We start from the raw sequence: 55,653 nt of genomic DNA, 5'->3' as shown, positions 1-55,653 counted from the left end.
GCGCGAAGCGGGCGTTGGAGCCCCACATCAGGATCAGGTCGGTCTCCTCGACCTCCTGGTACGAGGAGGTGCCGCCGCCGGAGCCGAAGGCGGCGGACAGGCCCGCGACGCTCGGCGCGTGGCAGGTGCGGTTGCAGGAGTCGACGTTGTTGGTGCCCATCACCACGCGGGTGAACTTCTGGGCGACGTAGTTCATCTCGTTGGTGGACCGGGCGCAGGAGAACATCCCGAAGGCGTCCGGGCCGTGCGTCCCGGTCGCGCGGGCGAACCCGGCCGCTGCCCGGTCCAGCGCCTCGTCCCAACCGGCCCGGCGGAGCACGCCGTTCTCGCGGACGAGGGGATGGGTGAGCCGGGCGTACTGCTTGGGCTTGCGGTCGCGGTTACGGCCGCGACCGCGGGTGGTGTCGGTCATGACGTGCTCCTGGACGTGGTCTGGGCGAGCAGATCGGCGACGGCGTGGACGGCGCGGAGCGTGGGCACCGGAGTGTCCGTCAGCGCGGCGAGTTCGACGACGGCGGCGAGCAGGACATCGAGTTCGAGGGGTTTGCCGCGCTCCAGGTCCTGCAGCGTCGACGTCTTGTGGTCGCCGACGCGCTCGGCGCCCGCCATCCGGCGCTCGATGGAGATCTTGGGGCGGCAGCCCACCCGGGCCGCGACCTCCAGGGTTTCGCGCATCATCGTGACGACCAGCTCCCGGGTGTCGGGGTGGCGGCAGATCTGCGCCATGGTGGCCCGGGACAGCGCGCTGATCGGGTTGAACGAGATGTTGCCGAGCAGCTTGATCCAGATGTCGTTGCGCAGATCCGGCTCCACCGGGCACTTCAGACCGCCGGACCGCATGGCCTCGCTGAAGTCCAGACAGCGCCGCGACACGGTCATGTCCGGCTCGCCGATGGAGAACCTGGTGCCCTCCAAGTGCCGGACCACGCCCGGTGCTTCGAGTTCGGTGGCGGCGTAGACGACGCATCCGATGGCGCGCTCGGGCGGCAGCACCGCGCTGACGGCGCCGCCCGGGTCGACGCTCGCGATGCGCTGGCCGGTGTGCGCGCCGGGCAGCCGGTGGAAGTACCACCAGGGGATGCCGTTCTGGGCGGCGATGACCGCGGTGCCGTCGTGCAGCAGCGGATTCACCAATGCGCCGCAGTCCGCGTAGGAGTTGGCCTTCAGTCCGAGGAAGACGTAGTCGACAGGGCCGATCGAGGCGGGGTCGTCGGTCGCGGCGGGGCGGGCGGTGAAGTCCCCGCGCGGACTGAGCACCCGGACGCCGTCCTGCCGCATGGCAGCCAAATGGGGTCCGCGGGCGATGAGATGGACCTCGGCGCCCGCTCGGTGGAGCGAGGCTCCGACGAAGGCGCCGATGGCCCCGGCACCGACTACAGCGACTTTCACCAGCTGGCTCCGTTCAGTTGATGGAGCTCTCTATTCGGTCGACAGAATATTGTCTACAGTATGCCTTTCGAAGGGGTCAAGAGCCCTGCGTGTCCTCGACCCATCAGGAGGCGGTATGACCGCGCCCGGTACGGAGATCGCCCAACACGCCCCGCCCCACGACGGTATGGCCTGGTCGCAGGCGCGCCGCAGCGCCGAGCTCGCCGCCGTCCCGCTGGAGCCCTTCGCCGTTCCGCTGCGGCGGGCGCGCGGCCTGGCGCTCGCCGAACCGCTGCCGGCCGGGCTGCCGCTGCCCGGTTTCGACACCGCCGCCATGGACGGCTACGCCGTCTGCGGCCCAGGACCCTGGCACGTCATCGGCCGCGCGGCGGCCGGCCGCAGCCCCTCCGTTCCGGCGCTCGGCCCCGGACAGGCCGTCGAGATCGCGACCGGCGCCCAGGTGCTCCCCGGTACGGCGGCGGTCCTGCCGTACGAGCGGGCGCACCGCAGCGGTGAGTACGTGAGCGGCCCGGCCGAGCCGGGCCGGCACATCCGCCGCCGCGGCGAGGAGTGCGCCGAGGGCCGCGAGGTGCTCCCGGCCGGGACGCTGATCACCCCGGCCGCGCTGGGCCTCGCCGCGAGCGTCGGCTGCGACACCCTCACCGTGCACCGCAGGCCTCGCGTGGCCCTGCTGGTGACCGGTGACGAGGTGGTCCGCCACGGCATCCCGCCCGCCGGCCGGGTCCGCGACGCACTCGGCCCGCTGCTGCCGGGGCTCGTCGACTGGCTGGGCGGCATCGCGCAGCCGCCCACGTACCTCCCCGACGGCCGGGCGCCGCTGTCGTCGGCGCTCGCCCGCTCCCGCGGCGCCGTCGACGTCATCGCCGTGTGCGGCGCCTCCTCGCGCGGACCCGCCGACCATCTGAGGCCGGTGCTGCGGGAGTTCGGCGCGGACTTCCTGGTCGACGGCGTCGCCTGCCGTCCCGGGCATCCGCAGCTGCTGGCCCGGCTGCCCGGTGAGGGCGCGCTGGTGGTCGGACTGCCCGGCAATCCGTACGCCGCCCTCGCCGCCGCGCTGACGCTGCTCGCCCCGGTCCTCACCCGGCTCGCAGGCCGCATCCCGCGGCCGCCGGAGCACGGTGTGCTCACCGGCCCCGTCCGCCGGCGCCCGCACGAGACCCGGCTGCTGCCGGTCACGGTCGTCTCCGGTCGCGCCACCCCCGTCGGCCACGACCGTCCCGGACTCCTCTGGGGCGCCGCGGCCGCCGACGCCCTCGCGGTCCTGCCGCCGGGAGGGGAAACTGAGGCCGGACGCGTCGAACTGCTCGCGCTGCCACGGTAGGTGGGGGCGGGTTCGCAGGTGTGAAGAGCGTCACTGCGGGTTCCTGACATCCACAGGATGTACTCAGTAGACTGTAGACGAAAACCAATTCGTCGGGCCCGTGCTCCAGGTACGAGCCGCTCAGGAGGGTGGGGCGATGCTGTCCACAGGACTGCCGCAGGGGGCGGTGCCCAAGCTGGAACGCCCCGGCCCGCTGCGCGAGCGCGTGTACGACGCCCTGCTCGAACTCATCACGACCCGCACCCTGCGCCCCGGCCAGCACCTCGTCGAGACCGAACTCGCCAGCCACCTCGGCGTGTCCCGGCAGCCCGTACGCGAGGCGCTGCAGCGGCTCAACACCGAGGGCTGGGTGGACCTGCGGCCCGCTCAGGGCGCCTTCGTGCACGAGCCCACCGAGGAGGAGGCCGACCAGCTGCTGGTCGTGCGCGCCCTCCTGGAGACCGAGGCGGCGCGGCTGGCCGCGGCCAACGCCCCGGCCAAGGGGCTCACCCGGCTCGTCGAGCTGTGCGAGGAGGGCGAGCAGGCCGTGGCGGACGACGAGGTCGACGCCGTCGTCGCCGCCAACGCCGCGTTCCACGCGTACGTCATGACGCTCGCGGGCAATGCCGTGCTGGCCGAACTCGCCGCGCAGGTCGACCGCAGGGTCCGCTGGTACTACACCCCCATCGCGCGCACCCGCGGTATCCAGTCCTGGCACGAGCACCGCGAGCTGATAGACGCGATCGCCGCCCGCGACGAGGTCCGCGCCCAGCAGGTCATGCGCGTCCACACGGAGCACACCCGCACCTCGTACCACCAGCGCGCCGACACGGCCTGATCCAGGAACGCGAGAGACGACATGAGCGAGCAGCCGACCGCCGAGGGCGCCTTCGTCGCCGACGAGGACGTCATGACGCGACTGCTGTATCTGCGCGGCAGCATCGACAATCTCGACGCGGCCCTGGTGCACCTGCTCGCCGAGCGGTTCAAGTGCACCCAGCAGGTCGGCGAGTTGAAGGCCGCCCACGACCTGCCGCCTGCCGACCCGGCCCGGGAGGCCGCCCAGATCGCCCGGCTGCGCAAACTGGCCGAGGACGCCCGGTTGGACCCGGCCTTCGCCGAGAAGATGCTGAACTTCATCATCGGCGAGGTCGTGCGACACCACAAAGTGATCGCCGGGCGCTCTGCCGCGGGCGACGCGGCCACGGGGTCCTGACCCCCAGGGATTACGCGTTCGCGGCCGACCGGGGAGAAGGATCCCTGGCCGGCCGCGTCCTCTACGCCATCTCGCGGCTGATGGGCCGTGGGTTCGGCTGGATCTTCCGCAGCGGCCGCCGGCCCGGCTGCCGCAGCAGCAGGGTGATGGCCGCGGCGAGCAGGCTGATGCCGCCGGCCAGCGCGTACGCGCCGTTGTAGCCCCAGTCGTCGACCACCATCGACCCCAGACCGCCACCGAACAGGCCGCTGACCAGCTTTCCGCTGTAGACCAGTCCGTAGTTGGAGGCGTTGTAGTTCTCGCCGAAGTAGTCCGGGGTCAGCGCCGCGAACATCGGGTAGAACGCCCCGCCGCCGAAGCCCGACAGGAACGCGAAGACCAGGAACAGCCACTCGCTGTGCATGGTGCCGGCCCAGATCACCCCGAACTGCGCCAGGCCCAGGACGAGAATGACGAAGAACAGCGTCTGCTTGCGGCCCCACAGGTCGGAGAGCCACCCCACGAACGCCCGGCCGACGCCGTTCACGACGGACATGACACCCATCGACGAGGCCGCGACCAGCGGGCCGAAGCCCACCTCCTTGGCGTAGTCCACCTGGAACGAGATGCCGAAGATCGACACCCCCGCGGTCATGACGAGGGCGACCCACATCAGCGGGAGCACACCGGTCCTGAGGGCCTCCTTCGGTGTGAACTGCTTCACCGCGGGCGGGTTCTTGGCCAGGCTCCTCGCGCTGCGCTGGTTGCCGGTGCAGCTCAGCGGGTCGATGTCCGCCGGCCACCAGTTCTTCGGCGGGTCCTTGAAGAACCAGGCGCAGATCGCCACGACGACCAGTACGTACACGCCGATCAGGTCCAGTACCTCGTTGAAGTTACCGGTGTCGAAGGCGTAGTTGAAGATGAAGATGAAGGGCAGCGCGCCATAGGCGAAGCCGCCGTTGACGAACCCCGTCTTCGCACCACGCCGTTCGGGGAACCACTTGCCGACCATGTTGATGCAGGTGGCGTAGATCAGACCGGAGCCGAGACCTCCGATGACGCCGAACCCGCAGATCGCCAGGAAGACGTTGTCCAGATGCGCGAGTGCGACGAACCCGACGAAGCACAGGGCCGCGCCGAGGAACATGGCCCTGCGGGCGGTCAGAATGCCCTTCTCCCGCATCCATCCCGCCGGGAAGGCGATTCCCGCCTGGAAGAAGACCCAGACGCTCAGGATCCAGAAGGTGTTGCTCTGCGTCCAGCCGTGCGCCTCGGAGAGGGTGTCCTCCGCCGAACCGTACGCGTACTCGGACACGCTGATGGCCATCATCGCTATCCATGGCAGGTAGACCATGAACTTGCGTGGCAGGCCCAGGATGTCCCGGTCGGTCTCACCCACCCGGTAGACCCGCCCGTTGCCGTCCATCACCTCTCTGTACGCGGTCGACGTCGCCTTTGACGTTCCTGTCATCTCACTCCCCTTGCTTCGAAAGAGACTGGCCAGCGCCCCCTGGACGGTTCTCTTCGTGCTCTTGGGGCGGGTCCTGCCGAGCGGCTCGCCCAGCAGGACCCGTCGTCACCGTTGCGGTCGTGTCGTCGGAGCCCGTCTGTGTGAAGTCGTCCATGGCCCGGTGGTGCTCAGCCGGGCGGCAGCAACCCCGCAGCCCGCGCCCACTGGTACTTGGCGCCGAGCGCCGCGACCGGCTGCTCAGTGGTGTAGGGGTACGCGACGACGCCGCGCTCGAAGAGGTAGGCGCACGCCGCCTCGACCTCGGTGTCACCGGCGAGCGAGGCCACCACCGGCTTGTGGATGCCCTTGGCGCGCCCCTCGGCGACCACCCGCGCGGTCAGTTCCGCGAAGACCATCGGCGGGGTGACGATGGTGTGCCAGTAGCCCAGGATCAGGGCATGGATCCGGGGGTCCTCCAGACCGAGGCGGATCGTCGCCTCGTACGTGGAGGGCGGCTCGCCCCCGGTGATGTCGATCGGGTTGCCGGCCGCGCCGAACGGCGGGATGAACGCCTTGAACGCGGTGTCCAGGTCCGGCGGGATCTCCATCAGCTTCAGACCGTGGTCCACGCACGCGTCGGACAGCAGTACGCCGGAGCCGCCCGCGCCCGTGATGATGACGACGTTGTCGCCCTGCGGCGGCGGCAGCACCGGCAGCGCCCGCGCGTACTCGAGCATGTCCCGCAGGCCCGGCGCCCTGATCACCCCGGCCTGGCGCAGGATGTCGTCGTAGACCTTGTCGTCGCCCGCCAGCGCCCCGGTGTGCGATCCGGCCGCTTTCGCGCCCGCCGAGGTCCGGCCCGCCTTGAGCACCACGACCGGCTTCTTCGGCACGGTCGCGCGCGCCGCCGCGACGAACGCCCGGCCGTCCTTGAGGTCCTCCAGGTGCATCGCGATGCACTGGGTGTTGGGGTCCTCGCCGAAGTACGTGAGCAGGTCGTCCTCGTCGATGTCGGACTTGTTGCCGAGTCCGACGATCGCCGAGACACCGGTGTTGGTGGAGCGGGCGAAGCCCAGGATGGCCATCCCGATGCCGCCGCTCTGCGAGGTCAGGGCGACACCGCCCTTGACGTCGTAGGGCGTGCAGAAGGTGGCGCACAGGTCGTGCCACGTCGAGTAGTAGCCGTAGATGTTCGGGCCCAGGATGCGCACCCCGTACCGCTGGGCGATGGCCACGATCTCGTCCTGCAGCGCCTCCTCGCCGGTCTCGGCGAAGCCCGAGGGGATGAGGACGGCGTTCGGTATGCCCTTGCGGCCGACCTCCTCCAGGGCTGCGGCGACGAACTTCGCCGGGATCGCGAAGACCGCGACATCGACCTCCCCGGGCACGTCCAGGACGCTGCCGTACGCCTTGCGGCCCAGGATGTCGTCGGCTTTCGGGTTCACCGGATGAATATCCCCCGCGAAGCCCCCGTTGATCAGGTTCTTCATCACGGAGTTACCGATCTTGCCGTCCTCCGACGAGGCGCCGATCACCGCCACCGCGGCCGGCTTCATCAGCCGGCCCATCGACTCCAGGATCGCCTCCCGGGTGAACTGCGGCCGCCGCACGGCCGGTTCGGACTCCAGGATGATCCGGATGTCGGCCGCGGTGGCGCCTTCCGGTGTGGCGAAGACCGGGTTGAGGTCGACTTCGGCGATCTCCGGGAAGTCGTTCACCAGGTCGGAGACCCGGCGCAGCATCCCGGTCAGCGCCGCGCGGTCCACCGCGGGCGCGCCGCGTACCCCGCGCAGAACCGCCGCGGCGGCGATCGAGTCCAGCATCGAGGCGGCCTCGGTGTCGTCCAGCGGCGCGAGCCGGAACGTCACGTCCTTGAGCACCTCGACGAGCACCCCGCCGAGACCGAAGGCGACGATCTTGCCGAACGTCGGGTCGGTGGTGGCCCCGACGATCACCTCCTGGGCGCCGGACGGCAGCATCTGCTGCACCTGTACGCCGAGGATCCGCGCTTCCGGGTCGTACTTCCTGGCGTTGCCGACGATGGTGCTGTACCCCGAGCGCACCGCCGCCGTGGAGTCCACGCCGACGAGGACGCCGCCGGCCTCCGTCTTGTGCAGGATGTCCGGCGAGACGATCTTCAGTACGACGGGGAAGCCCATCCGGTCGGCCAGCGCCACCGCGTCGTCGCAGGTGGTGGCGAGTGCCTCGGCGGGCGTCGCGATGCCGTACGCGTCGGTGACCCGCTTGCCCTCGGGGGCGGTCAGCGCGGTGCGGCCCTCGGCGCGGGCGCCGTCCAGCACCGCGCGGACGACCGCGCTCTCGTACGTGTACTGGTGTGCGGAGTCCGTCATCAGATCACCCCGGTCGACTTGAGAAGTGCCAGTTCCTCGTGGCCCAGGCCGAGTTCGGCGATGTAGACCTGTTCGTTGTGCTGGCCTAGCAGCGGTGAGGTCGTGATGTCCACGGGGGAGTCGGAGAGCTTCAACGGGCTGCCGACGGTGGTGAACGTGCCGCGTTCCGGATGCTCGACGCGCACGATCATCTCGTTGGCGATGAGGCTCTCGTCCTCGATGATCTCCTTGGTGGAGAGGATCGGGCCGCACGGAATGCCGTGCGCGTTGAGCTCCTCCAGGACCCGCAGCTTCGGCAGGGTGCTGGTCCACTCCTCGATGAGCTGGAACATCTTGCCGAGCTTGGGCAGCCGGGATTCCGGCGTGGCCCACTCGGGGTCCGCGACCAGCTCCGGCCGGCCGATCAGCCCGGCGATGGGCGCCCATCCCGGTGGCTGCACGATGACGTACACGTAGTCGTTGGGCCCGCCGGGCGCGCACTTGACCGCCCAGCCCGGCTGGCCGCCGCCGCTGGCGTTGCCGGAGCGGGGCACGTCGTCGCCGAAGTCCTCATTGGGGTACTCGGCGAGCGGGCCGTGCTCCAGCCGCTGCTGGTCGCGGAGTTTGACGCGGCACAGGTTGAGCACGGCGTGCTGCATGGCCACATTGACCCGCTGGCCGCGTCCGGTGGTGGTGCGCTGCAGCAGAGCGGCGAGGATGCCGGCGACGGCGTGGATGCCGGTACCCGAGTCACCGATCTGCGCGCCGGTGGCCAGCGGCGGGCCGTCCTCGAAGCCGGTGGTGCTCATCGAGCCGCCCATCGCCTGGGCCACCACTTCGTACGCCTTGAAGTTGGTGTACGGGCCGTCGCCGAACCCCTTGATGGAGGCGTAGACGATCTGCGGGTTGATCTCCTGGATGCGCTCCCAGGTGAAGCCCATCCGGTCCACCGCGCCCGGTCCGAAGTTCTCCACCAGGACGTCCGAGCGGGCGATGAGCTCGGTGAGGATCTCCTTGCCGCGGGCGGACTTGGTGTTGAGGGTGATGCTGCGCTTGTTGCAGTTGAGCATCGTGAAGTAGAGGCTGTCGACGTCCGGCAGGTCCCGCAGCTGCTTGCGGGTGATGTCGCCGGTCGGTGCCTCGACCTTGACGACGTCCGCGCCGAGCCAGCCGAGCAGCTGGGTCGCGGAGGGGCCGGACTGGACGTGGGTCATGTCCAGGACGCGGACGCCTTGAAGTGCTTTCGTCATGATCGCCACCTCACTTGTACATGGTCTGGTTCATGGTTCCGGGGGCGTACGCGTCCGGGTCGACCCAGACGTTGATCAGTGACGGCTTGCCCGACTCGCGGGCGCGCTGCAGCGCGGGAGCGATGTCCGCGGGGTCGCGGACCTCCTCGCCGTAGCCGCCGAGCATCTGGGCGAACTTGTCGTAGTGCACATCGCCGAGGGTGTTGCCGATCCGCTCGCGCTCCAGGCCGTACTTGGCGGCCTGGCCGTAACGGATCTGGTTCATCGAGGAGTTGTTGCCGACGATCCCGACGAAGGGCAGGTTGTAGCGGACCAGCGTCTCGAAGTCCCAGCCGGTCAGGGAGAACGCGCCGTCGCCGAAGAGCGCGACGACCTCCTTGTCGGGGCGGGCCTGCTTGGCGGCCAGCACGAACGGGATGCCGACGCCGAGGGTGCCCAGCGGGCCGGGGTCCATCCAGTGGCCGGGCGACTTGGGCTGTACGACCTGGCCGGAGAAGGTGACGATGTCGCCGCCGTCGCCGATGTAGATCGAGTCCTCGGTCAGGAAGTCGTTGATCTCGCTGACCAGCCGGTAGGGGTGGATGGGGGAGGCGTCGGAGCGCAGCTGCGGCAGCCGCTTCTCGATGGCCTTCGCCTCCACCGCCCGCAGTTCGTCCAGCCACTCCTTGCGCCGGGCCGCCCCGCCGTTGAGCCGCCCGGACGCCGCCTGGGTGGCGGCGGCCAGGATGAGGCCCGCGTCGCCGACGATGCCGAGGTCGATGTCACGGTTCTTGCCGACGGTCCGGTAGTCGAGGTCGATCTGCACGACGGTGGCGGTCGGCGACAGCCGCTTGCCGTACCCCATCCGGAAGTCGAAGGGCGTGCCCACGATGATGATGAGGTCGGCCTCGTTGAACGCGTAGCGCCGCGACAGCTGGAAGTGGTGCGGGTCGCCGGGCGGCAGGGTGCCGCGGCCCGCGCCGTTCATGTACGCGGGCACGTTGAGGGTGCGGACGAGGTCGATGGCGGGGTCGGTCGCGCGGGTCGTCCACACCTGGCTGCCGAGCAGCACGGCGGGCTTCTCCGAGTGCACCAGCAGGTCGGCGAGCTTCTCGATGGACTCCGGGTCGCCGATGCTGCGGGTCGAGGCCCGGTAGGCGCCGGCGGTGGGGATGCGGGCGGAGGAGAGCGGGACCTTGGCGTCCAGCACGTCGCGCGGTATCTCCAGGAACGACGGCCCCGGCGCCCCGTTGTAGCACTCGCGGAACGCCATGGAGACCATGTCGGCGGCGCGGGCGGTGTCGGGAACAGTGGCCGCGAACTTGGTGATCGGGGTCATCATGTCGACATGCGGGAGGTCCTGGAGCGACCCCATCTTGTGCTGGCTGAGCGCTCCCTGGCCGCCGATGAGCAGCATCGGGCTCTCCGCGCGGAAGGCGTTCGCCACGCCGGTGACGGCGTCGGTGGTACCGGGTCCCGCGGTGACCACCGCGCAGCCGGGCTTGCCGGTGACCCGGGCGTAACCGTCCGCGGCGTGAGCCGCGACCTGTTCGTGCCGGACGTCGATGACTTCGATGCCCTCGTCGACGCAGCCGTCGTAGATGTCGATGATGTGGCCGCCGCAGAGGGTGTAGATGACCTCGACGCCCTCCGCCTTGAGTGCTTTGGCTACGAGATGGCCACCGGAGATGAGTTCGGAAGTGCCGTCGGACATGGCGAGTTCAGTCCCTTCGCTGCACGCTTCTGTACATTGCATACAGGACACGAATACTGTATGCAGATGGTTATCCCCCATCAGCAAGTCGATGTCCAGGGGGTGTGCGCCGACTTTCTGCCTTCCCGTTTCCCGTGACCGCTTCGCAACCGCTTCATCGGAAGGTGCGTTGACGATGGACCTGTTCGAGTACCAAGCGCGTGAACTCTTCGCGCGGCACGGCGTCCCCGTGCTGGACGCGTACGTAGTGCGAGACCCGGAGGCCGCCCGTGCCGCGGCCGGCCGACTCGGTGGCCGGGCGGTGGTCAAGGCCCAGGTCAAGGCCGGTGGCCGCGGCAAGGCCGGGGGAGTGAAGCTCGCCGCCGATCCGCAGGAGGCGGTGGACCGGGCGGCTGACATCCTCGGGATGGACATCAAGGGCCACCGCGTGGGCGCCGTGATGCTGGCCGAACCCGCCGCGATCGAGGCGGAGTTCTACGTCTCGTACCTCCTCGACCGCACCCGGCGCACGTTTCTCGCCATCGCCTCCAGCGAGGGCGGCGTGGACATCGAGGAGGTCGCTGCCACCAGACCGCAGGCCGTGGCCACCGTTCCCATCGACGCGCAGGAGGGCGTCACCGAGGAGAAGGCCCGCGAGATCGCCGCCGCGGCCGGGCTGCCCCTCGCGGCCGTGCCCGTACTGCGGGCGCTGTGGCGGGTGTTCATCGCCGAGGACGCCCTGCTCGTCGAGGTGAACCCGCTGGTCCGCACCGCCGACGGCCGGATCGTCGCCCTCGACGGCAAGGTGACCCTCGACGACAACGCGCGCTTCCGGCACCCCGGGCACGCCGACTACGAAGCCGCCGACGACGGCGACCCGCTGGAGGCGGCCGCCCGGGCGAAGAACCTCAACTACGTCAAACTCGACGGCTCGGTGGGCGTCATCGGCAACGGCGCGGGGCTGGTGATGTCCACCCTGGACGTCGTCGCCCGGTGCGGCGCCGCGCCCGCCAACTTCCTCGACATAGGCGGCGGCGCCTCCGCCGCGATCATGGCCGACGGGCTGGGGATCATCCTCGGCGACCCGGACGTCACCTCCGTCTTCGTGAACGTCTTCGGCGGCATCACCGCCTGCGACGCCGTCGCCGACGGCATCGTCCAGGCGCTGGCGCACGTGGAGTTGACCAAGCCGCTGGTCGTCCGCCTGGACGGGAACAACGCCGAGCTCGGCCGCTCGATTCTCGACGCCGCCCGGCACCCGCTGGTGCGGCAGCTGGACACCATGGACGGCGCGGCCGCGAAGGCCGCCGAGCTGGCGACAGCCGGATAGGGACGGACCATCGTGGCGATCTTCCTCACCCAGCACAGCAAGGTCATCGTCCAGGGCATGACCGGCGCGCAGGGCACCGCGCACACCCGTCGGATGCTCGCGGCCGGCACCGACATCGTCGGCGGCGTGAACCCGCGCAAGGCCGGTACCAGCCTGCGGTTCGACGGTCGTACGGTGCCGGTCTTCGGCTCCGTGAAGGAGGCGATCGGCGCCACCGGAGCCGATGTCACCGTCGTCTTCGTCCCGCCGGCCTTCGTCAAGGACGCCGTCGACGAGGCGACCGACGCCGGCATCGCGCTCGCGGTCGTCATCACCGAAGGAGTGCCCGTCCACGACACGGTGGCCTTCCGCGCCCGCGCGGCCGCAGCCGGCACCCGCGTCATCGGCCCGAACTGCCCCGGTCTGATCACCCCCGGCCGCTCCAACGCCGGCATCATTCCGGCCGACATCACCACCGCGGGCCGCATCGGACTCGTCTCCAAGTCCGGCACGCTCACCTACCAGCTCATGTACGAGCTGCGCGACATCGGGTTCTCCACCGCCGTCGGCATCGGCGGCGACCCCGTCATCGGCACCACGCACATCGACTGCCTGCAGGCCTTCGAAGAGGACCCGGAGACCGATCTGATCGTCATGATCGGTGAGATCGGTGGCGACGCCGAGGAGCGGGCCGCGGAGTACATCAAGGCCCATGTGACGAAGCCGGTCGTCGGCTACGTCGCGGGCTTCACCGCCCCCGAGGGCAGGACCATGGGCCACGCGGGCGCCATCGTCTCCGGTTCGTCGGGCACCGCACAGGCGAAGAAGGAGGCCCTGGAGGCCGCGGGCGTCCAGGTCGGCAGGACCCCGTCGGAAACGGCGCGGCTCGCCCGCGGCCTGCTCGCATGAACAGCATCGACGGCCTCCTGTCGCGCAGAGCCGCCCTGGGTGTGGCGCTCACCCCACTTGACCCGAAGTCGAAGCTTCCCAGAACCCGGGTCGCTATCGTCGCGTGCATGGACGCCCGCCTGGGCGTCGAGACGATGTTCGGACTGCGGCCTGGCGACGCCCATGTCATCCGCAATGCGGGCGGATGCGTCAATGACGACACCCTCCACTCGCTGCGGTTGAGCCAGACTGTAGGCGGGACCAGTGAAATCCTGCTGGTACATCACGAGGACTGTGCGGCTCTCGGTGATCCCGCCGACGATCTACGGGTGTGTCTGATCCGGCTCCGTGACAACCAAGAGCTGCCCCATACCGATGTGGTGCGCGGCTTCGTCTACACGCGCGGTGGTGCGCTGCGCGAGATCCGCCCCGAACGAGCGGAGAACTGATGACCCTCATCCTCAAGCCCGGTACGGCCTGGTCGGACGCCTGGCGGCGTTGCGTCGAGGTCGCCCCCGAGGCGTTCCACGACGACCGCGTACTCAACTACTGGAACGGCCGGTGGCAGGCGGACGGCCGGCTGCTGCCGACCACCTCGCCCGTCGACGGTTCTCGCCTGGCCGCCCTCCCCCGATTGGACGCGGCCAGCGCCCATCTGGCGGTACAAGCCTCACTCGACCAGCACCGGGTGTGGCGGGAGGTGCCGCTCGCCGAGCGCAAGGCGCGCGTCAGCGCCACCCTGGACGCGCTCACCGAGCACCGCGAGCTGCTCGCGCTGCTGCTCGTGTGGGAGATCGGCAAGCCCTGGCGGCTCGCCCAGGCGGACGTGGACCGGGCCATCGACGGCGTGCGCTGGTACGTCGGCGAGATCGACCGGATGGTCGAGGGCCGGACCCCGCTGCCCGGGCCGGTCAGCAACATCGCCAGCTGGAACTACCCGATGAGCGTCCTGGTCCACGCGATGCTGGTGCAGGCGCTGGCCGGCAACGCCGTCATCGCCAAGACCCCCACCGACGGCGGTCTCGCCTGTCTCACCCTCGCCACCGCGCTGGCCGCCCGCGAGGGGCTGCCCGTCACGCTGGTCAGCGGCAGCGGCGGAGAGCTGTCCGAGGCGCTGGTCAGGGCTCCGGAGATCGGCTGCGTCTCGTTCGTCGGCGGCCGCGACGCGGGCGGCCGGGTCGCCGCCTCCGTCGCCGACCTCGGCAAGCGGCACATCCTGGAGCAGGAGGGGCTCAACGCCTGGGGCGTGTGGAACTACACCGACTGGCCCACCCTGACCGGCCACATCCGCAAGACCTTCGACTACGCCAAGCAGCGCTGCACCGCCTACCCGCGGTTCGTCGTGCAGCGCGAGACGTTCGACCAGTTCCTGACCGCGTACCTGCCGGGCGTCCAGGCCGTCACCTTCGGCCATCCGCTGGCCGTCGAGCACCCCGACGACGACCTGCCCGAGCTCGACTTCGGGCCGCTGATCAACGCGGCCAAGGCCAAGGAACTCGGCGATCTGGTCTCCGAGGCGATCAGCCGCGGCGCCGTCCCGCTGCACCACGGATCCCTCGCCGAGGGACGCTTCCTGCCCGGCCAGGACACCTCCGCCTACCTGCCGCCGGTCACCCTGCTCAACCCGCCTTCGACCTCGCCGCTGCACCACGCGGAACCGTTCGGCCCGGTCGACACCCTCGTCCTGGTCGACACCGAGGCCGAGCTGCTGGCCGCCATGAACGCCAGCAACGGCGCGCTGGTGGCGACCCTGGCCACCGACGACCAGGGCGCCTTCGACCGGCTGGCCCCGCAGATCAGGGCCTTCAAGGTCGGCCACAACAAGCCGCGTTCGCGCGGTGACCGCGAGGAGCTCTTCGGCGGCTTCGGCGCCTCCTGGCGCGGTGCCTTCGTCGGCGGCGAACTGCTGGTCCGCGCCGTCACCGAGGGAGCCGCCGACGAGCGGCTGCCCGGCAACTTCCCGGACTACCGGCTCCAGCCCAGCTGACCTCCGGCCGGTCCCCGGTGGTGACGGCGATCTCCGTCACCACCGGGGCCGGTCGCCGATCCCGTGGGGATCCCGGTCAGCCGATCCCCTGGTGATCGGCGAGCAGCGCGAAGTCGCGGTCCGCGGCCTCCGCGACCGTCCGTTCCACGGCCTGCTCCACCAGCGTGCGGTGCCGCTCCAGCGGCCTGCGCCGGTCCGGCGGCACGAGCAGCAGAAGATCGTCGAGACCGGCCAGCAGCCGCCGGGTGACCTGCGGGCTGGTGGTCGCGCACAGCCGGATCTCGGTGAAGCCCAGATCGACCAGATCGCCCCAGGACGGCAGGTCCTGCACCAGCCGCACCGTTCCCGACCGGTCGGTGTGGTGCACGGCGCCCAGCGGCCGGTCCGCCAACGCGGCCAGGAACTGCACGATCCGGTCCAGGCACTGCACGGCCGTCGTCGGATCGTTGATGGCGGACGACAGCGCCCGCAGCCCGATGTCCGCCAGCTGCCGCAGCCCGAACCCCAGATCCTGGTGGAACGTCCGCTCCACCCCCACCGACACCCCGGACCGCAGCAGCCGCACCGGCAGCTTGCCCTCACCGGCGCCGTGCACCGTCAGCAGCGGTGTCCCCGGCACCACGAAGTCCCCGATCCGCGGCACCAGCCGCAGCACCGTCCCGCCCCGCCGCGCGATCCGCGACAGTCGCGCGATGTCCACATCCCGCAGCACCCCGGCCCGCCCCCGGTGCGTGATCACCGAGACCGCGGGCGGCAGCGGCAGCGCCTCCTGCGCGGACCGCAGCGGATACGCCCCCAGCACCCGGAACGACTCCCGGGTGATCCGGTCAATCACATAGCTGATCCGCATCAGCCGGATCGTGGCGTTCACATACGCCACGAACAGCGCCAGGCTGATCAGCACCAGCAGCACCGCCGTCAGCAGCGTGAACACCGGCACGCTCGAGACCAGCTTGGGATCCTTCTCCCCGTCGTACGAGGCCTGGCCCACCAGCGAGAACAGGAACGTCGCGAGGAACACCGCGAACGTCCCCTTGGTGATCCGGCTGCGCACGTACAGCCGCACCACTCGTGGCGAGAACTGGCTGCTCGCCATCTGCAGCGCGACCAGCGAGATGCTGAAGACCACACCGATGAACGTCAGCATCGCCGAGCCCACCGTCGTCACGACCGACTTCGCGTCCTCCGCGATTTTGATCAACGACGTGACCGAGTCGTAGTCGCCCTTGTCCTGCAGCGCCCCGATCAGCCAGGCATCCAGCTCCCCGACCGCCCCCGCCAGTAGCAGCGCCCCGACCAGCCCCAGCGCGGGGGCGAACCAGAACGTGTCCCGCAGATGTTCCCGCAGCGGCGAAAGCGGGCGTGGCCTGCGACTTTCACGGTGCGTAACCGTAGGTGACATATCGCTCACACCCGGACCCTACGTCCTGTCGCCCCCCGAACCCGGGACCCCACCCGCACCCGCGCACAGCCCCATATGCAGGTGAGAACCACTCCGATTCCTTGGTATCGTTGTCCATGTCGCCGCGGGAAACCCCGGCGCACACCCTGTCCGGGTGGCGGAATGGCAGACGCGCTAGCTTGAGGTGCTAGTGCCCTTTATCGGGCGTGGGGGTTCAAGTCCCCCCTCGGACACCACGCAGTACAAGAACGGTGTCGGCCGAATTTCGGCCGACACCGTTCTGCGTTTCCCGCTCGCAGGTCAGGGCTGGACGGGTACCAGGGTCGAGACCACTGCGAAGGTGGCCCCCTGCGGGTCCTGCAGGACGGCCATGCGGCCGACCTTGTCCATGTCGAAGGCGGGCGCCATCACCGATCCGCCGGCGCGGACCAGTGCGGCGACCGTGCTGTCGACGTCGTCCACGGCGAAGTTGACCAGCCAGTGCGGCGGGACATCCTCCGGCAGGTTCTCCATGCCCTGCACGCCCCCGATGGTGCGGCCCTTGACCTGGAAGCCCGTGAACTCCGGCATGTCCGGCATCGGGGCGGCCTCCAGGCCCAGCGCCGCCTCGTAGAACGTGCCGGCCGCCTTGGGGTCAGGGGTGCTGAGCTGGTTCCAGACCAGGGCGCCGGGCTCGTTGACGATCTGGGCTCCGGGGAACTCCTTCGGCTGCCACACACCGAACACCGCGCCCTGCGGGTCCGCGGCGATCAGCATCCGGCCGGTCTCGCCGACATCCATGGCGGGGGCCATCACCGTGCCGCCGTTCGCACTGATCGCGGACTCGGTGGCGTCGGCGTTCGCGGTGGAGAAGTAGCTGGTCCAGTTGGGTGGCGGCGCGGGCTGGTCGCCCATCGCCATCGCCTTCATGATCCCGGCGACCGGCTTGCCCTTCAGCGTGCAGATCGAGTAACCGCCGAACTCCTCGGCGCCGACCTCGCCCTGCCAGCCGAAGAGGTCCCGGTAGAAGTCCAGGGCGGCCTGCTGGTCCGGAACCATCAGGTCGATCCAGCACGGTGTGCCGGGTTCGTACGGAGTGGTGACTTCGGACATCTGTCGTCTCCCAGCGGTGGTACGCCACGGGCGGCGCCCGGGCGGGTGAGATTCCCCCGGTGACCACCTTCCTCGCGGTCCGCCGATACCGCCATCGGTAGCGCCAGCGTCGTGGCCGCCCGGCGGTTTCTCGCCGGGCGGACCGGGCGGAGGCGCCGAGAGGCGCGGGTCAGTACCGGGTGCCCGTGGCGGCCGGGAGGGCGTTCAGTTCGGCGAGGTCGGCGGGGGAGAGGGTGAGGTCGGCTGCCCCCGCGTTGTCGGTGAGGTACTTCGGGGTCTTGGTGCCGGGGATGGGGACGACGTAGCGGCCCTGCGCGAGGACCCAGGCCAGGGCGACCTGGGCGGGGGTGGCGCCGGTGCGGTCGGCGATGGCGCGGACCGTGCCGACCATGGCGAGGTTGGTGCGCAGCGCGTCCTGCTGGAAGCGCGGGAGGTTGCGGCGCATGTCGTCGGCGGGAAGGTCGTCGTACGAGCTGAAGCGCCCGGTGAGGAAGCCGCGGCCCAGCGGGGAGAACGGCAGGAAGGCGATGCCCTCGCGTTCGCAGTGGGGCAGCACGTCCGCCAGCGCGTCGCGGGTCCACAGCGACAGCTCGGACTGGACGGAGGCGACCGGGTGGACGGCCTGCGCTCGCGCTATCTCCTCGACCGATGCCTCGGACAGACCGATCCGGCGGGCCTTCCCGGCGGCGACCACCTCCGCGAGGGCGCCCCAGGTCTCCTCGACCGGGACCTCGGCGTCGATACGGTGCAGCTGGTACAGGTCGACGTAGTCGGTACCCAGCCGGCGCAGGCTCGCGTCGATCGACGCCTTGATGTGCTCCGGGCGGCCGTTCTGGCCGTAGACCGGCCGCCCCTGGTCCGCGCCCGTCAGGACCAGGCCCACCTTGGTGGCCAGCACGGCGCGCTCCCGGTAGGGGCCCGCGAGCGCGCGGCCGACCAACTCCTCGTTGGTGTAGGGGCCGTAGGCGTCGGCGGTGTCGATCAGCGTCACACCCAGATCGAGGGCGAGCCGGACGACCTCGACGGAGACGGTGTCGTCACGGCCGCTCGGGTCGTAGGCATGGGTCATGCCCATGCAGCCGAGTCCGACGACGCCGACTTCGGGGCCCTTGCTGCCGAGTGTGGTGGTGCGCATGGGTGCTGCTCCTTCGCATGGCAGCGGAATCGGCCGGTTGCGGGATCGACGGACCGCGGAACCGACCCGCTGCGGGATCGACGACGATCATCACTCTGCCGCATGGACGTGCGCCGGACGTCATGAATATTCCGGCCGTCCGCCCACCGTGGCCACCGCCGCAGCGCCCGTACGGCAGCCCGCCGCGGCGGCTTCCGCCAGGTCCGCGCCGGTGAGCCGCGCCGCGAGGAAACCGCCGGCGAAGGCGTCGCCCGCGCCCGTGGTGTCGACGGCGTCGGCCGCGACACCGGGCACGCGGGCGGTGACCTTGCCGTGCTCGGCGACCAGCGCACCCGCGCCGCCGAGTTTTACCACCGCCACGCCGTGGGCGGCGCTCAACTGCTCGGTGGCGCGCACGGGATCGGGGTCGCCGGTGAGCAACCGGGCCTCCGCGAGATTCGGCAGCAGCAGGTCCGCGCCGGTGACGGCGTCCAGGAATCGGCGGACCCCGAGGTGCTGGATGAAACCGGTGGAGGCGGGGTCGACACTCACCGGGATGTGCAGTGCGCGGGCCGCGGCCATGGCCAGGGCGGCGAGTTCCCGGCCGGGCTCGTTGAAGAACAGATAGCCGGAAAGGTGCAGCCGGCCGGCGCCGTCGAGCAGCGCCGCGTCCCAGTCCTGCGGGCCGAGCCGCACGCTCGCGCCGCTGTCGGTGACCAGGGTGCGCTCCGCGGCCGCGTCGACCAGGGCGATCACGACGGCGGTCGGCAGCGACGGGTCGACGCGCAGGTGCGGTCGTACGCCGCAGCGCCGCAGCACGTCCCGGTGCCAGTCGGCGGAGTCCGCCCCGGCGCGGGCCAGCAGCCGCACCTCGGCTCCCGAACGGGCCGCCCAGGACGCGGTGTTGGCGCCGGAGCCGCCGGGCCGGACGGCGATCCGGGCGGCGGTGTCGGTGTCGGGCGCCAGCGGCTTGTGGTGCAGGGCCACGATGTCGGTGACGACATCACCGATGACCAGCAGGGATGTCCCGGCCGTCGCCGCCGTCATACGAGCCGCGACCAGTGCGCGGCTATCGCGGAGGCGAGCCGGACATTGCCCCGCACCGCCGCGAGATTCGCCTCCAGGGAGGCACCGCCGGTGTGTTCCGCGAAGTACGCGAGCAGGAACGGCGTGATGGCCTGCCCGGTGACGCCCGCGGCGCGCGCGGCCTCATGGGCGCTGACCAGCACGCGGTCGTGCAGATCGGGATCGAGCTGCTCCGCCTCGGGTACGGGATTGGCCACGATCAGCGCGGCGCCCGGACCTCCCAGGGTGTCCTGGGCGCTCATCACGGCGGCGACCTCGGACGCCTCGTGCAGCGTCCAGTCCAGCGGCTCGCCGGAACTGGTCAGGTAGAAGCCGGGGAAGGTGCCGGTACGGAAGCCGAGGACGCCGACGCCCAGCGTCTCCAGCCGCTGCAGGGTGTTCGGCACGTCGAGGATGGACTTCACGCCCGCGCAGACGACCGTGATGCGGGTGCGGGCGAGCAGCCGGAGGTCCGCGGACTCGTCCTGGTGGCTGACCCAGTCGAAGTGCACTCCGCCGAGGCCGCCGGTGGCGAAGACCCGGATCCCGGCACGGGCGGCCAGGAATGCCGTGCCGGAGACCGTCGTCGCACCGCTGGCGCCGGTGGCCAGCGCTGGGGCCAGGTCGCGGTAGCCGAGTTTGCGCAGGTCCTGGTCGTTCGCGACCCGCTCCAGCTGATCCTTGTCGAGCCCGATGTGCGCGGTTCCGTCGAGCACGGCGACGGTCGCCGGAACCGCGCCCGCGGCCCGGACGATGTCCTCCAGCTCGACCGCCACCCGGAGGTTGCGGGGCCGGGGGAGACCGTGGGCGATGATCGTCGATTCGAGGGCCACCACCGGCGCACGCCGGTCGAGGGCTTCCCGCACTTCGTCGGAGAGCGCAAGGGAGAGCGAGGCGGGAACGACTGTGCGAGGGTCCATCCTCCATTTCTGTCGGACCGCCGCCGTTTCCAAACCTCCAGCTCACACCTGCCTTCCCTCCTCCCCGCCGACGGTGAGCGGATCGATGCCGGTCAGCTCGCCGTCGAGCCGCATCCAGCGGGTGATGCCGATACCGCGCAGGAACGGCAGATCGTGCCCGGCCACGATCAGCGCGCCCTGGTACGAGGCCAGCGCCGCCGTGAGCCGGCGCACGCTGGCCAGGTCCAGATTGTTCGTCGGCTCGTCCAGCATCAGCAGCTGCGGCGCGGGATCGGCGAGCATCAGCGCGGCGAGCGACGCGCGGAAGCGTTCACCGCCCGAGAGGGTGGCGACGGTCTGGTCCGCGCGCCCGCCCCGGAACAGGAAACGTGCCAGCCGCGCCCTGATCTGGTTGTCGGTGGCGGCGGGCGCGAAGCGGGCGACATTGCCCGCAACGGTCAGCTCGTCGTCGAGCAGGTCGAGCCGCTGCGGCAGATACGCCATCGGTACGTGCGCCACCGCCTCGCCCGCCACCGGTTCGAGCTGCCCGGCGATCGTCCGCAGCAGGGTGGACTTGCCCGCTCCGTTGCGGCCCAGGAGCGCGATCCGCTCCGGGCCGCGGACGTCCAGGTCCGCGCGGGCCCCGTAGCGGAGCTCCAGCCCGCGCAGGGTGAGCACGGTCCGGCCGGCGGGAACGGCGGTGTGCGGCAGGTCGATCCGGATCTCGTCGTCGTCCCTGACCGCCTCGACGGCCTCGTCGAAGCGCTCCTTGGCCTCCTGCAGTTTCTCGGTGTGCATGTTGTGGTGCTTGCCGGCGGAGACCTGGGCGTCGCGCTTGCGCTGGTTCATCACGATCTTCGGCTCGCGCTTCGTGTCGAACATCTTCTGGCCGTAGCGCAGCCGGCGAGCCAACTTGACCCGGGCTTCGACCAGTTCGCGCTTCTGCCGGCGCACATCGGTCCCGGCCACCCGCACCATCCGTTCCGCGGCCTCCTGTTCGACGGCGAGCGCCTCCTCGTACGCCGAGAAGTTCCCGCCGTACCAGTGCGTCTCGCCGCCGCGCAGATCGGCGATCCGGTCGACCAGCTCCAGCAGTTCACGGTCGTGGCTGACCACGAGCAGCAGCCCGGACCAGGACGCGACGGCGTCGTGGAGGCGGCGCCGGGCATCCAGGTCCAGGTTGTTGGTCGGCTCGTCGAGCAGCAGCACGTCGGGCCGGCGCAGCAGTAGCGCGGCCAGCCGCAGCAGCACCGACTCACCGCCCGACACCTCGCCGATGGTGCGGTCGAGGGTGATGTGGCCGAGGCCGAGTTGGTCGAGGGTGGCGAGAGCGCGTTCCTCCACGTCCCAGTCGTCGCCGACCGCGGTGAAGTGCTCCTCGCTCGTGTCGCCGCCCTCGATCGCGTGCAGCGCGGCACGGGTCACATCGATGCCGAGTGCCGTGTCGACACGCACCGACGTGTCGAGCGAGACGTTCTGCGGCAGGTAGCCGATCTCGCCGGAGACCTTCACCTGCCCCTCGGCCGGGCGCAGTTCACCGGCGATGAGCCGGAGCAGTGTCGACTTCCCCGAGCCGTTGAGCCCGATCAGCCCGGTGCGGCCGGGGCCGGCGGCGAAGTCGAACTCGTCGAGCACGGGGGTGCCGTCCGGCCAGGAGAAGGAGAGACGGGTGCAGGTGATGGAAAGGGGGGTGAATGCCATGAGGGCCTCCTGGTTGCTGGATGAGAGGGCAACTTCGGAGACACCGGAATGCGACGCGGCTCGACCCCGGAGGGGAGATGACAGGTGGTGACGCCCTGGCGGAACGGAAGGCGGGTCACTGCCGAGGTCGCACTCGGGCCACGCGGGAACCCCCACGGGCGCGGTGTCTCATGACCTCAGAAGCGCAACGGCCTTCTCCAATCAACGACAACAGGGCCGAGAAAGACGGTACGCCGGGGGCCGCGGCTGTGCAACGCGTTTTCCGTGTGCGGTGTGTCGAGCGGCGCCCGCAGCCCGGCTTCCCGGGGATCCAGCGGCCCGCGGGGCCTTCTTCCGCGGGGGCGCGCGATGTGCTGAGGTGTGGCCATGGTTGACGACTCCGCTCATCCCACGGTGCCGCTCCGCCCCCACACGGTCCCCGCCCACGAGGCGGAGGCGCGCAGCCGCACCTTCCACGAGGTCATGGCGAGCCGTCGGACCGTGCGGGACTTCTCCTCCCGGCCGATCCCGCAGGGCGTCGTCGAATGGGCGATCCGTACCGCCGCCACCGCCCCGAGCGGCGCGAACGTGCAGCCCTGGCGGTTCGTCGTCCTCACCGACCCGGAGCGCAAGCGCGCCCTGCGCGAGGCGGCGGAGGCCGAGGAGCGCGAGTTCTACGAGCGCCGCGCCTCCCCGGAGTGGCTGGAGGCCCTCGCCCCGATCGGCACCGACTGGCACAAGCCGTTCCTCGAGGACGCGCCGGCCGTCATCGTCGTCTTCGAGGTCCACAAGGGTCCGCAGTCGCCCCGGCCGTATTACACGAAGGAGTCGGTGGGCATCGCCGTCGGTCTCCTGCTGGCCTCGCTCCACCAGGCGGGCCTGGCCACCCTCACCCACACACCGAGCCCGATGCGCTTCCTCAACGACGTCTGCGACCGCCCGCCCGAGGAGCGCGCCTCGTATGTCGTTCCCGTCGGCTACCCGGCGGAAGGTGCCCGGGTTCCGGACATCCACCGCAAGGATCTCGACCAGGTCGTGGTCCGACTCTGACGAGGCGGTCCGCTCGCCGGCCAGGTCCCCGTTGTCGAAACGTGCTTTCCGCGGGCCGGGGTGGCGTGAGATCGTCCGGCCGTGACCACACCTGGGACCCATGAGCAGAGCACGCCGGACAGCCGCCTCGCCTCGGGGCTGCGCTTCACCACCGAACTGGTCGCGTGGATCGCCACCCCGTGGGCGCTGGCCGGCCACTCCTGGCTGCTCGCGGCGCTGTCCGTGGTGGTCCTCATCGGTCTGCCCACGCTCTTCTCGACGCCGGGCGACAAGGCGCAGGTGATCATCCCGGTCCCCGGCTACGGCACGATCGCGCTGGTCCTGCTCCAGCTCGTCGCGGCCGTCGTCTCGTCCTGGGTGGCATGGCCGGTCTGGGCGGCCGTGGTTGTCACCGTCCTCGCCGTCGCGGCCCTGGCCGCAGAGCAGCCGCGCTGGCGGCGGCTGGCCCGGATCGGCCGAGCACTGCGAGAGTAATGATTTGGTCCTGCGTCCCCCACCGCGTAGGGTTGGGTTCACCGACGCGGGGTGGAGCAGCTCGGTAGCTCGCTGGGCTCATAACCCAGAGGTCGCAGGTTCAAATCCTGTCCCCGCTACTTACACAGCAGGCCCGGTGCGAAAGCACCGGGCCTGCTGTTCTTTCAGGGGCTGCTTCCGTCGCCCCGGCCCTGTGGCCTGCGGCATTGATAAAGCCGGTGATCGCGGGACTCGGTTGGGATATACCGGACCGATGTATGCCCAGAAGTCCGGTGCCGACCGGTCGCCCGTCGTCCTCCACGTCCCGCACAGTTCACGGACGCTGACCCCGGCCGCCAGAGAGCGCCTCCTGCTGGACGACACCGCGCTGTCGCGGGAGTTGGACCACATGACGGACGCCCACACCGACCTCATCGCCGGCGGAGCCGCGGACGGCGCGGCCGTCACGCCGTGGACGCACCGCAACCTGCTCTCCCGACTCGTCGTCGACCCCGAGCGATTCCCCGACGAGCGCGAGGAGATGCGGGCGGTGGGGATGGGAGCGGTCTACACCCGCACCTCGCACGGCGGGCCGCTGCGCCCCGACGACCCGGACCACGAAAGGGAGTTGCTCGCCGAGCACTTCGATCCCTACGCGGCCGCTTTCACCCGCCTGATCGACGCCCGCCTCGCCGCCACCGGCCGCGCCGTCATCATCGATGTGCACTCCTACCCGTCCCGCGCCCTGCCCTACGAACTGCACTCGGCCGGCGCCCGCCCCGCCATCTGCCTGGGCACCGACGAGCACCACACCCCGCCCTGGCTGCTCGACGCCGCCCGCCGGGCCTTCGAAGGCTGTGGGGAGCTCGGCCTCAACACCCCGTTCGCCGGCTGCTACGTCCCGCTCGCGCACTACGCCCGCAACCCCGAGGTGTCCGCGCTCATGATCGAGATCCGCCGGGACCTCTATATGACGGAGCCGGGCGGAGCGCCCACCGACGGTCTGCCCACCCTCGTGCGAGCCCTCACCGCGCTCGTCGACGCCGTCACGGAGCCGGCGGCCCGTCCAGCTCCTTGACGAGCCGCTTGGGGGCGATCACCCGGTAGCTCTCCTCCGTCCAGTCGGACAGCAGCTCGGTGGCCGGGACGCCCTCGTCGAGCGGGATCCGGACCCAGCCCGCCTTGCCCAGGCCGTAGCCGGCCGGTTCGGCGCCGGGAGCGGTCATCGCGTGGGCGTGCATGTCCTCGTCCTTGAGCTTCACGGTGATGGCGGGCGGATAGCTGCCGTCCTCGACACCGAGGAAGACGAAGACCTTCTTGTTGACCTTGATGACGGATTCGCCCCAGGGGAACTCCTCGACCGCCTCCGGCAGCCGCAGGGCGAACTCGCGGACCTTCCCGCGGACGGCGAGCGGATCGTGGGCGCGGCGGGGCATGGCGACTCCAGGGGCTCGTCGGCGGACCGGTAGCTGTCTGTGATCGATGGTAGGTCCGGGGTCCGACACTCCGCCCGCCGTGCACGCCCATGCCCGTGATCGACCGCCGGAGCCGCTACAGCGGCATCACGGTTCCTGCGGCTGCTCCGCGCGGGTGCGGATGACGCCGTCCAGGATGCGGGACCACTGCCGGACGATGCCCGCGCGGCGCGCCGAGTCGTCGCTGAGCAGGTTGGCGAGGCCGAGGCCGCGGGCCATGTCCAACGTGGCCTGGACGGATTCGCGGACGCCCTCGACGGATTCGTCAGCGTCCAGGAACTCCACCGCGAGCCGGTGCGCCTCGCGGCCTATGCGGGCCTCCAGGGCGTTGACCCGGGGGCGCAGTCGTTCCTCGTCCGCGGCCGCGACCCACAGATGGAGGGCGGCGCGGAAGAGCGGGCCGGTGTAGACGCCGACGAGCATGTCCACCACGGCGCGGGTACGGGAGGCGCCGTCCCGGGGCAGGGCGCGGGCCCGCTCCCGGACGGCGTTCATCCACTCCTCCGCGACATGCTCGATCGCGGCGGTGAAGAGGTCCTCCCGGGTCGGGAAGTGATGTTGGGCCGCGCCCCGGGTGACCCCGGCGCGCTCGGCGACGGCGGCGACGGTGCTGCCGCTCCAGCCGCGTTCCGCCAGGCAGGAGACGGCCGCCTCCAGCAGCCGCCGGCGGGTGGCGCGGCTGCGGTCCTGCTTGGGCGCCCGGTCGGTCACAACGCCCATGACGGGTCCCGGCGTTCGACGAAGGACCGTATCCCCTCCGCCGCCTCCGGTGAGGCGAAGAGGCGGGCGGACTGCTCGGCCAGGGCAGCGGTGTCCCGGTCGAAGGCCCGCAGCACTGCGGCGGTGGTGAGCCGTTTGGACTCGGCGAGCCCCTGGGGCGAGGCGGACCGCAGACCGTCGAGAATGCCGTCCAGCGCCCCGGCGGTGGCGCTGACCAGGCCGATCCTGACGGCCTCCGCCGCGTCGAAGACCTCGCCGGTCAGGTAGTAGCGGGCGGCGGCACGGGGGTCGACACGCGGGAGGACCGGCAGCGAGATGACGGCGGGTGCCAGGCCGAGCCGCGCCTCGGTGAACGCGAAGCTCGCCCCCGCGCCGGCCACCGATATGTCGCACGCGGCGAGCAGTCCGAGGCCGCCGGCCCGTGCATGGCCGGTGACCTCGGCGACCACGGGCTTGGGCGACTCGACGATGCCGCGCAGCAGCTCCGCCAGGCCGAGCGGGCCGCCGGCGGCCGGATCCTTGAGGTCGGCGCCCGCGCAGAACGTGCCACCGGTGTGGGTGAGCAGGATCGCGCGGACGCCCGGGTCCTTGACCGCGTCCTCGAGCCCTTCGCGCAGCTCGGTGACCAGACGCGCCGACAGCGCGTTGCGGTTGTGCGGCGAGTCCAGGGTGAGCAGAGCGATGCCGCGCTGGTGGTCGCGGCGTACGAAGGGTGCGTCGGACACGATCGGTCTCCTCCATGCGGATCGGCAGGCCACGGCGGGCCCAGCAGGACTCAGGACTCAGGACTCAGGACCCCGGACTCGGTGTGAATCACCGTGAATGGGTGGATATCAGTATGACTTGGGCAGGCCCAGGGTGTGGTGCGAGACGAAGTTGAGGATCATCTCACGGCTGACGGGAGCGATCCGGCCCACGCGGGAGGCGGTGAGCAGGGCCGCCAGCCCGTACTCGGTGGTGAGCCCGTTGCCGCCGAGGGTGTGCACGGCCTGGTCGACGGCCTTGGCCCCGGCCTCGGCGGCCGCGTACTTCGCCATGTTGGCGGCCTCGCCCGCGCCCATGTCGTCGCCCGCGTCATAGAGGTAGGCGGCCTTCTGCATCATCAGCCGGGCGAGTTCCAGCTCGATGTGGGCGACGGCGAGCGGGTGGGCTATCGCCTGGTGGGCGCCGATGGGGGACTGCCACACCTGGCGGGTGCGGGCGTACTCGACGGCCTTGTCCAGGGCGAACCGGCCCATGCCGAGGGAGAACGCGGCGGTCATGATCCGCTCGGGGTTGAGGCCCGCGAACAACTGCAACAGCCCGGCGTCCTCGTCACCGACGAGGGCGTCGGCCGGCAGCCGCACATCGTCGAGGAAGAGCTGGAACTGCTTCTCGGGCGCGCCCAGTTCCATTTCTATCTGCCGGTACTCGAAGCCGGGTGTCTCACGGTCGACGATGAACAGGCACGGCTTGAGCTTGCCGGTGCGCGCGTCCTCGGTACGTCCGACGATGAGCGTGGCGTCGGCGATGTCCACACCCGAGATGAAGACCTTGCGCCCGGTCAGCAGCCAGTCGTCCCCGTCGCGGCGCGCGGTGGTGGTGATGCGGTGCGAGTTGGAGCCGGCCTCGGGTTCGGTGATGCCGAAGGCCATCCGCAGCGACCCGTCCGACAGCCCCGGCAGCCAGCGGCGCTTCTGCTCCTCGGTGCCGAAGCGGGCGATGACGGTGCCGCAGATCGCGGGGGAGACGATGAGCAGCAGCAGCGGGCAGCCTGCAGCACCCAACTCCTCCAGCACTATGGAGAGTTCGGCCATGCCGCCGCCTCCTCCGCCGTACTCCTCCGGGAGGTTCACCCCGAGATAGCCGAGCGCGCCGGCCTCCCGCCACAGCTCGTCGGTCTGCTTCCCCGAGCGGACGGCCGCGGTGAAGTAGTCGCGGCCGTAGCGGCGGCCGAGATCCCCGACGGCGGCACGCAGGGCGCGCCGCTCGTCGCTTTCCAGGAGTGCGCTGTCGAAGGTGCCTTGGCTGGTGGTCATGGGCGTGGTTCCTCCTTGACGACGGCGAGTACGGCGCCGACGTCGACCTGGCGGCCGACCTCGGCGTTCAGTGCGGTGAGCGTTCCTGAGGCGGGAGACGTGATCCGGTGCTCCATCTTCATCGCCTCGAGCCACAGCAGCGGGTGGCCCGCTTCGACGTGGTCGCCGACGGCGAATTCACCGATCCGGATGACGGTGCCGGGCATGGGAGCGAGCAGTGAGCCCGGCTCGGTACCGCTGACCGGCTCCGGGAAGCGCGGCAGGGCGGTGAACGCGAACGCGCTCAGCGCGGAGTCGACATGGACCCGGTCGCCGTAGACCGCGACGTCGAACGCGCGGCGTACCCCGTCCGCCTCCAGGACCACATGTCCGCGTTCCGCGTGCAGCAGCCGGACGCCCGGATGGTCCGGGGCGTCGAGGCCGGAGCGGGTGAGCCGGTAGCGGACCTCGTACGGTTCGGCGCCGGGCACCGTCGCGTACCCCTTGGTCTGCGGCTGGGAAGGGACGTTTCGCCAGCCGCCCAGAGCGGAGCCGCCCAGAGCGGAGCGGCCCGAGGCGTCGGACAGCGCGGCGGCGAGCGCCGCCAGCCGTACGGGACCGGTGTCCGCGCCGTCCCCGGCCAGCACCGAGCTGTGCTGTTCGAGGAACGCGGTGGAGTGCCGGCCCGCCACGAACTCCGGGTGCCGCAGCACGCGGACCAGGAGCTCCCGGTTGGTCACCGGGCCGTGCAGCCGGGCATGTTCCAGAGCGCGGGCGAGCAGCCGCACCGCCTCGTCCCGGGTCTCGGCCCAGGCGATGACCTTGGCGAGCATCGGGTCGTAGTGCACGCCGATGGTGTCGCCGTCCTCGACCCCGGAGTCGAGCCGCAGACCGGGCAGTCGAGGCACGTCGATCCGGTGCAGGACTCCGGACTGCGGTTGCCAGCCGCGGGCGGGGTCCTCGGCGTACAGCCGGGCCTCGATGGCGTGGCCGTTCGGCGCGGGTGACGTTTCCGGCAGCGCGGCTCCCTCGGCGATCCGTATCTGGAGCTGTACGAGGTCGAGTCCGGTCACACATTCGGTGACCGGGTGTTCCACCTGGAGCCGGGTGTTCACCTCCAGGAAGTACGGGCGGCCGCCCGGTGCCACCAGGAACTCGACGGTGCCGGCGCCCGTGTAGCCGATCGCGCGGGCGGCCGCGGCGGCGGCGTCGTGGAGCGTACGGCGCAGCTCGTCGCCGATGCCGGGCGCCGGTGTCTCCTCGATCACCTTCTGGTGCCGCCGCTGGACGGAACAGTCGCGTTCGCCGAGCGTCCACACGGTGCCGTGGGTGTCGGCGAGGACCTGCACCTCGATGTGCCGGCCCGTCTCCACATACGGCTCGACGAAGACCTCGCCGTCGCCGAAGGCCGAGGCCGCTTCGGCGCGCGCCGCCGCCAACTCCTCCTCCAACAGCGCGAGCTCCCGCACGATCCGCATCCCGCGCCCGCCGCCGCCGGCCGCCGCCTTCACCAGCACCGGGAGGTCGTCGGGGCCGATCGATCCCGGCCGCAGACCGGTCAGCACCGGCACAGCCGCCGCCGACATGATGTCCTTGGCGCGCGTCTTGGACCCCATGGACTCGATCACGCCGGGGGGCGGGCCGATCCACACCAGCCCGGCATCGAGCACGGCCTGCGCGAAGCCGGCGTTCTCGGAGAGGAAGCCGTATCCGGGGTGGATGGCGTCGGCGCCCGCCGCCTTGGCGGCCGCGACGATCAGATCACCGCGCAGATACGTGTCGGCGGGCGCGTTGCCCGGCAGGCGGACGGCGGTGTCGGCCTCGCGCACATGCGGGGCTCCGGCGTCCGCGTCGGAGTACACCGCGACCGTGGCGATCCCCAGGTCGCGGCAGGTGCGGAAGACCCGCCGGGCGATTTCGCCGCGGTTGGCCACCAGAACGGACTCGATCATCACTGCCCTCACATCCGGAAGACGCCGAAGCCGCCACGCGCGCCCTCGACGGGCGCGCCGTGCACGGCTGACAGGCACAGGCCGAGTACGGTCCGCGTGTCGCGCGGGTCGATGACGCCGTCGTCGTAGAGCCGCCCGGACAGGAACATCGGGAGCGACTCGGACTCGATCTGCTGCTCGACCATCGCGCGCAGCGCGGCGTCGGCCTCGTCGTCGTAGGGCAGCCCCTTCGCCGCCGCCGACTGGCGGGCGACGATCGAGAGCACCCCGGCGAGCTGGGCGGGGCCCATCACGGCGGACTTGGCGCTCGGCCAGGCGAAGAGGAAGCGCGGGTCGAAGGCCCGGCCGCACATGCCGTAGTGGCCGGCGCCGTAACTCGCGCCCATCAGGACCGACAGATGCGGGACCTTCGAGTTGGCGACCGCGTTGATCATCATGGCGCCGTGCTTGATGATCCCGGCCTGCTCGTACTCCTTGCCGACCATGTAGCCGGTGGTGTTGTGCAGGAAGAGCAGTGGAATGTCCCGCTGGTTGGCGAGTTGGATGAACTGCGCGGCCTTCTGCGATTCGGCGCTGAACAGCACGCCCTGCGCGTTGGCGAGGATCCCGACCGGATAGCCGTGCACCTCGGCCCAGCCGGTGGCCAGGCTCGGCCCGTACAGCGGCTTGAACTCGTCGAACCGCGAACCGTCGACGACGCGGGTGATCACCTCACGCGGATCGAAGGGCGTCCGCAGATCGCCGGGGACGATGCCGAGCAGCTCGTCCTCGTCGTGCAGCGGCGGCTCGACGGATGCCCTCGGAGCCGGGCCCTGCTTGCGCCAGTTGAGCCGGGAGACGACGCGGCGCGCGGTTCGCAGCGCGTCGGGCTCGTCGAGTGCGTAGTAGTCGGCGAGGCCGGAGACCCGGGCGTGCATGTCGGCGCCGCCCAGCGACTCGTCGTCGCTCTCCTCACCGGTCGCCATCTTGACCAGCGGCGGTCCGCCGAGGAAGACCTTCGACCGGTCCTTGACCATGATCACGTGGTCGGACATGCCGGGGATGTACGCACCGCCCGCGGTCGAGTTGCCGAAGACGACGGCGATGGTGGGGATCCCGGCGGCCGACAGCCGGGTCAGGTCCCGGAAGAGGGCTCCGCCGGGTATGAAGATCTCCTTCTGGCTGGGGAGATCGGCGCCGCCGGACTCGACGAGGCTGATCACCGGCAGCCGGTTGGCGAAGGCGATCTCGTTGGCGCGCAGCGCCTTCTTCAGCGTCCACGGGTTGCTGGCCCCGCCGCGTACGGTCGGGTCGCTGGCCGTGATCAGGCACTCGACGCCTTCCACGACGCCGATACCGGTGACCAGCGAGGCGCCCACCGGGTAGTCGCTGCCCCAGGCGGCGAGCGGTGAGAGTTCGAGGAACGGGGTGTCCGGGTCGAGCAGCAGCTCGATGCGCTCGCGGGCGAGCAGCTTGCCGCGCTTGCGGTGGCGCTCCACGTACTTCTCACCGCCGCCGCCGATCGCGGTGGCGTGCGCGGCGTCGACCTCCGCGAGCCGGGCGAGCATGGTCGCGCGGTTGGCCGTGTACTCGTCGTCCGAGGTGTCCAGGAGGGTCATGCGCCGGCCCCGGGCTCATCCGCGGATCCCGGGTCCAGCGGACCCGCCTCGTCCACCGGCGGCCGCGGCCGGGTCGGGGACTGCGGCTGCCGCCCCGGTCCCGCCGGTCCCGCGAAGGCCTGCGCGATCTCCAACCAGCGGTCCGCGTCCTCGCCCTCGGCGCGTACGGCGAGGTCGTCGCGGTGCCTGCGCTGGGTGGCCAGCAGACAGAAGTCGATCATCGGTCCGGTCACCCGCTGCGCGGCGTCCTCCGGCCCGTACATCCACACCTCGCCGCCGGGCGCCGTCAGCTCGACCCGGAACTCCTCGGTGGGCGGCTGGAGTCCTCGTACGAAGTACGCGTAGTCGCGGGCCCGCACCCCGATCCGGGCCACATGCCGTAGCCGGCCGGTCGGCTCGCGCCGGACGCCCAGGGCGTCGGCGACGTCCTGGCCGTGCGCCCAGGTCTCCATCAGCCGCCCGGTGGCCATCGAGGCGGCGCTCATCGGGGGCCCGTACCAGGGGAAACGCGTGCCGGGCGGCTGCGTGGCCAGCGCGTCGAGCAGAGCCTCGCGTCCGGTGCGCCAGCGGGTGAGCAGCTCGGCCGGCGGCAGCGACGCGCCCTTGCGGGCCTCGTCGTCGACGAACGTCTCGAAGGTCGCGGCGGCCAGTTCGGTCTCCCGGGCGAACGCCTCGGGGTCGGTCACCGAGAGCAGCGCGACGCCGTCGGTCCAGGCGAGGTGGGCGATCTGATGGGCGATCGTCCAGCCCTCGGCGGGGGTGGGCGCCGCCCAGCGGTCCGCCGGGAGCGGCGCCACCAGCCGGTCGAGGTCTTCGCTCTCGGCCCGCAGGTCGACGAGCACGGACAGTGGATCGGCCATGACCACCCCTTGTTGACACCCGGTCAGCAACGTTGTGGGTCAGAGGGTGGCAGTGCCGCCAAGAACAATCAAGCGTGCTTGCATGATTTTTGGACAGCGGGCGGAAAACGGTGGACGCAGGGGAGCTGCCGCAGGCACACGAAAACCGCCCGTCGCCGCACGCAGTGATGCGGGCGGCAATGGGCGGTACAAGCGGCGAGCCGGTATCCGGCGCCGGCGGTGCGTCGGGCGTTACGAGGCGCGTGCGGCCCGGCGGGCCTCCAGCGCGGCCTTGCGCTCGTCGAACTTCGTGGCCTGGCCGTTGAGGCCGCCCATGAACATGCCCAGCTCCTCCTGCGCCCGCACTCCGTCCGGACCGAGGCCGCTGACCTCGAGGACCTTGAGGTGGCGCAGCACCGGCTGCAGCACGTCGTCATGGTGGATCCGCAGGTTGTAGATCCCGCCGATTGCCATCCGGGCGGCCGCCCGCTCGAAGCCGGGCATGCCGTGGCCGGGCATCCGGAACTGCACGACGACATCGCGGATCGCCTGCATCGTGAGGTCGGGGGCGAGCTGCAGCGCCGCGGCCAGCAGGTTGCGGTAGAAGACCATGTGGAGGTTCTCGTCGGTGGCGATCCGGGCCAGCATCCGGTCGCAGACCGGGTCCCCCGACTGGTGTCCGGTGTTGCGGTGCGAGACGCGGGTGGCCAGCTCCTGGAAGGCCACGTACGCCACCGAGTGCAGCATGCTGTGCCGGTTGTCGGACTCGAAGCCCTCCGACATGTGCTGCATGCGGAAGCGCTCCAGCTCGACCGGGTCCACGGCGCGGCTGGTCAGCAGGTAGTCACGCATGACGATTCCGTGCCGGCCCTCTTCCGCGGTCCAGCGGTGCACCCAGGTGCCCCAGGCGCCGTCGCGTCCGAAGAGCGAGGCGATCTCGTGGTGGTAGCTGGGGAGGTTGTCCTCGGTGAGCAGGTTCACGACGAGCGCGATCCGGCCGATCTCGGTGACCTTGGACTGCTCGGGGGCCCAGGCGTCGCCGCCCATGATCCCGTCGAAGTTGCGGCCGTCGCTCCACGGCACGTACTCGTGGGGCATCCATTCCTTGGCTACCGCGAGGTGGCGGTTGAGCTCGGTCTCGACCACCTCTTCCAGGGCGTACAGCAGCCGCGCGTCACTCCATGTGTCCGATCCGGGACGGTGGGATTCGGTGATGGTCACGGTGGCTCCTGATGGCTGGCAAGGCACCTACGGGGACGTAAGTTACGCAACCGTAGGTTATGAGTCGCCGAAAAGGCAACCGTCGCCCCGCTGGGTGTATGGAACAGCTACGGACAGATACGGAACGGCTAGCTCCGCGCGGACAGCTCGCGCACTCGTACGGACAAGCACGTGACGCAGCCCTCCAGCTTCTCGAATTCGCTGATGTCGACCAGGACCGGCCGGTATCCCAGACCGCTGAACAGCTCCGCACTGCGGGGAGCACTCGCGGCCATGAGCAGCACGTCTCCGCCGAGGAGCACTACATGGGACCCAGCCTCCTCCGGGACCGGTCGGAAGTGCGTAAAGACGGCCGGATCGTCGACCAGTGGCGGATATCCGATGATCGTTCCGTCGGGCAGGGCCGTCACCGCCGACTTCAGGTGCAGCACCTTGGCAACCGGGACCGCGACCACCCGCGCGCCCAGCGGCTCGAACACCGCCCGCAGCTGCCGCACGCCCTCCGCGTTGGTACGCCCGCCCCGGCCGACGTAGAGGGTGTCCCCGACCTTCAGGATGTCGCCGCCGTCCAGCGTTCCGGGCTCCCGGATCCGGTTCACCGAGCAGCCGAGCGCGATCGCCGCCTCCTCGGCGCCGGCCGTCTCGGGCCGCCGCGAGGGGGCGCCGGGGCGCGAGATCAGCGCCACGTTCCGGAACACGACCATGGTGTCCTCGATGAAGACCCCGTCCGGACAGTCGTCCGCCGGCGCGGCCTCGACCGTCTCCCAGCCGTGCTCCGCGAGGACCGCGGTGTAGCGCTCCCACTGCCGCAGCGCCAGCGCGGGGTCGACCGGCGACCGGTCGATGTGCGTCACCAGGCCCTCGGCCAGGCGCGGACTGGGACGGCGGACGATCGCCTTCTTGCTGGGCATATAGGATCTGCTCCCTGATGAGTGCCACTCTTGTTGCCAAGGATCTTGCCGCAGGACAGGGGGACCGAGTCCTGTTCTCCGGCCTCGAACTCGTCGTCGCCCCCGGCGATGTCATCGGCCTGGTCGGTGCCAACGGCGCCGGCAAGTCGACGCTGCTGCGGCTGCTCGCCGGGCTCGACACCCCCGAGCAGGGTGTGCTGCGGCTGAGCCCGCCCAGCGCCGCCGTCGGCCATCTGCCGCAGGAGCCCGAGCGGCGTCCCGGGGAGACCGTACGGGACTTCCTCGCCCGCCGTACCGGCGTCGCTGCCGCCCAGAGCGCGCTCGACGCCGCCACCCAGGCACTCGTCGACGAGGCGCCCGGCGCCGACGACGCGTACTCCACCGGCCTGGAGCGCTGGCTCGACCTCGGTGGCGCCGACCTGGAGGAGCGCTCCGAGGAGGTCGCCGCCTCGCTGGGCCTGTCCATCGGCCTCGACCAGCAGATGACCTCGCTCTCCGGCGGCCAGGCCGCCCGCGCCGGCCTCGCCTCGCTGCTGCTCAGCCGCTACGACGTCTTCCTGCTCGACGAGCCCACCAACGACCTGGACCTCGACGGCCTCGACCGGCTGGAGAAGTTCGTCAAGGGGCTGCGCGCCGGCACCGTCGTCGTCAGCCACGACCGCGAGTTCCTCACCCGCACCGTGACCAAGGTCGTCGAACTCGATCTCGCCCAGCAGCAGGTGAACACCTACGGCGGCGGCTACGAGGCGTACCTGGAGGAGCGGGAGGTCGCCCGCCGGCACGCCCGCGAGGAGTACGACGAGTTCGCCGACAAGAAGTCCTCCCTCGAAGCCCGCGGCCAGATGCAGCGCTCGTGGATGGACCAGGGCGTCAAGAACGCCCGCCGCAAGGCGACGGACAACGACAAGATCGGCCGCAAGTTCCGCAGCGAGGCGTCCGAGAAGCAGGCCGCCAAGGCCCGCCAGACGCAGCGCATGATCGAACGCCTCGATGTCGTCGACGAGCCCCGCAAGGAGTGGGAGCTCAAGATGGAGATCGCCGCGGCGCCCCGGTCCGGGGCCGTGGTGGCGACGCTGCGCGGCGCCGAGGTCCGCCGCGGGGACTTCACGTTCGGCCCGGTCGACCTGCAGATCGACTGGGCGGACCGGGTCGCGATCACCGGCGCCAACGGCTCCGGCAAGTCCACGCTGCTCGCCGCCCTGCTGGGCCGGCTCCCGCTGGACGCCGGCAACGCCGCGCTCGGCCCGGGAGTCGTCGTGGGCGAGGTGGACCAGGCCCGCGGACTGTTCTTCGGCGACGAGCCGCTGATGGACGCGTTCGCAGCCTCCGTACCCGACCTGGAGCCCGCCGACGTGCGGACGCTGCTGGCCAAGTTCGGCCTCAAGGCCGCTCATGTGCTGCGCCCGGCGGCGACGCTGTCGCCGGGGGAGCGGACCCGGGCCGCGCTGGCCCTGCTGCAGGCCCGCGGGGTCAACCTGCTCGTCCTCGACGAGCCGACCAACCACCTGGACCTGCCGGCGATCGAGCAACTGGAGTCGGCACTGTCCTCGTACAACGGGACGCTGCTGCTGGTCACGCACGACCGGCGGATGCTGGACGCGGTGAGCACCACCCGGCGCATCGAGGTCGCGGACGGCCGGGTCTCGGAGGCCTGACCGGCGGCCGGGCGCGGTCCGGCGGAACCGGAATGCCGCGGGCCGCGTCCAAGCCGTGACCGTTCAGGATCCTGGAGACCGGGAGGCCGTCGGATGCGCGCATGGGCAGGGGCCGTCGCCGTGGTGGCGCTGCTGGGAGCGGCCGGCTGCGGTGCGGACCATCCGGTGAACGGGCCGGGCAACGGGCTCCGCTGCGACTCCACCGTCGTGACCGAGAGGTCCGACGGCAACCACCTCTGCCTCGATGTGGGCAGCTCGGTCCGGGTTGCGCTGGCGGGTGCCGGCTGGGGGCCGGTGACCGTGTCCGGTGCCGGCCTGACCGAGGTCTCCGCCGACTCCTTCCGAGCGTCCGCCCCCGGCTCCGTGAAGCTGGCCACCGCCCGCAAGGTCTGCCCCGCGCCCTCGGCGCCCGGCATGGTCTCCTGCCACGCGATGCAGGCATGGACCGTGACGGTCGACGTGCGGCAGCTATAGACACGGACCCGGACAGGCTGTGGGGGCCTGTCCGGGTCCGTCTGACTTTTTTGTGACCTTTGGCGAATTACTTCAACCAGCCGGGTTTCAGCTGATGTTGAGAGCGGTGTCGTCGAGCACGAAGCTCGTCTGGAGGCTGGAGTCCTCGGTGCCGGTGAAGGTGACCGTCACCGACTGTCCCGCGAACGAGGAGAGGTCGAAGGACTTCTGCGCGTAGCCGGTGTTCTTGTTGAGGTTGGAGTACGTGGCCAGCGTGGTGCTGCCGGCCTTCACCGTCAGCTTGTCGTACGCGGTGGAGGTGGTCGTCTCCGCGGTGTCGATGTGCACCCAGAACGTCAGGGTGGCGTGGCAGCCGCTGGGGACCGTCACCGTCTGGGCGAGCGAGTCGGTGTGGGTGGAGCCGTAGCCGTCGAGCCACGCCTTCCAGGAACCGGAGTGGGCGGCCTCGCTGGAGCTGTTGTCGACCACGCTGGCGCTGGCGGTCCAGGGGGCCGCGGTGCCGGTCTCGAAGCCGGGGTTGCCGAAGAGCTGCGAGGTGCTGCAGCCGCCGCCGACCGGGTTGACGACCCAGGTGAAGGAGGCGCTGCCGGTGGCGTTGGTGCCGTCCTTGGCGGTCACCGTCACGCTGTAGGTGCCGGCGGTGGTGGGCGTACCGCTGATGAGGCCGGTGGAGGAGTTGATCGTGACGCCCGGCGGAAGGCCGGTGGCGCTGTAGGTGAGGGTCTGGCCGCTACCGGAGTCGGTGGCGTGGATCTGCAGGGAGACCGCGGTGTTGACGGTGGTGGACTGGCTGCCCGGGTTCGTCACGGTGACGGTGTTGCCGCCGGTCGAGCCGTTGGTGAAGGCGGCCGTGCCGTTCGGGGTGCCGAGGCCGGTCGGGCCGTCGTAGCCGGCCTTGGCGGTGCACAGGTAGCTGCTGCCGCAGGAGCCGTTGGTGCCGGTGGTCACGTCGTTGAGCGACGAGGTGTGGGCGTACGGGTACGAGGACGGAGTCGTGCCCGCGGCCGGGGTGCCGGCGAGGGCGTAGACGGAGGCGATGATCGGCGCGGAGGCGCTGGTGCCGCCGTACACGTTCCAGCCGCTCGCCTGGTAGCTGTCGTAGACCGCGAGGCCGGTGGCCGGGTCGGCGACCGCGGAGACATCGGCGACGGTGCGCTTGGCGCAGCCGGTGTCGGTCTGCCAGGAGGGCTTGGGGTCGTAGGCGGAGCAGCCGGAGCCGGCGCCGTCGCCACTGGTGGCGCCCCAGACCTTCTCGGTCCAGCCGCGCGGGGTGCTGGAGCGGCTCAGTGAGGTGCCGCCGACCGCGGTGACGTACTGCGAGGCCGCCGGGTACTCGACGCCGTAGCCGCTGTCACCGGAGCTGACGGTGATCGCGACGCCGGGATGGTTGAAGTAGGAGGCGTCCGAGCTGGTGTCGGTGGAGTCCTCGCCGCCGCCGTAGCTGTTGGAGACGTACTTGGCGCCCATCGTGACCGCGCGGTTCACCGCGGCGCCCAGGTCCTCCATGGACGCCGTGGTCGCCTCGACGAGCAGGATGTGGCACTGCGGGCAGACGGCGCTGACCATGTCGACGTCGAGCGAGATCTCGCCCGCCCAACCGGCGTCGGCCGTCGGGTAGTTGGTGCCGCCGTTCTGGTCGACCTTCTTGAAGCAGCCGTTGGCCGTGGTGCAGGCGGGCAGGCCGTACTGGGAGCGGTAGGAGCCCAGGTCGGCCTCGGCCTTGGGGTCGTCGTTGGCGTCGACGATCGCGACGGTCGCACCGGCTCCGGCCGAAGGCAGGGCGTAGGCGCTCTGCAGGTCAGTGGGGCCATAGCCGGACGGGAGCGCGTTCGGGGCGAGGGACAGGTGCTGGACCAGGTCGGTACGGGCCAGTGCGTGACAGGCCATGTAGCCGGCCTGGCTGGGTTCCGAGCAGAGCCGCTCGGTGTGGGGGGTGGTGGCGCTCGCCGCGGCCGGGGTGACCGCGGTGGGGGCGGCCGACGCGGTTGCCGGGCCGGCGACGGCCAGCATGCCGGCGGAGGCCAGGGCCGCCGCCGACAGGACGGCGGTGACGCCGCGACGGGTGAGGCGTCTGGCGCGGTTGGGGGTTCTCGATGGCAATGAACAGCCCTCCATGGGGGGATCGGTCCCCGGCGGCGGGCAACCGTTGAGGCAAGATGTCATGGTCATGACATTGCCTGATGAAGGAGACGCCGCGGGGCTTCGCGTAGCGCACGTTCATTGGTGGTGAAGGCGACGGCGAGGGTGACGCCGGCGCTGGAAGGAGCTGCCACCCCGTTCAGTGGTGGCCAACGCTGAACGTAGTGAAGGCTGTGCCCAAGGGACTACCGGGCAATGGCAAAGTCTTCCTTTCGGTCAGCGATCTCGGCCGTATAGCTTGAGCGCCCATGGAGTTCGAAGAGGGTCCGGTCAACGACCTTGTGGCGCTGGGGCTGGCGCGGTACGAGGCACGCGTCTACCTCGCGCTGGTCAGGCGCGAGTCCTACACCGCCGCGGAGGTGGCCCGCGAGGCGGACGTCCCCCGCCAGCGGGTCTACGACGTCCTCGACGCACTCGTGCGCCGGCGGCTCGCCATCGCCCGGCCCGGCCGGGTGGCGACGTTCTCCGCCATCGCGCCGGAACTGGCCATCGCCCGGCTGATGGCACTCCAACGGGAGTCGCTGGAACGGCTGGACCGGGTCTCGGCCGGGCTCGCCTCCGCGCTGCTGCCGATCTGGACCGACGGCCGGACGCACACCGATCCGCTCGACTACATCGAGGTGCTGCGCGACCCCAAGGTGATCGCCGAGCGGTTCGCGGACATCCAGGAGCAGGCCGGGCACGAGCTGCTCAGCTTCTGCAAGCCGCCCTTCGTCGCCCCCGCCGCCAACACCGAGGGCATCAAGGTCGTCCGCAGGCTGCGCAAGGCCGGCGGAACGGTCCGGGCGATCTACACGCACGACGCGCTCGCCGACGCGGAGGTCCTGGAGAACGTCCGCCGCTTCGGCGAGGCGGGGGAGGAGGCGCGGTTCGCCGTCGAACTGCCGATGAAGCTGATCATCGCGGACGCCTCACTCGTGCTGTGCGACATGCCGGATCCGGTGGCCGGAACCGGCTCCACCACCGCGCTGTTCATCGAACATCCGGCTCTCGCGGGCTGCCTGCGCCTCGCCTTCCTCACGGTCTGGGGGAGCGCCGAGACGGTGCCCACGGATCCGCCGTCCTGAGCGAGCCCGGGCCCCCGGCCGGACCTGACGTGAAAGGCGCGTCGTGAGCGTCCACTCCCGGCTGGGCTGCCCCTTTCCGGCCGGGTGGTCGGCCCCGGCCGGGGTGGCCGGGACACGTTCGGTCGCGCCCCGCTGGAGTTAAGGTGGCGGCGTGGCCGTGTTCCTGCTCGGCGTTGGTGCCGCCTGTTGCCTCGGACTGGGGTTCGTGCTGCAGCAGCGCGCGGCGCAGCGTGCCCCGCTGGCGGACTTCCTCTCGTTCCGGCTTCTCCTCGACCTGATCAAGATGCCCCAGTGGCTGCTGGGCATGGCGCTCATGATCAGCGGCCAGGTGCTGGGGGCGCTGGCCCTGGCGCACGGCGAGGTGTCCCTCGTCGAGCCGCTCCTCGCGACCAATCTGCTGTTCGCCCTGGCGCTCTCCCGCCGGCTGTCCGGCCAGCCGCTGGGCCTGAGCGGCTGGGCGGGGGTCGGGCTGCTGGCCCTCGGCGTGACGGCGTTCATCGTCGCCGGGCAGCCGGCCGGGGGCGGCCCCGACGCGGGGGTGCTGCGCCACTGGCTGGTACTGGGGATCGTCGTCGGACTCGCGCTGCTGCTCGTGGCCTGCGCCAAGCGGCTTCCCTCCTCCTCCGAGGCGACCCTGCTGGCGCTGGCGGCGGGCCTGCTCTACGGGCTGCAGGACGCGCTGACGCGGATCTGCGGTGAGCTGGCCCGGGAGGACGGTGTCGAGATACTGGCGTTGCACTGGCAGCCGTACGCGGTCGCGGCGATCGGCCTCACCGGGCTCGTCCTCGTGCAGAGCGCCTTCGAGACCGCCCCGCTGCGGATGTCGCTGCCCGCGCTGACGGCCGCCCAGCCGCTGGCGGGAATCGCCTGCGGCATCGGCTTCCTCGGGGACCGGCTGCGGGTGACGACCGGTGCGCTGGCCTGGGAGGCGGCCGGGCTCGCGGCGATCACGGTGGGGGTGGTGCTGCTGGGACGGCACCCGGCGATGCCGGACGCGCAGCCCGACGGGGAGCCGGCGAAGGAAGCCACGGGGAGTGCGACCTGAGGGGCACCCGCCACTGCCCTCAGGCCCATGCCCAGCCGGACTCGACGCCGAGGAACCGCCCCAGATCGGCGACCTCGGCGTCGATGCCGTGCTCGACGGCGTCGAGTGGCGGCCGGAACGGGTCGACGCGGACGGCCAGTCGGCCGCCGGGACCCCACTCGTGCCGCCAGATGCCGACGACCTCGCCGTCCAGCAGCACGCACGGGGTGATGAACCCGCCGCCGGTCGCGACGAGAGGGCCGAAGGACGGGTCCAGCAGCAGGTCCCGGTCGCGGTAGCCCAGCAAGTACGGGTCGAAGTGTCCGATCAGCCGGACGGACGGCGTCGGTGGCCGCGGTGCGTCGGTGCCTGCGGTCACCCACAGCGGGCCGTCCGGTCCCGCGATCCGCGCCAGCTTCTCCCCGGCTTCCTGGAAGCCGCGCTTGGCCTGGCCGGCGGGCAGTCCTGACCAGCGCGCGAAGTCCTTTGCGGTCGCGGGTCCGTATGCGGCCACATGTCGCTCGGCGAGCGCGGCCAGTGCCTCGTCTCCCGACAGCTCCGGCCCGCCGATGCCGTCCAGCCACTCCTCGCACAGCACATAAGTCGATTTGTCGCCGTCGGTCTCCGGTCCCCGGCACACCAGGCCCGTCGCGGCCGCGTAGAGCATCAGATGGGCCGGAGCCTGGCTGCGCGGATCCAGGGTGAGACCGAGCTCGCCGAGCCCGCGCACGATGTCGTCACGGAGCATCGGCGCCCGCCCGGCCAGCACTTTCTCCAGCGCGGGAAGCGCGCGGGCGCAGGTCTCCTCGTCCAGGCCCAGCTGCAGGCGCCTGCCGCGCTGCGCGGCGGCGGCACGCGGGCCCAGCAGCGACGTCATCCAGCGCACGTCCGCCGCCGGGACGGCGTGCAGAGTGCCGCGCATCAGCCAGGTGCGGACCAGCGAGCGATCACCGGCGGCGCACGCCGCATCGACGTCCCCGGCGGTGAGCCCCGCGGTCCTGGCGCGCACCTGCAACCGGCACGCCTTGGCGTCCTGCGCCTGCAGCGCGCCGGCTCCGCGTGCCGCCGCGGCGACTCCGACCCCGTCCCGCGGCCCGGCCAGCCCCTGCGCGTGGACCCGCCAGGACCGCACCTGAGCGGGCGTCAATTCCGACATGGACCCATCCTGCCGCACCTGCCGCGCAGGGTTCGTACATCCGATCACGAACGCCCCTGCGCCCCCGGCTGCCTGGGGCCCAGCGATCCACTCGCGCCGGGCTGGGCACCGCCGGTCGGACGTGAGGGGAGCGACCGGGTCACCCCTTGCCGAAGTGCTCCAGCGGGAAGGCGCCGGACGCCAGGGCGGTCTGCGTGAACGATCCGGCCAGTTCGGTGAGGCGGGCGACGCCGGTGGCGCCCAGGTGGTCGTAGGGGGCGCGGTCGATGCGGTCGGTGGCGGCTTCGATGTCGCGCCGCAGCTCGGTGCCCGCGTCGGTGAGCTCGCCCGCCGCGTCGAGCACTCCGCGCTCGCGCAGCCGATCCTGGCAGGCGGCCCACTGCTCGGCCGTCCAGCCCCTGCTGGCCTGGACGAAGCGCGGGGTGAAGCCCTTGCCGGTCGCGGTGTGGCTGACGATGGCCTCCAGGCCGTCGAGTTCGGCCGCCATCAGCGCGGCGAGGTGGCCGTCGCCCCGGTGCTCGCGCAGCAGCGTGGCGGCGTGCCAGAGCGCGAGGTGCGGTGCGGTGGGCACCGGCAGGTCGGCGTTGGCGGCGTAGAGCGGGCGGGCGGCCCGCTCGCAGGCCTCGGTGGCGCGCAGCGCCAGGGCGGCGGCCTCGGCCATCTCCGGCGAGGCGACGACGTCCGCGCCGAGCAGCCGGGTGAGCGCGGTGTCGACCGCACGCAGCCGGGCGTCGATGACGGCTTCGGGGGTGGCGATCGTCCAGGCGCGCGGGATGTGCCGGATCACCAGGTCGTGGTTGAAGTTGTAGAACGTCGCGGTGACGGTACCGGCTCCGACGGCCCCCAGCGGCGCCGCCCGACCCGCGAAGTACGTCATGCTGCCGGGCTCGAGGCCGAGCCGGGCGAGTTCGGCCGCGAACTCGGGCGAGAAGTACGCGCTGGAGTGCAGCGGGTTCAGCGTGTTCTGGCAGCGGCGCGCCGCGTGGGGGTCCGAAGCGGTAGTAGTCATGGACCACAGGTTACCGACCGGTCAGCATGTTGCCGAGGGGCGTGCGTTCGTTCCGGCCACCGCGACGGAAAGCGTTGCTATCAGCACAGCATGGTCGTGAATTAGTTGAATCCATGGCGTTCAACTGCTGAGATCGATAGTGTTCCGGTGTCTGCTGCACGCCTTACGGAGGCCCTGATGTCCACCGACGAACCCGCCCGCATGCTCCCGGTCACCGACCGGACCCGTCATCGGCGGCTGCGTGAGCAGGGCAGTGTGTCCCGCGACGACCTGGACGCGGTGCTGGGCGCCGGTTTCGTCTGCCATCTCGCCGTGGTGGTGGACGGCTCGCCGCTGGCGGTCCCCACGGTCTACGGGTTCGACGCGGCCGCCGACACCGTCTATCTGCACGGCTCGGCCGCCAGTCGCAGCCTCGTGCAGTCGCCCGGGGCGTCCGTCTGCGTCACCGTCACCCACATCGACGCTCTGGTGCTGGCGCGATCCGTCTTCGAGCACAGCGTCAACTACCGCAGCGCGATGGTGCTCGGGGTGCCGCGCGTCGTCACCGATCCCGATGAGAAGCTGCACGGCCTGCGCGTGCTGGCCGAGCAGTCCGCACCCGGCCGGTGGGACCACGCGCGCGGCCCCTCCCGCAAGGAGCTCGCCGCCACCACGCTGCTCGCGCTCGGACTCGACGAGGCCTCGGTGAAGACGAGCACCGGCCACACCGACGACGCCGACGGCCCGGACGGCGAACTCTCCGTATGGGCCGGGGTGCTGCCGCTGCTCCACACCTGGGGCGAACCCGAGCCGGACCCGGCCCTGCGCGCCGGCATTCCGCTCCCGTCGCACGTCGCGGCCAGGGCGGGCACGCCGGCGGGGTGATCTCCGGGGCCGGCTCAGCCGGCGGTCGGCGACCAGGCGAAGGTGGGCGTCCGGCCCTCCAGGAAGGCGGCGACGCCCTCGGCGGTGTCACCGCTCGTGCGTGCCTGCCGCTGCCAGTGGGCGATCCGCAGCGGGTCCAGGCCGGGCGTCGCGAACTCCTTCGCCGCGGCCTGCGTGAGCTGCGAGCGCGATGCCAGAACGGCGCTGAACTCCGCGACGCGCTTGTCGAGTCGGTCGTCGGGCAGCACCTCGTCGACGAGCCCGGTCCGCAACGCCCGCTCGTGGTCGATCAACTCGGCCGAGAACAGCAGGTACTTGGCGGTCGCGGGGCCGACCAGACCGACCAGCCGACGGGTGGACGAGGCGGCGTAGACGATGCCGAGCCGGGCCGGTGTGACGCCGAAGCGCGCCCCCTCGGCCGCGAACCGCAGATCGCAGGCGGCGGCGAGCTGGCAGCCGCCGCCCACACAGAAGCCGCGCACGGCCGCGATCGTCGGCTTCGGGAAGGCGGCCAGCGCCTCCTCGGCCCGGACCGCCGCGTCCTGTGTGCGACCGGAGCCGCTGCCGGTCTCCCGCAGCCCTGAGATGTCCGCGCCCGCGCAGAAGGTGCCGTCCGCCCCGGTGAGCACCAGGACCCGCACGGCCGGATCGGAGGCGAGACCGTCCAGCAGGCCGGGGAGCGCCTCCCACATGTCGGTGGTCATGGCGTTCCGCTTGGCCGGATTGCTGATGGTCACCGTGGCGGTGCCGTCCGCGATGTCCAGCAACAACCCGGGCTGTGCGCCGGGCTTCGGGCCGGGCTCGGGCATCCGGGCTCCCCTTCCGTACGTTCCGTGCGGCGCGCGTGCCGCCTGCGCATGTGGCCGATCACCGAATCCTATCCGCGAACAAACAGGGGTAAAAAGGCTGTAGGACATCAATCTGTTCGAGGCGAGGAGGCGGCCATGGCCGCACTCAGGAAGTCGGACCGGCGACCGGAGGCCCGGATCAGCCGCAGCTTCGGATGGCTTGCCGCGCTCGGCGTCGTACTGGTGCTGTGCGGGCTGATCGGTCTCGCCTACACGGCCTTCGCCACCCTCACCTCGGTGCTGCTCTTCGGCTGGTTGCTGCTGATCGGCGGCTTCGTCGGCCTGCTGCACGCCGTCCAGTCGCGCGATACGAACTTCTTCTGGCTCGCGCTGGTGGTCGCCGCGCTGAACCTGGCGGCGGGGGTCGTCGTCATCCGCAGGCCGGACGGCACCGCCGCGGCGCTGACGATGTTCGCCGCGCTGCTCTTCCTGACCGGCGGGGTGTTCCGGCTCTTCGGCGGGCTGGCGGTCCGCGGCCCGCAGACGCTCTCCACCGTGCTGCAGGGCGCGGTCGGCATCCTGCTCGGCGTCCTGGTGTTGGCCAACTGGCCGGAGAGCAGCCGATACGTCCTCGGCTTCTTCTTCTCCCTCACCCTGCTCTTCGACGGCCTCGGGCTGGTGGCCGGCGGTATCGGTGGCCGGCGCGTCGTCGGCATGGTCACGGACGCCCGCGACGCGGCGGACGCTCGGGCGGAGGCCGCGGCCGAGGCTCGGACGGAACCCGCGACGGGGCCGGGCTCGGAACCCGCAGGGTCGGCGGGATCGCCGGATAGCCCGGTTGTGGAACATTCCACGAAGCAGGAACAAGGCGATCAGAATCGGTCGCCCGAGTGACAAAGTCTTTCGACTGCGGACAGGATGCGCCGAAAGGTGCGGACTTACGGTTACCCGCCCGGTGAACTCCCCCCACTCCGGAGACTCGGTCCGTGAGGCGGATCTCGTCGGCGGCCCGGCAGCGGGCGGCGGCGGGAACTGCGGGGACACGTCACACGAAGGCGATGGTGGGTGCCGTCATGGAGGTCTGCGGGAGCGTCCCGCCCGATCCGGCGACGGCCGAGGTACCGGTCGATCCGGGTGATCCGGGCGGCCTTGGCGCTTCGGGTGGTCCCGGTGCCCATTTCGCACCGCCGCCACCGTACGCGGGCGCATGGCGCTTCACCGCGCCGGCGGTGGACTCCTCGGTACCCCAGGTCCGGCACGGTGTCCGGGACCTCATCGCCGACCGGAAGGTGCCCGTCGGTGACGATCTGCTGGCCGGCATCCTGCTGATCGTGTCGGAGCTGGTGACCAACGCGGTCCGGCACGCGGCGCTGCTGTCGCCGCAGATCACCATCGAGGTCGCGGTGGGCCCCGACTGGATCCGGGTCGGCGTCGAGGACAACCACCCCTACCGCCCCAAGGCGCTGGAAGCGGAGTACGGCGACACCGGCGGCCGCGGCCTGCTGCTGGTCAAGGCCGTCACGGCGGAATCCGGCGGGATGTGCGACGTGACCCACACCGAATCCGGCGGCAAGGTGATCTGGGCGCTGCTGCCACTGCCGATCGCGGGCCCGTAGAACCACCGGCGCTGCTCCTCCCCGGAGCCGGCCCGGCGGTTCCGGCCCGCTCCTACCAGCCGGCGTCGCCGGTCAGCTCGCGGATCGCGGGCAGCGATGCGTCCCACACCGTCCCGAACCAGGCGGAGAACGGGCCGCGCTCGCGGATCTCCTCCAGCTCGGGCGGCGTCACGAACGCGGTCTCGCCGATCTCCTCGGGGTCGGGCCGCAGTTGCGCCCGGACGAGGCCGACGAAGAGGTGGTTGAACTCCTGCTCGACCAGCCCGGACTCCGGGTCCGGGTGGTTGTAGCGGACGGTGCCGGCCTCACGCAGCAGCGCGGGAGCCGTCCCCAGCTCCTCGGCGGTGCGCCGGGCGGCGGCCACGAACGGCGGCTCGGCCGGGTACGGGTGCCCGCAGCAGGTGTTCGACCAGACGCCCGGGGAGTGGTACTTGCCCATCGCCCGGCGCTGGAGCAGCAGCCGGCCCTCGTCGTCGAAGAGGAAGACGGAGAAGGCCCGGTGCAGCCGGCCGGGGGCCAGATGCGCGGACAGCTTCTCGGCGGTGCCGATCGTCACACCGGCCTCGTCGACCAGCTCCAGCATGATCGGTTCCGCGACTCCGTTGCTGGAGGGATCCGTCGCGGGGGTGCCGGGCCGGCCGGTGGCGGGACTGGTTGGCATGTCCATCCTTCGCATTCGACGACAAGTCCTCAGTCTGCCTCACGTGGCGCCACCCGCTGTGGTTGCACCGCCCGCCCCACGTCACCCGAAGGGGGTCGGTGGCACAAGCGTGCCTCGCGTTCCGCGGGCCCGAGCGGTGCCGGCCGGAGGACGCGGTGCTCGACGTCGAAGCGGTCGTCGGGCTCACCGTCGACCGTTGGCCGGCCTCCGCGAGCGCGAGCCGCGCGGTCTTCGTCCGACAGCCATCGGCGAAGCGGTTTGACGCACAGTAGGCACGTCGATACCGGCAATCGTTGTCATACGCGGTGACCTGCGACGATGCAGCGCGAGGCGATCGCTGCGACATCACCCGGACGGCGGTGTCCGGCCGTCGCCCGGCCGCTGTTTGTCGCTGGGGCCCGGATCGACCATGATGATCACGTGGTTCGCATGGCGGGGAGGCCCCCGGCGAAGCGCACGAGGAAGCAAACGGGTGATGAACGGCCGCTTCCGCGGATCCGATAGCCTCTGCCGACCGCCGTCCACACCGGCCCGCCGACCGCCATCCTCGCCGGCATCCCCACATGTCCAGGGAGTGAGTTCCTCTGCCGACCGCCATCCTCACCGGCCCGCCGGCTCCGGCGTCGCCGCTCGAGGGCGACCTGAGGTCGCTCGGGTTCGACGTGGTCGAAGCGCGGGAGTCCGACCACGGATCCGGAAGTCTCGCGGCACTGATCGCCGCGGTCCCCGCCGGCGACCGGGTGGCGATCGTCGACCGGCGCTTCGTCGGCCACGCGCACGCGCTGCGACTGGCGCTCACGGACCCCCGCTTCGACGCCTCCGCCGTTCCCGGCGCGCTCTCGGTGCAGGCCGCGGCACGTCCCGCGCTGGCCAGGGCGCTCGCCGCCGGGCCGGCCGCCGGCCGGCTGCCGGACACCCTCGGCAGCGCGCTCGACGCCGAGGGCGTGGCCCCGCACCGTCCCGAACTGGGTGTCCTGGTCGCTGCCGTACCCGCCTCGGACGCCGACCGGGCCGAGGCCGCAGCGGCCGTCGCCGCGGTCGACGGCGAGAAGGTCCGGCTGCGGAACGCCGTCAAGGCGCGCGACGGCTTCTTCACCACCTACTGCATCAGCCCGTACTCGCGCTATCTCGCGCGCTGGTGCGCCCGGCGCGGGCTGACCCCGAACCAGGTCACCACCGCTTCCCTGCTCGTCGCGCTGATCGCGGCCGGCTGCGCGGCCACCGGCACCCGGCCCGGCTTCGTCGTCGCCGGCGTCCTGCTGATCGCCTCGTTCGTCCTGGACTGCACCGACGGGCAACTGGCCCGCTACTCGCTGCAGTACTCGACGCTCGGCGCCTGGCTGGACGCCACCTTCGACCGGGCCAAGGAGTACGCGTACTACGCCGGCCTCGCGCTCGGCGCGGCCTGCGGCGGTGACGACGTGTGGGCGCTGGCGCTCGGCGCGATGGTGCTGCAGACCTGCCGGCACGTCGTCGACTTCTCGTTCACCGAGGCCAACCACGACGCGACGGCCAACACGAGCCCGACCGCCGCGCTGTCCGACAGGCTCGACAGCGTCGGCTGGACCGTCTGGGTGCGCCGGATGATCGTGCTGCCGATCGGCGAGCGCTGGGCGATGATCGCGGTACTCACCGCCGTCACCACGCCCCGCATCACCCTGACCGTGCTGATCATCGGCTGCGCGCTCGCCGCCTGCTACACCACCGCGGGCCGCATGCTGCGCTCGCTCACCCGCAAGGCCACCCGCACCGACCGGGCCGCCCAGGCGCTCGCCGAGCTGGCCGACAGCGGGCCGCTCGCCGAAGCCGTCGCCCGGGCCGGCGCACCGCTCGCCCGCCGCCTGCCGTCGTTCGCCGCCCCCGCCGTGGCCCTGCTCGGCTCCGCCGCGCTGGTGGCCACCGCGGCGCTGGCCCCGTGGGGCAGCTGGTGGCCGGTGCTGGCCGCCGGTGTATACGTCCTGACCTCGGGTCTGGCCGTCGCGCGGCCGCTGAAGGGCGCGCTGGACTGGCTGGTCCCACCGTTCTTCCGGGCGGGCGAATACACCACCATCCTCGCGCTGGCGGCCGTCTCGGACGTGAACGGGGCATTGCCCGCCGCTTTCGGCCTGGTGGCCGCTGTCGCCTACCATCACTACGACACGGTGTACCGCATCCGCGGCGGAACCGGGGCGCCACCACGGGCCCTGGTACGCGCGACCGGCGGACACGAGGGCAGGGCGCTGGCGGTCACCGCGGCGGCCGCGCTCGCGCACCACACAGGTTTTACCGTCACGCTGACGGTCATCGCCGGGGCGCTGACACTCGTGGTGCTCACCGAGAGCATCCGTTTCTGGGTGTCGTCAGCCGCACCCGCAGTACACGACGAATCAGGAGAACCCGCATGATCGGCCTCGTGCTGGCAGCCGGCGCCGGACGGCGTCTGCGTCCCTACACCGACACCCTGCCCAAGGCTCTGGTGCCGGTGGACCCCGAGGGGGCGGGCACCACCACCGTCCTGGACCTGACCCTCGGCAACTTCGCCGAGGTCGGCCTCACCGACGCGGCGATCGTGATCGGGTACCGCGGCGAGGCCGTCGTCGAGCGCAAGGCCGCCCTGGAGAAGAAGTACGGCGTCAAGCTGCACCTCGTCGACAACGACAAGGCGGAGACCTGGAACAACGCCTACTCGCTGTGGTGCGCCCGGGACATCCTCACGGAGGGTGTGATCCTCGCCAACGGCGACACCGTGCACCCGGTCTCCGTCGAGAAGACCCTGCTGGCGGCCCGCGGCCAGGACCGGCGGATCATCCTCGCCCTCGACACGGTGAAGAAGCTCGCCGACGAGGAGATGAAGGTCATCACCGACCCGTCCGTGCCTTCACGGGGGGTTCAGCGCATCACCAAGCTGATGGACCCGGCCACCGCGACCGGCGAGTACATCGGCGTCACGCTCATCGAGTCGTCGGCCGCCGCCGACCTGGCCGACGCGCTGAAGACGACCTTCGAAAAGGACCCCGACCTCTACTACGAGGACGGCTACCAGGAGCTCGTCAACCGCGGCTTCACCATCGACACCGCGCCCATCGGTGACGTGGCCTGGGTCGAGATCGACAACCACGACGACCTGAAGAAGGCACGGGGGATCGCGTGCCAGTACTGACCCGGCTGATCCCCTCGCCGGTCGTCGTCGACATCAACGGGGGCGCTCTCGCCGATCTGGCCGGCCTCCTGGCCGACCAGCGGATCTCCAGCTCGGGCAAACTCGCCATCGCGGTCAGCGGCGGCTCCGGCCTCAAGCTGCGCGACCGGCTGGCTCCCGAGCTGCCCGGCGCCGACTGGTACCCGGTCGACGGCGGCACCATCGACGAGGCCGTCAAGCTCGCCGACGCCATGCGCGGCAAGCGGTACGACGCGGTCGTCGGCCTCGGCGGCGGCAAGATCCTCGACGTCGCCAAGTACGCGGCGGCCCGGGTCGGGCTGCCGATGGTCGCCGTCGCGACGAACCTGGCGCACGACGGCATCTGCTCGCCGGTCTCCACGCTGGACAACGACAACGGACGCGGTTCCTACGGGGTGCCGCCGCCCATAGCGCTGGTGATCGACCTGGACGTGATCCGCGAGGCGCCCGTGCGCTACGTGCGGTCCGGCATCGGCGACGCGATCTCCAACATCTCCGCCATCGCGGACTGGGAGTTGTCGCACCGTGAGACCGGCGAGCCGATAGACGGTCTCGCCGCCGCCATGGCCCGCTCCGCCGGCGAGTCCGTACTGCGGCACCCGGGCGGAGTGGGGGACGACGCGTTCCTCACCACGCTCGCCGAGGGACTGGTGCTCTCCGGTATCGCCATGTCGATCAGCGGGGACACCCGCCCGTCGTCCGGCGCCTGCCACGAGATCAGCCACGCCTTCGACCTGCTGTACCCCAAGCGCGCAGCGGCGCACGGCGAGCAGTGCGGCCTGGGCGCCGCCTTCGCCATGTACCTGCGTGGGGCACACGAGGAATCCGGTCTGATCGCCGAGGTGCTGCGACGCCACGGCCTGCCGGTCACGCCCGGCGAGATCGGCTTCTCCGACGAGGAGTTCGTCAAGGCGGTGGAGTACGCACCGCAGACCCGCCCCGGGCGCTACACGATCCTTGAACACCTCGACCTGTCCGCAGACCAGATCAAGGACGCATACGCCGACTATGCCAAAACCATCAGTAGCTGAACTCCGCCCGGTCGTTCACCCCCCGGGAGTGAAGGACCGGCGGAGCGGCGAGCACTGGGCCGGCCGGCTCTACATGCGTGAGCTCTCGCTGCGCATCGACCGGCACCTGGTGAACACGCGCGTCACGCCCAACCAGGTGACGTACGTGATGACCGTCGCCGCTGTCCTCGCCGCCCCGGCTCTGCTGGTGCCGGGGATCGCCGGTGCCGTGCTCGGTGTGGTGATGGTCCAGCTGTATCTGCTGTTCGACTGCGTCGACGGCGAGCTCGCCCGCTGGAAGAAGCAGTACTCGCTGGGCGGGGTCTACCTGGACCGCGTCGCCGCCTATCTGTGCGACGCGGCCGTGCTGGTCGGATTCGGCCTGCGCGCCGCCGATCCGTGGGGCTCCGGGCGGATCGACTGGCTGTGGGCCTTCCTCGGCACGCTGGCCGCCCTCGGCGCCGTGCTGATCAAGGCGGAGACCGACCTCGTCGGCGTCGCCCGTCACCAGCAGGGGCTGCCGCCGGTCAAGGAGGCGGCGTCCGAGCCGCGTTCGTCCGGTATGGCGCTGGCCCGCAAGGCCGCCGCGGCGGCGAAGTTCCACCGGCTCGTCCTCGGCATCGAGGCGTCACTGCTGATCCTGGTACTGGCGATCCTGGACCAGGTCAGGGGCGACCTGTTCTTCTCGCGCCTCGGTGTCGCCGTGCTGGCCGGCATCGCGATGCTGCAGACTCTCCTGCACCTGGTCAGCATCCTGGCTTCGAGCAGGCTGAAGTGAGTACCCCGCTGAAGCTCGGCGCGGTGATCATCACCATGGGCAACCGCCCCGTGGAGTTGCGCGACCTGCTGGACTCCGTCGCCAAGCAGGACGGGCCGCCGATCGAGGTCGCGCTGGTCGGCAACGGATCCCCGCTCCCCGAGCTGGAGGGGTCCGCGTCGCGGCTGCGCACCGTCGAGCTGCCCGAGAACCTGGGCATTCCGGGCGGGCGCAACGTCGGTGTGGAGCTCTTCGGCCCGAACGGCTCCGATGTCGATGTGGTCCTCTTCCTCGACGACGACGGCCTGCTGCCGGGTACGGACACCGGGGAGCTGCTCCGCCAGGCCTTCACGGCCGATCCGGAGCTGGGCATCGTCAGCTTCCGGATCGCGGATCCGGAGACCGGCACCACCCAGCGCCGCCACGTGCCGCGCCTGCGGGCGTCGGACCCGATGCGCTCCTCGCGGGTGACCACTTTCCTGGGCGGCGCCAGCGCGGTCCGTACGAAGGTGCTGGCGCAGGTCGGCGGGTTGCCGGACGAGTTCTTCTACGCGCACGAGGAGACGGACCTGGCCTGGCGGGCGCTGGACGCCGGCTGGATGATCGACTACCGGTCGGACATGGTCCTGCACCACCCGCTCACCGTGCCGAGCCGGCACGCGGTCTACCACCGGATGGTGGCCCGCAACCGGGTGTGGCTGGCGCGCCGGAACCTGCCATGGCCCCTGGTGCCCGCCTATCTCGGCACCTGGATCCTGCTGACGCTCGCGAGACGCCCGTCCGGTCCCGCCCTGCGGGCCTGGATCGGTGGATTCCGGGAGGGCTGGGCGACGCCCTGCGGCCCCCGGCGCCCCATGAAGTGGCGCACGGTCTGGCGGCTGACCCGACTGGGCCGACCCCCGATCATCTGACAAGCTCGAACCTGAGAGCATCGGTCGCAGTCCGGGACCCCCCTGCACCGGACGCGCACCTTGAGGACGAAAGTGTCTACTGTGAGCGGAACAGCGCACGACGGTGCCGTCGCCGTGAGTGCCCCATCGGACTCCGGGGCCGACGGTGGTCTGTCGGCTTCCGAGCTGGCGGCGAAGTACGGGCTGTCGGTCAGTGGTGCCCGGCCGGGCCTTGGTGAGTACACCCGGCAGTTGTGGGGCCGGCGGCACTTCATCAACGAGTTCGCGAAGGCGCGGACGCAGGCGCAGTACACCGATGCGCGGCTGGGTCAGTTGTGGCAGGTGATGACGCCGTTGCTGAACGCGGCGGTGTATTACCTGATCTTCGGGCTGTTGTTGGGTACCGACCGTGGTGTGGACAACTTCATCGCGTTCCTGGTGACGGGTATTTTCATCTTCACGTTCACCCAGTCGTCGATCATGAGTGGTGTGAAGGCGGTCTCGGGGAATCTGGGGCTGATCCGGGCGTTGCATTTCCCGCGGGCCTCGATGCCGATCGCGTTCACGTTGATGCAGTTGCAGCAGTTGCTGATGTCGATGCTGGTGCTGTTCTCGATCGTGTTGATGACCGGTGAGGTGCCGACCTGGTCGTGGTTGCTGGCGATTCCGGCGTTGTTCATCCAGTCGGTGTTCAATGCGGGTCTGGCGCTGGCGGTGGCCCGGTTGGGCAGCAAGATGACGGACCTGGCGCAGCTGATGCCGTTCATCCTGCGGACGTGGATGTACACCTCCGGCGTCATGTACAGCATCGCCAATTTCACGAAGGAAGCACCGTACTTCGTGAAGATCCTGCTCGACATCAACCCGGCGGCCGTCTACATCGACCTGATGCGGTTCGCGTTGATCGACAGCGTGACGGCCGAGCAGATGCCGCCGCACGTCTGGGCGGTCGCGGTGGGCTGGGCGGTCTTCGCGGGCGTCGGCGGGTACGTGTATTTCTGGAAGGCTGAGGAGAAGTACGGCCGTGGCTGAGCAGACCGAAACCCGTGTCCCCACCGTGATCGTGGACGATGTGCACATCGTCTACCGGGTGCACGGTGCGGGGAACAGCAAGGGCAGCGCGACGGCCGCCCTGGGACGCATAATCTCGCGCAAGTCGTCGCCCAACGTCCGGCTGGTCCATGCCGTACGCGGGGTGAGTTTCACTACGTACCGGGGTGAGGCGGTCGGCCTGATCGGGTCGAACGGGTCGGGCAAGTCGACGATGCTGCGGGCCATCGCGGGCCTGCTGCCGCCGGAGAGCGGCCGGGTCTACACCGACGGCCAGCCCTCCCTGCTGGGTGTCAACGCGGCACTGATGAACGACCTCACCGGCGAGCGGAACGTCATTCTGGGCGGCCTGGCGATGGGCATGTCGCAGGAGGAGATCCGCGAGCGGTACCAGGGCATCGTGGACTTCTCGGGGATCAACGAGAAGGGCGACTTCATCTCGTTGCCGATGCGGACGTATTCCTCGGGCATGGCGGCCCGGCTGCGGTTCTCGATCGCGGCGGCCAAGAACCATGACGTGCTGATGATCGACGAGGCGCTGGCCACCGGCGACCGCTCCTTCCAACGGCGCTCGGAGGAGCGCATCCGCGAGCTGCGCAAGGAAGCCGGCACGGTCTTCCTCGTCAGTCACAACAACAAGTCGATCCGTGACACCTGCGACCGGGTGCTGTGGCTGGAGAAGGGCGAGCTCCTCATGGACGGCCCGACGGACGACGTGCTGAAGGCCTACGAAGAGGCCACCAACAAGTAGCCGGCCGGCGGACCGGACGGCGGTCCGCGGCGTCGCACGTAACGATCGGGCCCCCGCCGGTTCTGCCCGGCGGGGGCCCGTCCGTTTGTGCATGATCCGCCGACAGGGCCCGCGCCCGCCGGATCGCGCCCCTCCCCGCGGCGCCAACCGGCTCTGCGGAGAGCCCGATTGCCGGCGGACGGGGGGAATCCGAGCGGAATCCCGCCTGTCGCTCGCGCCCCCGGCGTACGCCGGTGATCTGCCCGACGTAAGCTGTAGCGGTGCTCCGGGGTGGGCGCGGCGTGTCCGAAATGGGAAGCTTCTTCCCAGCGGTGTAGAACTGGGGAGTGTGGCGGCCATGAAGATCGGGACCATCCAGCTCCACAGCGCGTTCGCCGCGCGCGGGACGGGACGCCCGCAGTGACCGCGGACGCGCAGTCGCGCGCCGTCCTCGACAAGGCCGCCCGCGAGAACTTCCCCGTCGCTCCGTTCTTCCTGCCGAAGGCCTGGCGCGGCGATCTGATGGCCGTCTACGGCTTCGCACGGCTCGTCGACGACATCGGCGACGGCGACCTGGCCAACGGCGGCCGGGACGACGCCGCCCGGCTCGGCCTTCCGCCGGAAGCCGCCGAGGACCGGATCGCCATGCTCGACGCGTTCGAGGGCGATCTGCGCAAGGTCTTCGACGGAACCCCCCGCCATCCACTCCTCCTGGCACTGCAGCCCACCGTCCGCCGCCACGGGCTGACCCCCGGACCCTTCGAGGGTCTGATCGAGGCCAACCGCCAGGACCAGCGGGTCCGGCGCTACGACACGTACCAGGATCTGCTCGCCTACTGCGAACTGTCCGCCAACCCGGTGGGCCGGCTCGTTCTGGGGATCACGGGCACCTCGACACCCGAGCGGATCCGGCTCTCCGACGCCGTCTGCACCGCGCTGCAGATCGTCGAGCACTTGCAGGACGTGGCCGAGGACCTCGGCCGCGACCGGATCTACCTGCCGGCACAGGACATGAAACGCTTCGGAGTCACCGAAGCGGACCTCGCCGTCCCCACCGCTGGCGCACAGGTGCGCGCACTGGTGGCATTCGAAGCGGAACGCGCCCGGGACCTTTTGAATGAAGGCACCCCATTGGTGGGTAGCGTCCGTGGCAGGCTCAGGCTTCTGCTCGCCGGCTTTGTCGGCGGCGGGCGTGCCGCGCTGAACGCGGTCGAGAGTGCGGGCTACGACGTGCTCCCGGGGCCGCCGAAAGCCACCAAGCCAAGCCTGCTGCGCGAAGTGGGGTCGACATTGCGAAGAAAGGGGTGAGGCGGACCGTGAACGGTTCTGCCCACACGTCCGGGCCGGTTCTCGCCGCATACCGTTACT

General features: G+C 71.2%; 52 protein-coding genes and 2 tRNA genes (2 of these 54 only partly in view). 28 read left to right on the top strand and 26 right to left on the bottom strand.

From position 1 onward, the window contains the following. Both AC07DC_RS06095 and AC07DC_RS06090 read right to left on the bottom strand, forming a co-directional pair. Positions 1–412 carry the 5' end (the start) of a molybdopterin oxidoreductase family protein gene (locus AC07DC_RS06095; RefSeq protein ID WP_478912225.1) on the bottom strand. It extends 1,535 nt beyond the left edge of the window, so 412 of the gene's 1,947 nt are visible here — the first part of the coding sequence; it begins with the start codon at positions 410–412; its stop codon lies beyond the left edge, outside the window. Beyond that, a complete protein-coding gene (locus tag AC07DC_RS06090) occupies positions 409–1,389 on the bottom strand; it encodes a 2-dehydropantoate 2-reductase (RefSeq protein WP_478912223.1) in 981 nt (326 codons plus the stop codon). The genes AC07DC_RS06095 and AC07DC_RS06090 overlap by 4 nt, the downstream gene beginning before the upstream one ends. A 115-nt stretch (positions 1,390–1,504) precedes the next feature. On the opposite strand from AC07DC_RS06090, the gene AC07DC_RS06085 reads away from it, so the two are divergent. The 3 genes from AC07DC_RS06085 (at position 1,505) to AC07DC_RS06075 (ending at position 3,905) form a co-directional block, all read left to right on the top strand. Beyond that, a complete protein-coding gene (locus AC07DC_RS06085; protein ID WP_478912221.1) occupies positions 1,505–2,710 on the top strand; it encodes a molybdopterin molybdotransferase MoeA in 1,206 nt (401 codons plus the stop codon). 136 nt (positions 2,711–2,846) lie between these two features. Then, the gene (locus tag AC07DC_RS06080) at positions 2,847–3,527 is read left to right on the top strand and encodes a GntR family transcriptional regulator (RefSeq protein WP_478912219.1); all 681 of its coding nucleotides are present in this window, start codon (positions 2,847–2,849) and stop codon (positions 3,525–3,527) included. A 21-nt stretch (positions 3,528–3,548) separates the two neighbouring features. Continuing rightward, positions 3,549–3,905: a chorismate mutase gene (locus AC07DC_RS06075; protein WP_478912217.1), complete on the top strand. Its 357-nt coding sequence runs from the start codon at positions 3,549–3,551 to the stop codon at positions 3,903–3,905. 61 nt (positions 3,906–3,966) lie between these two features. On the opposite strand, the gene AC07DC_RS06070 is transcribed toward AC07DC_RS06075, so the two are convergent. The 4 genes from AC07DC_RS06070 to AC07DC_RS06055 form a co-directional block, all read right to left on the bottom strand. Then, on the bottom strand, positions 3,967–5,355 hold the full coding sequence (locus AC07DC_RS06070) for an OFA family MFS transporter (protein WP_478912215.1): 1,389 nt from the start codon (positions 5,353–5,355) through the stop codon (positions 3,967–3,969). 167 nt (positions 5,356–5,522) lie between these two features. Continuing rightward, on the bottom strand, positions 5,523–7,685 hold the full coding sequence (locus tag AC07DC_RS06065; protein WP_478912213.1) for an acetate--CoA ligase family protein: 2,163 nt from the start codon (positions 7,683–7,685) through the stop codon (positions 5,523–5,525). After that, positions 7,685–8,914 (bottom strand): formyl-CoA transferase, encoded by a 1,230-nt coding sequence (gene frc / locus AC07DC_RS06060; protein ID WP_478912211.1) that lies wholly within the window; start codon positions 8,912–8,914, stop codon positions 7,685–7,687. Before frc ends, AC07DC_RS06065 begins: the two co-directional genes overlap by 1 nt. Before the next feature lie 10 nt (positions 8,915–8,924). Next, positions 8,925–10,607 carry a thiamine pyrophosphate-binding protein gene (locus AC07DC_RS06055; RefSeq protein ID WP_478912209.1) on the bottom strand — a complete coding sequence of 561 codons (1,683 nt, stop codon included), beginning with the start codon at positions 10,605–10,607 and terminating at the stop codon, positions 8,925–8,927. A gap of 175 nt (positions 10,608–10,782) precedes the next feature. On the opposite strand from AC07DC_RS06055, the gene sucC reads away from it, so the two are divergent. From sucC to AC07DC_RS06035, 4 genes are read left to right on the top strand one after another with little or no spacing between them, the layout of a single operon-like run. Then, the gene (gene sucC, locus AC07DC_RS06050; RefSeq protein ID WP_478912207.1) at positions 10,783–11,916 is read left to right on the top strand and encodes an ADP-forming succinate--CoA ligase subunit beta; all 1,134 of its coding nucleotides are present in this window, start codon (positions 10,783–10,785) and stop codon (positions 11,914–11,916) included. A 12-nt stretch (positions 11,917–11,928) separates the two neighbouring features. Beyond that, positions 11,929–12,804, top strand: coding sequence for a succinate--CoA ligase subunit alpha (gene sucD / locus AC07DC_RS06045; protein ID WP_478912206.1), 876 nt, complete (start codon positions 11,929–11,931; stop codon positions 12,802–12,804). Beyond that, positions 12,801–13,232: a carbonic anhydrase gene (locus AC07DC_RS06040; protein ID WP_478912204.1), complete on the top strand. Its 432-nt coding sequence runs from the start codon at positions 12,801–12,803 to the stop codon at positions 13,230–13,232. Before sucD ends, AC07DC_RS06040 begins: the two co-directional genes overlap by 4 nt. Continuing rightward, positions 13,232–14,770 (top strand): aldehyde dehydrogenase family protein, encoded by a 1,539-nt coding sequence (locus tag AC07DC_RS06035; protein ID WP_478912202.1) that lies wholly within the window; start codon positions 13,232–13,234, stop codon positions 14,768–14,770. The genes AC07DC_RS06040 and AC07DC_RS06035 overlap by 1 nt, the downstream gene beginning before the upstream one ends. Before the next feature lie 76 nt (positions 14,771–14,846). Here AC07DC_RS06035 and AC07DC_RS06030 read toward each other — a convergent pair whose 3' ends face one another. Beyond that, positions 14,847–16,172 (bottom strand): DUF2254 domain-containing protein, encoded by a 1,326-nt coding sequence (locus AC07DC_RS06030; protein WP_478912200.1) that lies wholly within the window; start codon positions 16,170–16,172, stop codon positions 14,847–14,849. 148 nt (positions 16,173–16,320) lie between these two features. Between AC07DC_RS06030 and AC07DC_RS06025 the strand changes: the two genes are divergently transcribed. Further along, a tRNA-Leu gene (locus AC07DC_RS06025) sits at positions 16,321–16,408 on the top strand. A 64-nt stretch (positions 16,409–16,472) separates the two neighbouring features. On the opposite strand, the gene AC07DC_RS06020 is transcribed toward AC07DC_RS06025, so the two are convergent. The 5 genes from AC07DC_RS06020 to AC07DC_RS06000 all read right to left on the bottom strand — a co-directional run bounded on the left by AC07DC_RS06020 (position 16,473) and on the right by AC07DC_RS06000 (position 22,043). Further along, entirely contained in the window at positions 16,473–17,264 is a 792-nt protein-coding gene (locus AC07DC_RS06020) for a VOC family protein (RefSeq protein ID WP_478912198.1), read from the bottom strand. Positions 17,265–17,433: 169 nt separating this feature from the next. After that, positions 17,434–18,399, bottom strand: coding sequence for an aldo/keto reductase (locus AC07DC_RS06015; protein WP_478912196.1), 966 nt, complete (start codon positions 18,397–18,399; stop codon positions 17,434–17,436). A gap of 120 nt (positions 18,400–18,519) precedes the next feature. Beyond that, a complete protein-coding gene (locus tag AC07DC_RS06010; protein ID WP_478912195.1) occupies positions 18,520–19,425 on the bottom strand; it encodes a carbohydrate kinase family protein in 906 nt (301 codons plus the stop codon). Then, positions 19,422–20,363, bottom strand: a complete 942-nt coding sequence (locus AC07DC_RS06005) for a pseudouridine-5'-phosphate glycosidase (protein ID WP_478912193.1) — start codon at positions 20,361–20,363, stop codon at positions 19,422–19,424. The genes AC07DC_RS06010 and AC07DC_RS06005 overlap by 4 nt, the downstream gene beginning before the upstream one ends. A 42-nt stretch (positions 20,364–20,405) precedes the next feature. Continuing rightward, positions 20,406–22,043 carry an ABC-F family ATP-binding cassette domain-containing protein gene (locus AC07DC_RS06000; protein WP_478912191.1) on the bottom strand — a complete coding sequence of 546 codons (1,638 nt, stop codon included), beginning with the start codon at positions 22,041–22,043 and terminating at the stop codon, positions 20,406–20,408. Between the two features lie 366 nt (positions 22,044–22,409). On the opposite strand from AC07DC_RS06000, the gene AC07DC_RS05995 reads away from it, so the two are divergent. From AC07DC_RS05995 to AC07DC_RS05980, 4 genes are all read left to right on the top strand, one after another. Next, a complete protein-coding gene (locus AC07DC_RS05995) occupies positions 22,410–23,072 on the top strand; it encodes a nitroreductase family protein (protein WP_478912189.1) in 663 nt (220 codons plus the stop codon). An 81-nt stretch (positions 23,073–23,153) separates the two neighbouring features. Further along, positions 23,154–23,546, top strand: a complete 393-nt coding sequence (locus tag AC07DC_RS05990; protein WP_478912187.1) for a hypothetical protein — start codon at positions 23,154–23,156, stop codon at positions 23,544–23,546. Positions 23,547–23,591: 45 nt separating this feature from the next. Further along, a tRNA-Met gene (locus tag AC07DC_RS05985) sits at positions 23,592–23,665 on the top strand. Between the two features lie 134 nt (positions 23,666–23,799). After that, positions 23,800–24,603, top strand: coding sequence for an N-formylglutamate amidohydrolase (locus AC07DC_RS05980; protein WP_478912185.1), 804 nt, complete (start codon positions 23,800–23,802; stop codon positions 24,601–24,603). Here the strand turns inward: AC07DC_RS05980 and AC07DC_RS05975 are convergent. From AC07DC_RS05975 to ddaH, 9 genes are all read right to left on the bottom strand, one after another. Then, positions 24,572–24,961: an MmcQ/YjbR family DNA-binding protein gene (locus tag AC07DC_RS05975; protein ID WP_478912183.1), complete on the bottom strand. Its 390-nt coding sequence runs from the start codon at positions 24,959–24,961 to the stop codon at positions 24,572–24,574. The two genes, AC07DC_RS05980 and AC07DC_RS05975, sit on opposite strands and share 32 nt — an antisense overlap. 126 nt (positions 24,962–25,087) lie before the next feature. Then, positions 25,088–25,720, bottom strand: coding sequence for a TetR/AcrR family transcriptional regulator (locus tag AC07DC_RS05970; protein ID WP_478912182.1), 633 nt, complete (start codon positions 25,718–25,720; stop codon positions 25,088–25,090). Further along, positions 25,708–26,445: an enoyl-CoA hydratase family protein gene (locus AC07DC_RS05965; protein ID WP_478912180.1), complete on the bottom strand. Its 738-nt coding sequence runs from the start codon at positions 26,443–26,445 to the stop codon at positions 25,708–25,710. Before AC07DC_RS05965 ends, AC07DC_RS05970 begins: the two co-directional genes overlap by 13 nt. A gap of 108 nt (positions 26,446–26,553) precedes the next feature. Further along, entirely contained in the window at positions 26,554–27,738 is a 1,185-nt protein-coding gene (locus AC07DC_RS05960) for an acyl-CoA dehydrogenase family protein (RefSeq protein ID WP_478912178.1), read from the bottom strand. After that, positions 27,735–29,669 (bottom strand): acetyl/propionyl/methylcrotonyl-CoA carboxylase subunit alpha, encoded by a 1,935-nt coding sequence (locus tag AC07DC_RS05955; RefSeq protein ID WP_478912176.1) that lies wholly within the window; start codon positions 29,667–29,669, stop codon positions 27,735–27,737. Before AC07DC_RS05955 ends, AC07DC_RS05960 begins: the two co-directional genes overlap by 4 nt. Positions 29,670–29,677: 8 nt before the next feature. After that, positions 29,678–31,267, bottom strand: coding sequence for an acyl-CoA carboxylase subunit beta (locus AC07DC_RS05950; RefSeq protein WP_478912174.1), 1,590 nt, complete (start codon positions 31,265–31,267; stop codon positions 29,678–29,680). Continuing rightward, positions 31,264–32,127: a TIGR03084 family metal-binding protein gene (locus tag AC07DC_RS05945; protein ID WP_478912173.1), complete on the bottom strand. Its 864-nt coding sequence runs from the start codon at positions 32,125–32,127 to the stop codon at positions 31,264–31,266. Before AC07DC_RS05945 ends, AC07DC_RS05950 begins: the two co-directional genes overlap by 4 nt. A 231-nt stretch (positions 32,128–32,358) precedes the next feature. After that, positions 32,359–33,327 carry an acyl-ACP desaturase gene (locus AC07DC_RS05940; RefSeq protein ID WP_478912171.1) on the bottom strand — a complete coding sequence of 323 codons (969 nt, stop codon included), beginning with the start codon at positions 33,325–33,327 and terminating at the stop codon, positions 32,359–32,361. Positions 33,328–33,455: 128 nt separating this feature from the next. Next, complete coding sequence (gene ddaH / locus AC07DC_RS05935) at positions 33,456–34,238, bottom strand: dimethylargininase (RefSeq protein ID WP_478912169.1); 783 nt, start codon at positions 34,236–34,238, stop codon at positions 33,456–33,458. Positions 34,239–34,255: 17 nt separating this feature from the next. On the opposite strand from ddaH, the gene AC07DC_RS05930 reads away from it, so the two are divergent. Both AC07DC_RS05930 and AC07DC_RS05925 read left to right on the top strand, forming a co-directional pair. Next, positions 34,256–35,893 (top strand): ABC-F family ATP-binding cassette domain-containing protein, encoded by a 1,638-nt coding sequence (locus AC07DC_RS05930; protein ID WP_478912167.1) that lies wholly within the window; start codon positions 34,256–34,258, stop codon positions 35,891–35,893. Between the two features lie 93 nt (positions 35,894–35,986). Further along, positions 35,987–36,367, top strand: a complete 381-nt coding sequence (locus AC07DC_RS05925; protein WP_478912165.1) for a hypothetical protein — start codon at positions 35,987–35,989, stop codon at positions 36,365–36,367. Positions 36,368–36,454: 87 nt separating this feature from the next. On the opposite strand, the gene AC07DC_RS05920 is transcribed toward AC07DC_RS05925, so the two are convergent. Continuing rightward, a complete protein-coding gene (locus tag AC07DC_RS05920; protein ID WP_478912632.1) occupies positions 36,455–38,482 on the bottom strand; it encodes a putative Ig domain-containing protein in 2,028 nt (675 codons plus the stop codon). A 272-nt stretch (positions 38,483–38,754) separates the two neighbouring features. Between AC07DC_RS05920 and AC07DC_RS05915 the strand changes: the two genes are divergently transcribed. After that, entirely contained in the window at positions 38,755–39,573 is an 819-nt protein-coding gene (locus AC07DC_RS05915) for a TrmB family transcriptional regulator (protein WP_478912163.1), read from the top strand. A gap of 151 nt (positions 39,574–39,724) precedes the next feature. Continuing rightward, positions 39,725–40,618 (top strand): DMT family transporter, encoded by an 894-nt coding sequence (locus AC07DC_RS05910; protein ID WP_478912161.1) that lies wholly within the window; start codon positions 39,725–39,727, stop codon positions 40,616–40,618. Positions 40,619–40,637: 19 nt separating this feature from the next. Here the strand turns inward: AC07DC_RS05910 and AC07DC_RS05905 are convergent, their stop codons facing one another. Further along, positions 40,638–41,753, bottom strand: a complete 1,116-nt coding sequence (locus AC07DC_RS05905) for a winged helix DNA-binding domain-containing protein (protein WP_478912159.1) — start codon at positions 41,751–41,753, stop codon at positions 40,638–40,640. Between the two features lie 139 nt (positions 41,754–41,892). Then, entirely contained in the window at positions 41,893–42,762 is an 870-nt protein-coding gene (locus AC07DC_RS05900; RefSeq protein WP_478912158.1) for an SCO6745 family protein, read from the bottom strand. Positions 42,763–42,939: 177 nt separating this feature from the next. Here AC07DC_RS05900 and AC07DC_RS05895 point away from each other — a divergent pair, with 177 nt between their 5' ends. After that, on the top strand, positions 42,940–43,626 hold the full coding sequence (locus tag AC07DC_RS05895) for a pyridoxamine 5'-phosphate oxidase family protein (RefSeq protein WP_478912156.1): 687 nt from the start codon (positions 42,940–42,942) through the stop codon (positions 43,624–43,626). Positions 43,627–43,640: 14 nt separating this feature from the next. Here AC07DC_RS05895 and AC07DC_RS05890 read toward each other — a convergent pair whose 3' ends face one another. Then, complete coding sequence (locus AC07DC_RS05890; protein ID WP_478912154.1) at positions 43,641–44,435, bottom strand: enoyl-CoA hydratase/isomerase family protein; 795 nt, start codon at positions 44,433–44,435, stop codon at positions 43,641–43,643. Positions 44,436–44,570: 135 nt separating this feature from the next. On the opposite strand from AC07DC_RS05890, the gene AC07DC_RS05885 reads away from it, so the two are divergent. Together AC07DC_RS05885 and AC07DC_RS05880 are read left to right on the top strand one after the other, a co-directional pair. After that, entirely contained in the window at positions 44,571–45,308 is a 738-nt protein-coding gene (locus AC07DC_RS05885) for an HdeD family acid-resistance protein (protein WP_478912153.1), read from the top strand. 179 nt (positions 45,309–45,487) lie between these two features. Beyond that, positions 45,488–46,030: an ATP-binding protein gene (locus AC07DC_RS05880; RefSeq protein ID WP_478912630.1), complete on the top strand. Its 543-nt coding sequence runs from the start codon at positions 45,488–45,490 to the stop codon at positions 46,028–46,030. Between the two features lie 52 nt (positions 46,031–46,082). Here the strand turns inward: AC07DC_RS05880 and idi are convergent, their stop codons facing one another. Next, positions 46,083–46,691 (bottom strand): isopentenyl-diphosphate Delta-isomerase, encoded by a 609-nt coding sequence (idi, locus tag AC07DC_RS05875; protein WP_250978501.1) that lies wholly within the window; start codon positions 46,689–46,691, stop codon positions 46,083–46,085. 584 nt (positions 46,692–47,275) lie between these two features. Here idi and AC07DC_RS05870 point away from each other — a divergent pair. The 9 genes from AC07DC_RS05870 to hpnD all read left to right on the top strand — a co-directional run. Then, positions 47,276–49,075, top strand: coding sequence for a DUF5941 domain-containing protein (locus AC07DC_RS05870; protein ID WP_478912628.1), 1,800 nt, complete (start codon positions 47,276–47,278; stop codon positions 49,073–49,075). Further along, positions 49,072–49,830 (top strand): phosphocholine cytidylyltransferase family protein, encoded by a 759-nt coding sequence (locus AC07DC_RS05865; RefSeq protein WP_478912151.1) that lies wholly within the window; start codon positions 49,072–49,074, stop codon positions 49,828–49,830. The genes AC07DC_RS05870 and AC07DC_RS05865 overlap by 4 nt, the downstream gene beginning before the upstream one ends. Then, entirely contained in the window at positions 49,818–50,879 is a 1,062-nt protein-coding gene (locus AC07DC_RS05860) for an iron-containing alcohol dehydrogenase family protein (RefSeq protein WP_478912149.1), read from the top strand. The genes AC07DC_RS05865 and AC07DC_RS05860 overlap by 13 nt, the downstream gene beginning before the upstream one ends. Beyond that, on the top strand, positions 50,857–51,636 hold the full coding sequence (locus AC07DC_RS05855; RefSeq protein WP_478912147.1) for a CDP-alcohol phosphatidyltransferase family protein: 780 nt from the start codon (positions 50,857–50,859) through the stop codon (positions 51,634–51,636). The genes AC07DC_RS05860 and AC07DC_RS05855 overlap by 23 nt, the downstream gene beginning before the upstream one ends. Beyond that, entirely contained in the window at positions 51,633–52,526 is an 894-nt protein-coding gene (locus tag AC07DC_RS05850) for a glycosyltransferase family 2 protein (RefSeq protein ID WP_478912146.1), read from the top strand. Before AC07DC_RS05855 ends, AC07DC_RS05850 begins: the two co-directional genes overlap by 4 nt. An 81-nt stretch (positions 52,527–52,607) precedes the next feature. Beyond that, positions 52,608–53,537 carry an ABC transporter permease gene (locus tag AC07DC_RS05845; RefSeq protein WP_478912144.1) on the top strand — a complete coding sequence of 310 codons (930 nt, stop codon included), beginning with the start codon at positions 52,608–52,610 and terminating at the stop codon, positions 53,535–53,537. Further along, positions 53,530–54,306: an ABC transporter ATP-binding protein gene (locus AC07DC_RS05840; protein ID WP_478912142.1), complete on the top strand. Its 777-nt coding sequence runs from the start codon at positions 53,530–53,532 to the stop codon at positions 54,304–54,306. Before AC07DC_RS05845 ends, AC07DC_RS05840 begins: the two co-directional genes overlap by 8 nt. A gap of 399 nt (positions 54,307–54,705) precedes the next feature. After that, positions 54,706–55,593, top strand: a complete 888-nt coding sequence (hpnC, locus tag AC07DC_RS05835) for a squalene synthase HpnC (RefSeq protein WP_478912140.1) — start codon at positions 54,706–54,708, stop codon at positions 55,591–55,593. Further along, positions 55,590–55,653: the 5' portion of a presqualene diphosphate synthase HpnD gene (gene hpnD / locus AC07DC_RS05830; RefSeq protein ID WP_478912139.1), read on the top strand. Its footprint extends 887 nt past the window's final position; only the first 64 of its 951 coding nucleotides appear in the window; its start codon is at positions 55,590–55,592; the stop codon falls past the right edge of the window. Before hpnC ends, hpnD begins: the two co-directional genes overlap by 4 nt.

This window comes from Streptomyces sp. NPDC045021 (assembly GCF_056432645.1).
The sequence above is the reverse complement of the archived record's forward strand: the minus strand, read 5'-3'. Positions and strand labels throughout refer to the sequence as shown.

Excerpts from the sequence above, each read along its gene's own strand:
- AC07DC_RS06085 (WP_478912221.1), top strand. The coding sequence starts at position 1,505 with ATGACCGCGCCCGGTACGGAGATCGCCCAACACGCCCCGCCCCACGAC.
- AC07DC_RS06080 (WP_478912219.1), top strand. The coding sequence starts at position 2,847 with ATGCTGTCCACAGGACTGCCGCAGGGGGCGGTGCCCAAGCTGGAACGC.
- AC07DC_RS06075 (WP_478912217.1), top strand. The coding sequence starts at position 3,549 with ATGAGCGAGCAGCCGACCGCCGAGGGCGCCTTCGTCGCCGACGAGGAC.
- AC07DC_RS06070 (WP_478912215.1), bottom strand. The coding sequence starts at position 5,355 with ATGACAGGAACGTCAAAGGCGACGTCGACCGCGTACAGAGAGGTGATG.
- AC07DC_RS06065 (WP_478912213.1), bottom strand. The coding sequence starts at position 7,685 with ATGACGGACTCCGCACACCAGTACACGTACGAGAGCGCGGTCGTCCGC.
- frc (WP_478912211.1), bottom strand. The coding sequence starts at position 8,914 with ATGACGAAAGCACTTCAAGGCGTCCGCGTCCTGGACATGACCCACGTC.
- AC07DC_RS06055 (WP_478912209.1), bottom strand. The coding sequence starts at position 10,607 with ATGTCCGACGGCACTTCCGAACTCATCTCCGGTGGCCATCTCGTAGCC.
- sucC (WP_478912207.1), top strand. The coding sequence starts at position 10,783 with ATGGACCTGTTCGAGTACCAAGCGCGTGAACTCTTCGCGCGGCACGGC.
- AC07DC_RS06040 (WP_478912204.1), top strand. The coding sequence starts at position 12,801 with ATGAACAGCATCGACGGCCTCCTGTCGCGCAGAGCCGCCCTGGGTGTG.
- AC07DC_RS06035 (WP_478912202.1), top strand. The coding sequence starts at position 13,232 with ATGACCCTCATCCTCAAGCCCGGTACGGCCTGGTCGGACGCCTGGCGG.
- AC07DC_RS06030 (WP_478912200.1), bottom strand. The coding sequence starts at position 16,172 with ATGTCACCTACGGTTACGCACCGTGAAAGTCGCAGGCCACGCCCGCTT.
- AC07DC_RS06020 (WP_478912198.1), bottom strand. The coding sequence starts at position 17,264 with ATGTCCGAAGTCACCACTCCGTACGAACCCGGCACACCGTGCTGGATC.
- AC07DC_RS06015 (WP_478912196.1), bottom strand. The coding sequence starts at position 18,399 with ATGCGCACCACCACACTCGGCAGCAAGGGCCCCGAAGTCGGCGTCGTC.
- AC07DC_RS06010 (WP_478912195.1), bottom strand. The coding sequence starts at position 19,425 with ATGACGGCGGCGACGGCCGGGACATCCCTGCTGGTCATCGGTGATGTC.
- AC07DC_RS06005 (WP_478912193.1), bottom strand. The coding sequence starts at position 20,363 with ATGGACCCTCGCACAGTCGTTCCCGCCTCGCTCTCCCTTGCGCTCTCC.
- AC07DC_RS06000 (WP_478912191.1), bottom strand. The coding sequence starts at position 22,043 with ATGGCATTCACCCCCCTTTCCATCACCTGCACCCGTCTCTCCTTCTCC.
- AC07DC_RS05995 (WP_478912189.1), top strand. The coding sequence starts at position 22,410 with ATGGTTGACGACTCCGCTCATCCCACGGTGCCGCTCCGCCCCCACACG.
- AC07DC_RS05980 (WP_478912185.1), top strand. The coding sequence starts at position 23,800 with ATGTATGCCCAGAAGTCCGGTGCCGACCGGTCGCCCGTCGTCCTCCAC.
- AC07DC_RS05975 (WP_478912183.1), bottom strand. The coding sequence starts at position 24,961 with ATGCCCCGCCGCGCCCACGATCCGCTCGCCGTCCGCGGGAAGGTCCGC.
- AC07DC_RS05970 (WP_478912182.1), bottom strand. The coding sequence starts at position 25,720 with ATGGGCGTTGTGACCGACCGGGCGCCCAAGCAGGACCGCAGCCGCGCC.
- AC07DC_RS05960 (WP_478912178.1), bottom strand. The coding sequence starts at position 27,738 with ATGACCACCAGCCAAGGCACCTTCGACAGCGCACTCCTGGAAAGCGAC.
- AC07DC_RS05955 (WP_478912176.1), bottom strand. The coding sequence starts at position 29,669 with ATGATCGAGTCCGTTCTGGTGGCCAACCGCGGCGAAATCGCCCGGCGG.
- AC07DC_RS05950 (WP_478912174.1), bottom strand. The coding sequence starts at position 31,267 with ATGACCCTCCTGGACACCTCGGACGACGAGTACACGGCCAACCGCGCG.
- AC07DC_RS05945 (WP_478912173.1), bottom strand. The coding sequence starts at position 32,127 with ATGGCCGATCCACTGTCCGTGCTCGTCGACCTGCGGGCCGAGAGCGAA.
- ddaH (WP_478912169.1), bottom strand. The coding sequence starts at position 34,238 with ATGCCCAGCAAGAAGGCGATCGTCCGCCGTCCCAGTCCGCGCCTGGCC.
- AC07DC_RS05930 (WP_478912167.1), top strand. The coding sequence starts at position 34,256 with ATGAGTGCCACTCTTGTTGCCAAGGATCTTGCCGCAGGACAGGGGGAC.
- AC07DC_RS05925 (WP_478912165.1), top strand. The coding sequence starts at position 35,987 with ATGCGCGCATGGGCAGGGGCCGTCGCCGTGGTGGCGCTGCTGGGAGCG.
- AC07DC_RS05920 (WP_478912632.1), bottom strand. The coding sequence starts at position 38,482 with ATGGAGGGCTGTTCATTGCCATCGAGAACCCCCAACCGCGCCAGACGC.
- AC07DC_RS05915 (WP_478912163.1), top strand. The coding sequence starts at position 38,755 with ATGGAGTTCGAAGAGGGTCCGGTCAACGACCTTGTGGCGCTGGGGCTG.
- AC07DC_RS05905 (WP_478912159.1), bottom strand. The coding sequence starts at position 41,753 with ATGTCGGAATTGACGCCCGCTCAGGTGCGGTCCTGGCGGGTCCACGCG.
- AC07DC_RS05900 (WP_478912158.1), bottom strand. The coding sequence starts at position 42,762 with ATGACTACTACCGCTTCGGACCCCCACGCGGCGCGCCGCTGCCAGAAC.
- AC07DC_RS05895 (WP_478912156.1), top strand. The coding sequence starts at position 42,940 with ATGTCCACCGACGAACCCGCCCGCATGCTCCCGGTCACCGACCGGACC.
- AC07DC_RS05890 (WP_478912154.1), bottom strand. The coding sequence starts at position 44,435 with ATGCCCGAGCCCGGCCCGAAGCCCGGCGCACAGCCCGGGTTGTTGCTG.
- AC07DC_RS05885 (WP_478912153.1), top strand. The coding sequence starts at position 44,571 with ATGGCCGCACTCAGGAAGTCGGACCGGCGACCGGAGGCCCGGATCAGC.
- AC07DC_RS05880 (WP_478912630.1), top strand. The coding sequence starts at position 45,488 with ATGGAGGTCTGCGGGAGCGTCCCGCCCGATCCGGCGACGGCCGAGGTA.
- idi (WP_250978501.1), bottom strand. The coding sequence starts at position 46,691 with ATGCCAACCAGTCCCGCCACCGGCCGGCCCGGCACCCCCGCGACGGAT.
- AC07DC_RS05865 (WP_478912151.1), top strand. The coding sequence starts at position 49,072 with ATGATCGGCCTCGTGCTGGCAGCCGGCGCCGGACGGCGTCTGCGTCCC.
- AC07DC_RS05855 (WP_478912147.1), top strand. The coding sequence starts at position 50,857 with ATGCCAAAACCATCAGTAGCTGAACTCCGCCCGGTCGTTCACCCCCCG.